At 67.0% G+C, this 49075-nt stretch carries 45 protein-coding genes and 2 pseudogenes; 22 read left to right on the top strand and 25 right to left on the bottom strand.

The features are described from left to right. Positions 1-278: hypothetical protein (locus HMPREF3014_RS34960; RefSeq protein ID WP_218189584.1), on the top strand; the 278-nt coding region annotated here is incomplete at its 5' end. Here the strand turns inward: HMPREF3014_RS34960 and HMPREF3014_RS25740 are convergent. Further along, a complete protein-coding gene (locus tag HMPREF3014_RS25740) occupies positions 227-1543 on the bottom strand; it encodes an MFS transporter (RefSeq protein ID WP_003121322.1) in 1317 nt (438 codons plus the stop codon). The genes HMPREF3014_RS34960 and HMPREF3014_RS25740 overlap by 52 nt on opposite strands. A gap of 287 nt (positions 1544-1830) precedes the next feature. Between HMPREF3014_RS25740 and HMPREF3014_RS25745 the strand changes: the two genes are divergently transcribed. Beyond that, a complete protein-coding gene (locus tag HMPREF3014_RS25745) occupies positions 1831-2235 on the top strand; it encodes an acyl-CoA thioesterase (RefSeq protein ID WP_003096677.1) in 405 nt (134 codons plus the stop codon). A gap of 45 nt (positions 2236-2280) precedes the next feature. Here HMPREF3014_RS25745 and betA read toward each other — a convergent pair whose 3' ends face one another. The 3 genes from betA to betI form a co-directional block, all read right to left on the bottom strand. Continuing rightward, positions 2281-3966: a choline dehydrogenase gene (betA, locus tag HMPREF3014_RS25750; RefSeq protein WP_003104848.1), complete on the bottom strand. Its 1686-nt coding sequence runs from the start codon at positions 3964-3966 to the stop codon at positions 2281-2283. 135 nt (positions 3967-4101) lie between these two features. Next, positions 4102-5574, bottom strand: coding sequence for a betaine-aldehyde dehydrogenase (gene betB, locus HMPREF3014_RS25755; RefSeq protein WP_003121323.1), 1473 nt, complete (start codon positions 5572-5574; stop codon positions 4102-4104). A 60-nt stretch (positions 5575-5634) separates the two neighbouring features. Further along, the gene (betI, locus tag HMPREF3014_RS25760; RefSeq protein ID WP_003096684.1) at positions 5635-6228 is read right to left on the bottom strand and encodes a transcriptional regulator BetI; all 594 of its coding nucleotides are present in this window, start codon (positions 6226-6228) and stop codon (positions 5635-5637) included. 332 nt (positions 6229-6560) lie between these two features. Here betI and HMPREF3014_RS25765 point away from each other — a divergent pair, with 332 nt between their 5' ends. Next, positions 6561-8111, top strand: a complete 1551-nt coding sequence (locus HMPREF3014_RS25765; RefSeq protein WP_003104844.1) for a BCCT family transporter — start codon at positions 6561-6563, stop codon at positions 8109-8111. A gap of 217 nt (positions 8112-8328) precedes the next feature. Here the strand turns inward: HMPREF3014_RS25765 and choV are convergent, their stop codons facing one another. From choV to HMPREF3014_RS25780, 3 genes are read right to left on the bottom strand one after another with little or no spacing between them, the layout of a single operon-like run. Further along, positions 8329-9507 (bottom strand): choline ABC transporter ATP-binding protein, encoded by a 1179-nt coding sequence (gene choV / locus HMPREF3014_RS25770; protein WP_003096690.1) that lies wholly within the window; start codon positions 9505-9507, stop codon positions 8329-8331. A 3-nt stretch (positions 9508-9510) separates the two neighbouring features. Next, positions 9511-10350: a choline ABC transporter permease subunit gene (gene choW / locus HMPREF3014_RS25775; protein WP_003096692.1), complete on the bottom strand. Its 840-nt coding sequence runs from the start codon at positions 10348-10350 to the stop codon at positions 9511-9513. Between the two features lie 41 nt (positions 10351-10391). Then, positions 10392-11330 (bottom strand): choline ABC transporter substrate-binding protein, encoded by a 939-nt coding sequence (locus tag HMPREF3014_RS25780; protein WP_003104841.1) that lies wholly within the window; start codon positions 11328-11330, stop codon positions 10392-10394. 463 nt (positions 11331-11793) lie between these two features. Between HMPREF3014_RS25780 and HMPREF3014_RS25785 the strand changes: the two genes are divergently transcribed. Beyond that, positions 11794-13170 carry an L-serine ammonia-lyase gene (locus HMPREF3014_RS25785; RefSeq protein WP_003104839.1) on the top strand — a complete coding sequence of 459 codons (1377 nt, stop codon included), beginning with the start codon at positions 11794-11796 and terminating at the stop codon, positions 13168-13170. 419 nt (positions 13171-13589) lie between these two features. Next, a complete protein-coding gene (locus HMPREF3014_RS25790) occupies positions 13590-14693 on the top strand; it encodes a choline metabolism transcriptional regulator GbdR (protein ID WP_003096699.1) in 1104 nt (367 codons plus the stop codon). 46 nt (positions 14694-14739) lie between these two features. Here HMPREF3014_RS25790 and HMPREF3014_RS25795 read toward each other — a convergent pair whose 3' ends face one another. Both HMPREF3014_RS25795 and HMPREF3014_RS25800 read right to left on the bottom strand, forming a co-directional pair. Continuing rightward, positions 14740-14988, bottom strand: a complete 249-nt coding sequence (locus HMPREF3014_RS25795) for a hypothetical protein (RefSeq protein ID WP_003096701.1) — start codon at positions 14986-14988, stop codon at positions 14740-14742. Positions 14989-15256: 268 nt separating this feature from the next. Then, entirely contained in the window at positions 15257-16150 is an 894-nt protein-coding gene (locus tag HMPREF3014_RS25800; RefSeq protein ID WP_003104838.1) for a LysR family transcriptional regulator, read from the bottom strand. A 107-nt stretch (positions 16151-16257) separates the two neighbouring features. Between HMPREF3014_RS25800 and HMPREF3014_RS25805 the strand changes: the two genes are divergently transcribed. After that, on the top strand, positions 16258-17325 hold the full coding sequence (locus tag HMPREF3014_RS25805) for a YeiH family protein (protein WP_003104836.1): 1068 nt from the start codon (positions 16258-16260) through the stop codon (positions 17323-17325). Here the strand turns inward: HMPREF3014_RS25805 and HMPREF3014_RS25810 are convergent. From HMPREF3014_RS25810 to HMPREF3014_RS25830, 5 genes are all read right to left on the bottom strand, one after another. Then, entirely contained in the window at positions 17299-18264 is a 966-nt protein-coding gene (locus HMPREF3014_RS25810; protein ID WP_021205040.1) for an acylcarnitine hydrolase, read from the bottom strand. The two genes, HMPREF3014_RS25805 and HMPREF3014_RS25810, sit on opposite strands and share 27 nt — an antisense overlap. A gap of 5 nt (positions 18265-18269) precedes the next feature. Next, positions 18270-18749, bottom strand: coding sequence for a thioesterase family protein (locus HMPREF3014_RS25815; protein WP_023085880.1), 480 nt, complete (start codon positions 18747-18749; stop codon positions 18270-18272). Between the two features lie 50 nt (positions 18750-18799). Then, positions 18800-19765, bottom strand: coding sequence for an L-carnitine dehydrogenase (locus HMPREF3014_RS25820; RefSeq protein WP_003106031.1), 966 nt, complete (start codon positions 19763-19765; stop codon positions 18800-18802). Positions 19766-19815: 50 nt separating this feature from the next. Further along, entirely contained in the window at positions 19816-20700 is an 885-nt protein-coding gene (locus HMPREF3014_RS25825) for a 3-dehydrocarnitine:acetyl-CoA trimethylamine transferase CdhC (protein ID WP_003096716.1), read from the bottom strand. A gap of 72 nt (positions 20701-20772) precedes the next feature. After that, entirely contained in the window at positions 20773-21711 is a 939-nt protein-coding gene (locus HMPREF3014_RS25830) for a choline ABC transporter substrate-binding protein (protein WP_003096718.1), read from the bottom strand. A gap of 210 nt (positions 21712-21921) precedes the next feature. Between HMPREF3014_RS25830 and cdhR the strand changes: the two genes are divergently transcribed. Continuing rightward, positions 21922-22932 carry an HTH-type transcriptional regulator CdhR gene (gene cdhR, locus HMPREF3014_RS25835; protein ID WP_003106033.1) on the top strand — a complete coding sequence of 337 codons (1011 nt, stop codon included), beginning with the start codon at positions 21922-21924 and terminating at the stop codon, positions 22930-22932. Here the strand turns inward: cdhR and argE are convergent. From argE to cls, 5 genes are all read right to left on the bottom strand, one after another. Next, positions 22862-24016, bottom strand: coding sequence for an acetylornithine deacetylase (gene argE / locus HMPREF3014_RS25840; RefSeq protein ID WP_003106035.1), 1155 nt, complete (start codon positions 24014-24016; stop codon positions 22862-22864). The genes cdhR and argE overlap by 71 nt on opposite strands. A 56-nt stretch (positions 24017-24072) precedes the next feature. After that, positions 24073-24747: a DUF1028 domain-containing protein gene (locus HMPREF3014_RS25845; protein ID WP_003106037.1), complete on the bottom strand. Its 675-nt coding sequence runs from the start codon at positions 24745-24747 to the stop codon at positions 24073-24075. A gap of 13 nt (positions 24748-24760) precedes the next feature. Further along, positions 24761-25183 carry a RidA family protein gene (locus tag HMPREF3014_RS25850; RefSeq protein WP_003096732.1) on the bottom strand — a complete coding sequence of 141 codons (423 nt, stop codon included), beginning with the start codon at positions 25181-25183 and terminating at the stop codon, positions 24761-24763. Further along, positions 25183-26535 carry a flavin-containing monooxygenase gene (locus HMPREF3014_RS25855; RefSeq protein ID WP_003122387.1) on the bottom strand — a complete coding sequence of 451 codons (1353 nt, stop codon included), beginning with the start codon at positions 26533-26535 and terminating at the stop codon, positions 25183-25185. The genes HMPREF3014_RS25850 and HMPREF3014_RS25855 overlap by 1 nt, the downstream gene beginning before the upstream one ends. Before the next feature lie 293 nt (positions 26536-26828). Then, the gene (gene cls, locus HMPREF3014_RS25860; RefSeq protein ID WP_073647824.1) at positions 26829-28301 is read right to left on the bottom strand and encodes a cardiolipin synthase; all 1473 of its coding nucleotides are present in this window, start codon (positions 28299-28301) and stop codon (positions 26829-26831) included. A gap of 154 nt (positions 28302-28455) precedes the next feature. Here cls and HMPREF3014_RS25865 point away from each other — a divergent pair, with 154 nt between their 5' ends. From HMPREF3014_RS25865 to HMPREF3014_RS25925, 13 genes are all read left to right on the top strand, one after another. Next, positions 28456-28926: a nuclear transport factor 2 family protein gene (locus HMPREF3014_RS25865; protein ID WP_003106041.1), complete on the top strand. Its 471-nt coding sequence runs from the start codon at positions 28456-28458 to the stop codon at positions 28924-28926. Between the two features lie 221 nt (positions 28927-29147). Continuing rightward, positions 29148-30125 (top strand): dipeptidase, encoded by a 978-nt coding sequence (locus HMPREF3014_RS25870; protein ID WP_003106042.1) that lies wholly within the window; start codon positions 29148-29150, stop codon positions 30123-30125. Between the two features lie 126 nt (positions 30126-30251). Continuing rightward, positions 30252-30782, top strand: a complete 531-nt coding sequence (locus tag HMPREF3014_RS25875) for a DUF5943 domain-containing protein (protein WP_003107282.1) — start codon at positions 30252-30254, stop codon at positions 30780-30782. A gap of 15 nt (positions 30783-30797) precedes the next feature. Continuing rightward, the gene (dgcA, locus tag HMPREF3014_RS25880) at positions 30798-32858 is read left to right on the top strand and encodes a dimethylglycine demethylation protein DgcA (RefSeq protein ID WP_003107280.1); all 2061 of its coding nucleotides are present in this window, start codon (positions 30798-30800) and stop codon (positions 32856-32858) included. A gap of 103 nt (positions 32859-32961) precedes the next feature. Then, positions 32962-34923: a dimethylglycine demethylation protein DgcB gene (gene dgcB, locus HMPREF3014_RS25885; RefSeq protein ID WP_023087923.1), complete on the top strand. Its 1962-nt coding sequence runs from the start codon at positions 32962-32964 to the stop codon at positions 34921-34923. A 118-nt stretch (positions 34924-35041) separates the two neighbouring features. Continuing rightward, a complete protein-coding gene (locus tag HMPREF3014_RS25890; protein ID WP_019372302.1) occupies positions 35042-36274 on the top strand; it encodes an electron transfer flavoprotein subunit alpha in 1233 nt (410 codons plus the stop codon). Between the two features lie 35 nt (positions 36275-36309). Beyond that, positions 36310-37083 carry an electron transfer flavoprotein subunit beta gene (locus HMPREF3014_RS25895; protein WP_023087924.1) on the top strand — a complete coding sequence of 258 codons (774 nt, stop codon included), beginning with the start codon at positions 36310-36312 and terminating at the stop codon, positions 37081-37083. 124 nt (positions 37084-37207) lie between these two features. Further along, positions 37208-37777 carry a hypothetical protein gene (locus tag HMPREF3014_RS25900; RefSeq protein WP_003096751.1) on the top strand — a complete coding sequence of 190 codons (570 nt, stop codon included), beginning with the start codon at positions 37208-37210 and terminating at the stop codon, positions 37775-37777. A gap of 7 nt (positions 37778-37784) precedes the next feature. Continuing rightward, the gene (locus HMPREF3014_RS25905) at positions 37785-37991 is read left to right on the top strand and encodes a helix-turn-helix domain-containing protein (protein ID WP_023087925.1); all 207 of its coding nucleotides are present in this window, start codon (positions 37785-37787) and stop codon (positions 37989-37991) included. A 31-nt stretch (positions 37992-38022) separates the two neighbouring features. Then, the gene (locus HMPREF3014_RS25910; protein ID WP_003114450.1) at positions 38023-38427 is read left to right on the top strand and encodes a hypothetical protein; all 405 of its coding nucleotides are present in this window, start codon (positions 38023-38025) and stop codon (positions 38425-38427) included. A gap of 13 nt (positions 38428-38440) precedes the next feature. Further along, positions 38441-38680 carry a hypothetical protein gene (locus HMPREF3014_RS25915; protein WP_023087926.1) on the top strand — a complete coding sequence of 80 codons (240 nt, stop codon included), beginning with the start codon at positions 38441-38443 and terminating at the stop codon, positions 38678-38680. Positions 38681-38775: 95 nt separating this feature from the next. Continuing rightward, complete coding sequence (locus HMPREF3014_RS25920) at positions 38776-39009, top strand: hypothetical protein (protein WP_003105710.1); 234 nt, start codon at positions 38776-38778, stop codon at positions 39007-39009. Then, positions 39006-39296 carry a cell division protein ZapA gene (locus HMPREF3014_RS25925; protein ID WP_023087927.1) on the top strand — a complete coding sequence of 97 codons (291 nt, stop codon included), beginning with the start codon at positions 39006-39008 and terminating at the stop codon, positions 39294-39296. Before HMPREF3014_RS25920 ends, HMPREF3014_RS25925 begins: the two co-directional genes overlap by 4 nt. Here HMPREF3014_RS25925 and HMPREF3014_RS25930 read toward each other — a convergent pair. From HMPREF3014_RS25930 to gbcA, 3 genes and pseudogenes are all read right to left on the bottom strand, one after another. Next, a pseudogene (locus tag HMPREF3014_RS25930) lies at positions 39293-39461 on the bottom strand (hypothetical protein). The gene HMPREF3014_RS25925 and the pseudogene HMPREF3014_RS25930 overlap by 4 nt on opposite strands. 4 nt (positions 39462-39465) lie before the next feature. Further along, on the bottom strand, positions 39466-40026 hold the full coding sequence (locus tag HMPREF3014_RS25935) for an HdeD family acid-resistance protein (protein ID WP_003096765.1): 561 nt from the start codon (positions 40024-40026) through the stop codon (positions 39466-39468). Between the two features lie 274 nt (positions 40027-40300). After that, positions 40301-41590, bottom strand: coding sequence for a glycine-betaine demethylase subunit GbcA (gbcA, locus tag HMPREF3014_RS25940; protein WP_003096766.1), 1290 nt, complete (start codon positions 41588-41590; stop codon positions 40301-40303). Positions 41591-42014: 424 nt separating this feature from the next. On the opposite strand from gbcA, the gene gbcB reads away from it, so the two are divergent. Next, positions 42015-43115 (top strand): glycine-betaine demethylase subunit GbcB, encoded by a 1101-nt coding sequence (gene gbcB, locus HMPREF3014_RS25945; RefSeq protein WP_003096769.1) that lies wholly within the window; start codon positions 42015-42017, stop codon positions 43113-43115. Here gbcB and HMPREF3014_RS25950 read toward each other — a convergent pair. The 3 genes from HMPREF3014_RS25950 to HMPREF3014_RS25960 all read right to left on the bottom strand — a co-directional run bounded on the left by HMPREF3014_RS25950 (position 43109) and on the right by HMPREF3014_RS25960 (position 48713). Then, positions 43109-45538 carry a hypothetical protein gene (locus HMPREF3014_RS25950; protein WP_031633837.1) on the bottom strand — a complete coding sequence of 810 codons (2430 nt, stop codon included), beginning with the start codon at positions 45536-45538 and terminating at the stop codon, positions 43109-43111. The genes gbcB and HMPREF3014_RS25950 overlap by 7 nt on opposite strands. A 1412-nt stretch (positions 45539-46950) precedes the next feature. Then, complete coding sequence (locus tag HMPREF3014_RS25955; protein ID WP_003105702.1) at positions 46951-47991, bottom strand: threonine aldolase family protein; 1041 nt, start codon at positions 47989-47991, stop codon at positions 46951-46953. A gap of 80 nt (positions 47992-48071) precedes the next feature. After that, positions 48072-48713, bottom strand: coding sequence for a hypothetical protein (locus HMPREF3014_RS25960; RefSeq protein ID WP_003114452.1), 642 nt, complete (start codon positions 48711-48713; stop codon positions 48072-48074). Positions 48714-48928: 215 nt separating this feature from the next. Here HMPREF3014_RS25960 and glyA point away from each other — a divergent pair. Then, positions 48929-49075 (top strand): annotated as a pseudogene (glyA, locus tag HMPREF3014_RS34505) (serine hydroxymethyltransferase); the annotation flags it as partial.

A 49075-nucleotide genomic window follows, 5' to 3' on the forward strand; every position in this document is an offset into this window, starting at 1 on the left:
TGTCAAGCACCTCGATGAAGCTTCGTTTCGAATCCCTTTTGGGACCGAACCGCTGCAGCGGACAACCTGCCGGAGCGCTTCACCACCCCTGGGAGAGAATCCGTAAATCCTTGATTTTCAAGCATTTACTCTTCGTCGTCGCCGGGAGTGGTGCGCATTATAGGGAGATAGAAACTGGCGTCAACGATTATTTCAAAAATAATTCAAATAACCGCCGGAAGCGCTTTCAGCCCACCGAAACCGCCTCGCCAGCCGGCTTTTTCTGCGCCAGCAGGTAGAGCCCGACGAGGAAGCCGACCAGGCACAGAGTGACCACGTAGTAAGCCGGCCCCATCGGGCTCTGCTTGAGCAGCAGGGCCACCGCCATCGGCGTCAGCCCACCGAAGACGGCGTAGGCCAGGTTGTAGGAAAAGGACAGGCCGGAGAAACGCACAACCGGTGGGAACGCATTGACCATCACGTAGGGAACGGCGCCGACGATGCCGACGAAGAAGCCGGTCAGTGCATATAAAGGAAAGAGCCAGTCCGGGTGGGCCTTGAGGTTGCCGTAGAAGCTCCAGGACACCAGCGCCAGCAGCACGCTACCGGCAACGAAAGTCAGCCCCGCGCCGAAACGATCCGCCATGCGCCCGGCGACGATGCAGCCAAGGGTCAGGCAGACGATCGCCAGGCTGTTGGCCTTGAGCGCCGTGGCGGCATCGAAGCCGTATACGCTCTGCAGCACGGTAGGGGTCATCAGGATGACCACCACGATCGCGGCCGACAGCACCCAGGTCAGCAGCATCGACACCAGGACGGCGCCACGATGATCGCGGACCACCGCTTTCAACGGCACTTCCTCTGCCAGCGCCTTGCGCTGCTGCAGCTCGGCGAATACCGGCGTCTCGTGCAGCCAGCGGCGCAGGTAGACCGAGAACAGGCCGAACACCCCGCCGAGCAGGAAGGGAATCCGCCAGGCGTAGTCCTGCACCTCTGTCGCGCTATAGAAGCTATTGATCGCAGTAGCCACCAGCGAGCCCAGCAGGATGCCCGCCGTCAGGCCGGAAGTCAGCGTCCCGCAGGCATAACCGACATGCCGTGCCGGTACATGCTCGGCGACGAAGACCCAAGCCCCCGGCACCTCCCCGCCAATCGCGGCGCCCTGGATCACCCTCAGCAGGAGCAGCGCCAGGGGCGCCCAGATGCCGATCTGCGCGTAGGTCGGAAGCAGGCCCATGATCAGGGTCGGCACCGCCATCATGAAGATGCTCAGGGTGAACATGCGCTTGCGCCCGAGCAGGTCGCCGAAGTGGGCCATGATCACGCCGCCCAGCGGCCGCGCCAGGTAGCCGGCGGCGAACAGGCCGAAGGTTTGCAGCTGACGCAGCCATTCCGGCATGTCCGCCGGGAAGAACAGCTTGCCGACCACGGTGGCGAAGAACACGAAGATGATGAAGTCGTAGAACTCCAGCGCTCCACCCAGGGCGGAGAGGGACAGGGTCTTGTAGTCGCTGCGGGTCAATGGACGCTGGGCCGGCGCCTCGGGAGCATTCGCGGATGGCATGTCGGGATTGTTCTCTTTATTCGTTCAGCAAGCATGAGCGGGGTTCGACCGGCAGGCGTGTCGACCTGCGACCCGGGGACGCAGGAGCGAAACCATAGCAAATCGACGAATGTCCACACAGTCGGTCGAAGAGAGAACCGGGCGGTCGTCGGCTGCCCTACTCCTCTATATAATGCCCGGGCGCCTCTGAAAGCTGTCCCAAGACCTTGCACCGGCAGGCGTTTTGGGAGAGTTTTCCCCTAAACCGCGCTTGAACAAGAAATCCGGGGGGCACGAGGCCCTTACCTATGATCGAGCTTGAACAAGAAGACCCCATTCCCCAGGGAGACCTGGCCTTGCAGATTACCGCGCTGCCGCGCGAAACCAACGGTTTCGGCGATATCTACGGCGGTTGGCTGGTATCCCAGATGGACCTGGCGGGAACCGCCATGGCCAGCAAGATCGCCGGCGGCCGTATCGCCACCGTCGCCATCGACCGCATGGCCTTCATGGTGCCGGTCGCGGTAGGTGCCCAGCTTTCCTTCTATACCCAGACCCTGGAAGTCGGCCGCAGCTCGATCCGCATGCTGGTCGAGGTGTGGAGCGACGACCCGCTGTCCAGCGAATGGCGCAAAGTCACCGAGGCGGTGTTCGTGTTCGTCGCCATCGATGGCAGCGGGCGCACCCGCCCGGTCCCGCCACGCCGGGGCTAGACGCAGGAACGCCGGCTATCGCCGGCGTTCTTGTTTGCGCGTTCCTCAGGCCCGCACGGGGTTGCCGCGTACCGGCGCATCCCCGGCCACGTAGTACTTCGCCGTGCTGCGCGGCAGCGGCTGGCGACCGCGGATCCTGTCGGCGATCTTCTCGGCCATCATGATGGTGGTGGCATTGAGGTTGCCGGTGATGATCAGCGGCATGATCGACGCATCCACCACTCGCAGTCCTTCCATGCCATGGACCCGTCCCTGGCCATCGACCACCGCCATGTCGTCGCTGCCCATCTTGCACGAGCAGGATGGGTGGAAAGCGGTCTCAGCATGGTTGCGGATGAACTCGTCGAGTTCGGCGTCCGACTGCACGCTCACCCCAGGGCTCAACTCGCGGCCCCGATAGGGGTCCAGCGCCGGCTGGTTCATGATCTCGCGGGTCAGCCGGATGCCGTCGCGGAACTCCTGCCAGTCCTGCTCGTGGGACATGTAGTTGAACAGGATGCTCGGATGCTGGCGCGGGTCCCTGGACTTCAGGTGGATGCGCCCGCGGCTCGGCGAGCGCATCGAGCCCATGTGCGCCTGGAAGCCGTGCTCCTGCACGCCCTTGCTGCCGTTGTAGTTGATCGCCACCGGGAGGAAATGGAACTGGATGTTCGGCCATTCGAACGCTTCGCGGGTTCGGATGAAGCCGCCGGCCTCGAACTGGTTGCTGGCGCCGAGGCCCTTGCCGAGGAACAGCCACTGGGCACCGATGGCAGGCTGGTTCCACCATTTGGTCGCCGGGTAGATCGACACCGGCTGCTTGCAGGCGTACTGCAGGTAGAGTTCCAGGTGATCCTGCAGGTTGGCGCCGACGCCCGGCAGGTCATGCACCACCGGGATGTCCAGGTCGCGCAGCAGGGCCGCCGGGCCGACGCCGGAGCGTTGCAGCAATTGCGGCGAGGCGATCGCGCCGCTGCACACCAATACTTCGCGGCGGGCGTGGGCGGTGACCGGGTTGTCGCCGTTGCCCACCAGGTAGGAGACGCCGATGGCGCGCTTGCCGCTGAACAGGATGCGGTCGCTCAGGGCGTGGGTGACGATGGTCAGGTTGGGCCGGCCGCGGGCCTGGTCCAGGTAGCCGCGCCCGGTGGCGGCGCGACGGCCCTCCGGGGTGACGGTCCGGTCCATGGGGCCGAAGCCTTCCTGCTGGTAACCGTTGAGGTCATCGGTTCGCGGGTAGCCGGCCTGCACGCCGGCCTCGACCATCGCATGGAACAGTGGGTTGTTGCCGGCCTTCGGCGTGGTCACGCTGACCGGGCCGTCGCCGCCATGGTAGTCGTTGGGGCCGATGTCCCGGGTTTCCGCCTTGCGGAAGTACGGCAGGCAGTCGAGGTAGCTCCAGTCCTCGAGGCCCGGCTCCTTGGCCCAGCCGTCGAAGTCCAGGGCGTTGCCGCGGATGTAGCACATGCCGTTGATCAGCGAGGAGCCGCCCAGGCCCTTGCCGCGACCGCACTCCATGCGGCGGTTGTTCATGTAGGGCTCGGGGTCGGTCTCGTAGGCCCAGTTGTAGCGCCGCCCCTGCAGCGGGAAGGCAAGGGCCGCCGGCATCTGGGTGCGGAAGTCGAAGCGGTAGTCGGGACCGCCGGCTTCGAGCAGCAGGACGCTGACGTCGGCATCTTCGGTGAGGCGGGTAGCGAGTACGTTACCGGCAGAGCCGGCTCCGATGATGATGTAGTCGAATTCCTGGGACATGCAGGCCTTCCTCTTTTCTCGGCATGACACCGGCCGCGACGCTGGCGCGCCGGTGTCTGGAAGTTCGGAATGGCCGGTGTCAGGGAGCGTTGCCTGGGACCGGCCTGGTTAGGGGTTCGAGCGCTGCGTCGAGGCTCAGAACACCGAGGCGTAGTCGCCCAGCTCCACTTGCACGGACTTGATGCGAGTGTAATGAGCCAGGGTGGTGAGACCGTTCTCGCGACCGACACCGGATTGCTTGTAACCGCCGACCGGCATTTCCGCCGGCGACTCGCCCCAGGTATTGATCCAGCAGATGCCGGCTTCCAGGCGATGGATGGCGCGGTGGGCGCGGGCCAGGTCCTGGGTCACGACGCCGGCGGCGAGGCCGTACTCGGTATCGTTGGCGCGGCGGATCGCCTCGTCTTCGTCGTCATAGACCAGGATGCTCATCACCGGGCCGAAGATTTCCTCGCGGACGATGGTCATGTCGTCGCTGCAATCGGTGAACACGGTCGGCGCGACGTAGGCGCCATTGCCGAACGCTCCATCGGTCACACGCTCGCCGCCGCACAGCAGGCGAGCCTTCTGCGCCTTGCCGGACTCGATGTAGCCGAGCACGCTTTCCATGTGCGGGAAGCTGACCAGCGGGCCGAAGTTGGTGTTCTCGTCCTGCGGGTCGCCGAGACGGATGCGCTGCACGCGCTCCAGTACCTTGGCTTCGAAGCGGGCCTGCTGGGAACGGTGGATGAACACCCGGGTGCCGTTGGTGCAGACCTGGCCGGAGCTGAAGAAGTTGGCCATGACGGCGATGTCGGCGGCACGGTCGAGGTCTGCGTCGGGGAAGATGATCAGCGGGGACTTGCCGCCCAGCTCCATGGTCACTTCCTTCAGCGACGAGCTGGAAGCGCTGGCCATGACTTTCTTGCCGGTGGAGGTGCCACCGGTGAAGGAGATCTTCTCGATCAGCGGGTGCTCGGTCAGCCACTGGCCGACTTCGCGTCCGCTGCCGGTGAGCACGTTGAACACGCCGTCCGGCACGCCGGCCTCGGTGTAGATCTCGGCCAGCTTGAGGGCCGTCAGCGGGGTGACTTCGCTGGGCTTGAAGATCATCGCGTTGCCGGCAGCGAGGGCCGGGGCGGATTTCCACAGGGCGATCTGCACCGGGTAGTTCCAGGCGCCAATGCCGGCGACCACGCCCAGCGGCTCGCGGCGGGTGTAGACGAAACTGGTTTCGCGCAGGGGAATCTGCTCGCCTTCGATGGCCGGGACCAGGCCGGCGTAGTACTCGAGCACGTCGGCGCCGGTGACGATGTCCACCGAGCGGGTTTCCGCCAGCGGCTTGCCGGTATCCAGGGTTTCCAGGGCAGCCAGTTCGTCGTTGCGCTCGCGGAGGATGTCGACGGCGCGACGGAGGATGCGCGAGCGCTGCATGGCGGTCATCGCCGCCCACACCTTCTGCCCCTCGACGGCGCTCTGCACGGCCCGCTCGACGTCTTCCCTGGAAGCCCGCTGGACCTTGGCGAGCACTTCGCCGTTGGCCGGGTTGATGGTCTCGAAGGTGGCGCCACTGCTGGCCTCCACGTAGCGACCGCCAATGTAGAGCTTCTGTTCTTCGAATCGGGCCATGTTGCAGTCCTCTCTTATCGGTATCGCAGGCGCAAGGCGGCGCCGCGGGGGTTTTCGTCCCTACCCCGACTGTTTTGCCAACTGCTGGTCGAGGTAGTCGTAAGCGATGTTCAGGGCCTCGTCGGTATCGAAGGCGTCGCCGGTCAGCGCGCCACGCAACCACAGGCCGTCGATCAGGGCCGCCAGGCCGCGTGCCGCGGCGCGGGCGTCGTCCGCCGAGAGCTGGCGGCGGAACTGGTAGCACAGGTTCGAATACAGGCGATGGTCGTTGACCCGCTGCAATCGACGCAGTGCCGGCTGGTGCATGCTGGTCGCCCAGAACGCCAGCCAGGTCTTCATCGCCGGACCATTGACCTGGCTGTCGTCGAAGTTGCCTTCGACGATCGCTCGCAGGTGCGCCCTCGGACTGTCGTCGTAGAGCGCCGCGCGGCGTTCGCGTACGGCCTTGCTCAAGGCGCTGAGCAGGTGCCGCATGGTCGCTTCCAGCAAGCCGTTCTTGTCCTGGAAGTAGTGACTGATGATGCCGTTGGAAACACCCGCCAGGCGGGCTATCAGGGCGATGCTGGCGTCTCCCATGCCGACCTGATCGACCGCCTCCAGGGTGGCGTGAATCAGTTGCGAGCGGCGGATGGGCTGCATACCGACCTTGGGCATTGCTATCTCCTCTCGTCGATGGGTGCGTGCGGGCACCGACCGACGTCATTGGTGGCCAGTCTATTTTGTTTTTATTGAACGTTCAATCAACTAAGAATAAGCTCGGCGTCCATGAGCGGCTCCCAGCCTGCGTGCAACCTGGCCCGCGCCGTTCATCACCTCGTCGCCGAAGTCCGCCAAGGATCGCAGAATCCGGGCTTCAAGTGGGGTGGCAATGCTGTGTCTGTAGTCCGCGGCCATAAGCCGCCATGCTTTCACTGCCATGGGGTCATCCTCCAATGAGTACTGCTTCGCCAATAAAAACAAACGAGCAGGTACGTCTGAATCCGATCGTGTTCTTCGGCTCGACCGCACTGATCCTGGTTCTGACCGCCGCCCTCATCCTCTATCCCGACAGCGCCGGAGCCTTGCTCGGCCGCATCCAGGCGTGGCTGTCGCACAGCTTCGGCTGGTACTACATGCTGGCCATCGGCGCCTACCTGTTCTTCGTCGCCTGGGTGGCCTTCTCGCGCTTCGGCACCCTCAAGCTCGGCGAGGAGCATGAAAAGCCGGACTTCAGCTACGGCGCCTGGGCCGGCATGCTGTTCTCCTCCGGGATCGGCATCTCGCTGCTCTACTTCGCCGCATCCGAGCCGATCGACCACCTCTACCATCCACCCGAAGGCGTTCCCGGCAGCCCTCAGGCGGCGCGCCAGGCGCTGCAACTGACCTTCCTCCACTGGGGCCTGCACGGTTGGGCGATCTATGCCCTGGTCGGCCTCGCCGTCGGTTATTTCGCCTACCGCCATCGCCAGCCGCTGGCATTGCGCTCGGCGCTCTATCCGATCCTCGGCGAGCGCTGGGTGAAAGGCGCCGCGGGCCACGCGGTGGATTGCTTCGGCATCTTCGTCACCCTTCTCGGGCTGGTGACCAACCTGGGCATCGGCGCCTTGCAGGTGTCGTCCGGTCTCGAGTACCTGACCGGCATGCCGCACAGCAAAGGCACCCTGCTGGCGGTGATCCTGGCGATGAGCCTGGTCGCCACCCTGGCGGCGGTCTCCGGTGTCGAGAAAGGCATCCGCCGGCTGTCCAACCTGAATATCGTGCTGTTCAGCTCGCTGCTGCTGTTCGTGCTGGTCTGCGGTTCGACCCTGGAACTGCTCAACGGCTTCGTACAGAACCTCGGCGACTATCTCGACGGCCTGGTGCTGAAGACCTTCGACCTCTACGTCTACACCGGTGCCGGCGCCGGCAAGAGCGAGGAATGGCTGGGCCTGTGGACCCTGTTCTACTGGGCCTGGTGGATTTCCTGGGCGCCCTTCGTCGGTATGTTCATCGCCCGCATCTCCCGCGGTCGCAGCGTGCGCGAACTGGTCTGCGGGGTGCTGCTGATCCCGCTGGGCTTCACCCTGGCCTGGCTGTCGGTATTCGGCAACAGCGCCCTGGACCTGGTGATGAACCACGGCGCGACCGACCTGGGCAAGGCCGCGCTGGAACAGCCGTCGATGTCGATCTACCTGCTGCTGGAACACTATCCGCTGTCGAAGATCGTCATCGGCCTGTCGATCTTCGTCGGCTTCGTGCTGTTCCTCACCCCGGCGGATTCCGGCTCGGTGATGCTGGCCAATCTCTCGCGCAGCGGCGGCGAGCTGGACGAGGACGCGCCGAACTGGCTGCGTATCCTCTGGTCGGCCGTCGTCACGCTAGTCACCATCGGCCTGCTGTTCGCCGGCAACTTCACGGCGATGCAAACCGTCGTGGTGCTCGCCGGGCTGCCGTTCTCGGCGGTGCTGATCCTGTTCATGTTCGGCCTGCACAAGGCCATGCGCGCCGACTACGAGGCCCAGGTCGGCGACCGCCGCACCTACCAGCCGGTGCCGGCGCCAACCCAGCCCCAGACCTGAACCCGGCGCCGCTAGGGCGCCCTCGCCAATCAGGTGCGTACTTGGCCCGGCGTTTCGCCGGGCCTTTCTTTTCTGCCACCCGGCGCCCGGCGCATGCCGCAGGAACCGGCGCGCAGGAGCGTGCGAAAGGAAGAACAGACGGAAAAAGCGCGGAGGATAAACGCGAATGCCCGGCAGCGCCGGGCATTCGTAGCGGCCCCGAGCGGGCCGAGGGGGATCAGCCGAGGTTCTTGCCCAGCAACGCGTGGTACAGCTCGCTGTCGCCGAGCACCCCGACCACCCTGTCCTGCTCCTGCAGGACCAGCTTGTGGCCGGTCTGGTAGCGAATCTGCAGGGCATCGCGCATACGGATGCTGACATCCACCAGGGTCGGTTCGCGGCGCAGCTTCTCCACCGGGTCGCCCTGGCGCCAGCGTTGCAGGTCGATGACGTTGCTGCCCTGGCGCGCGCCCTTGAGCACGTCGCCTTCGCTGAGACCGATCCAGCAGTCGCGGCCCTGGTCGAAGCAGATCTCGTCGTTCTGCCGGATGCACTGGTCGAGGCCACGCATCAGGCTCTGGCCGCACAGCACGTTGAGCGGGTTGGTATGGGCGACGAAGGTACGCACGTAGTCGTCCGCGGGGCTCAGCACGATCTCTTCCGGCTTGCCGTGCTGGATGATCCGGCCGTCCTTCATGATCGCGATGCGGGTGCCGATCTTCAGCGCCTCGTCGAGGTCGTGGCTGACGAACACGATGGTCTTGTGCAGTTGCCGTTGCAGCACCAGCAGTTCGTCCTGCAATTGCTGGCGGATCAGCGGGTCGAGGGCGGAGAACGGTTCGTCCATCAGCAGGATGTCGCCATCCATCGCCAGCGCGCGAGCCAGGCCGACGCGCTGCTGCATGCCGCCGGAGAGCGAGTCGGGACGCTTGTCGCGCCACTGCGAGAGACCGACCAGCTCGAGCTTCTCGTCGATCAGCTTCTTCCGCTCGGCGGCCGGACGGCCCTGCATCTCCAGGCCGAAGCCGACGTTCTCGGCCACCGTCAGCCAGGGCATCAGGGCGAACTTCTGGAACACCATGGCGATGCGCTTGGTGCGCATGGCCTTGAGGGTCGCCGGCGAGCAGTTGGCGATGTCCACCTGCGAACCTTCGTGCTCGATCAGCAGCTTGCCGCGGCTGACCTTGTTCAGGCCGTTGATGCAGCGCAGCAGGCTCGACTTGCCGGAGCCGGAAAGTCCCATCAGCACGCAGATCTCGCCGCGGTTGACGTCCAGGCAGGCGTCCTCGACGCCGAGCACCTGGCCGGTGCGCTTGAGGATCTCGGCGCGGCCGAGGCCCTGGTCGAGGAGCTTCAGGGCTTCCTTGGTGTGGGTGCCGAAGATGACGTCCACATGGTCGAATCGGATCGCAGTCATGGCTTATTTCCCCTTCACGGCGCGCTGCTTGCACACCCGGTCGAGCAGGATGGCGAGCAGGACGATGGCCAGGCCGGCTTCGAAGCCGAGGGAGATGTCGGCGGTGTTCAGCGCGTTCACCACCGGCTTGCCGAGGCCATCGGCGCCGACCAGCGCGGCGATCACCACCATCGACAGGGAGAGCATGATGCATTGGGTGATGCCGGCGGCGATGCTCGGCATCGCGTGCGGCAGCTCGATGCGCGTCAGCAGTTGCCAGCGCGAGCAGCCGAAGGCCTTGCCGGCGTCGAGCAGCTCCGCCGGAACGTCCTGGATACCCAGGCAGGTCAGGCGGATCGGCGCGGCGACGGCGAAGATCACCGTGGAGATCAGGCCCGGCACCACGCCGAGACCGAACAGGGTCAGGGTCGGGATCAGGTAGACGAAGGTCGGTACCGTCTGCATCAGGTCCAGCAACGGCCGCAGCGCGGTGTAGAACCACGGCTTGTGCGCGGCGACGATGCCCAGCGGCACGCCCACGGCGATGCACACCAGGGTGGCGAATATCACCTGGGCGAGGGTTTCCATGGTCTCCTGCCAGTAGCCCAGGTTGAGGATCAGCAGCAACGAGGCCAGGGCGAACACGGTCAGCCCCCAGCTGCGCTGGATGAAATGCACCAGCCCTACCAGCAAGGCGATCAGCACCAACGGGTTGAACCAGAGCAAGCCGTTGGTGACGCCATGGATGAGGAACTCCAGGGTGTCGGAGATCTTGTCGAAGAACGATGCGCCATGCAGGGTCAGCCAGTCGACGAAACCGGCGATCTGCTCTCCCAGCGGGAGCTTGTGATCAGTCAGGAACATAATCAGGGTCCATCAAGAGCGGGAAATGAACGACCGGTCGCCTACTTGGCGAACGCCAGCTTGGCCGCGGCTGCGGCAGGCTGCCCGTCGCGCGTGGTGACACCGGCCAGCCAGGCATCCAGCTGTTCCGGGTGATCCTTCAACCAGGCCTTAGCGGCTTCCTCGGGTTTCTTGTTTTCGTTGAGTACCGCGTCCATCAGCTTGTTCTCCATCTCGAGGGTGAAGCTGAGGTTCTTCAGCAGTTGGCCGACGTTGGCGCACTCCTGGGCGTAGCCCTTGCGCACGTTGGTGTAGATGGTCGCGCCGCCATAGTTGGGGCCGAAGAAGTCGTCGCCGCCTTCCAGGTACTTCATCTGGAAGCGGGTATTCATGGGGTGCGGCTCCCAGCCGAGGAACACCACCCACTGGTTGCGCCGGATGGCCCGCTGCACCTGCGAGAGCATGCCCGCCTCGCTGGATTCCACCAACTTGAACTTGCCCAGTTCGAAGGCGTTCTTGTCGATCATGCTCTGGGCGACGCGGTTGCCGTCGTTGCCCGGCTCGATGCCGTAGATCTTGTTGCCCAGCTTGTCGGAGAACTTCGCGATATCGGCGAAGCTGCGCAGGCCGCCGTCGTAGACGTACTGGGGAACCGCCAGGGTGTACTTGGCGCCCTCCAGGTTGGCGCGCAGTGTCTCGACCGTACCTTTCTCGGCGTACTGCTTGATGTCGTTGGTCATGGTGGGCATCCAGTTGCCCAGGAATACGTCGAGGTCGTTGTTGGCCAGGGAGCGGTAGGTCACCGGCACCGAGAGCAGATTGACCTTGGTCTTGTAGCCGAGGGACTCGAGGACCTGGCGGGTGACCGCAGTGGTCACTGTGATGTCGGTCCAGCCGACGTCGGCGAAACGCACCGACGCACAGGATTCGGGCTCCGCGGCCTGGGCTGCCAGCGGTGCGCACAGAGACACGGCCAGCAGCCAAGACTTGCAACCTTTCATAGCGAACTCCTCTGCAGGGTAAGGCGCCGGCGCTACCCCGAAGGGCGCGGCGGTCTGTCTGTATCGGGCCGACCGGTAGCGGCCCTCAGCGGGCAATTCGTGAACGATCATGAAACAGGACGCATCCGTCGCCTACAGGGTGGGTCGCAACCAGTGCAGGCGGGGTCGCATTCAGTACCCGCTGTGTCGCATTCAATCATAGTGGTCTTTGCCGGCGACCAGCGGATGCCGTTTTCGGAGCGGCGCGAGCCCGTTCTCATTCCGACGCCGTGCAGGTGCAGACGCCCCTCGGCCGCAGAGGTTCCCCGATCCGGGCGCGGGCGCGGCGCTTTTGGACATGGCCGGGTCGGTGGCGGATGCGGCCCGCCCCGGGGAAAGCCCGATGATGCGCAGGAATCGCGGGCGGAGGAGCCGCCACCCCCACTACGCAGGCACGGATGCCGCGGCAATCCCGGAGGCCGGCATGGCTATCAGTGTGTTCGACCTTTTCAAGATCGGTATCGGCCCGTCCAGTTCGCATACCGTCGGCCCCATGCGCGCCGCCGCGCTGTTCACCACTGCCCTGCGCCAACGCCAGGCGCTGTCGGCGGTGCGGCGTCTCGAAGTGCGCCTGTATGGCTCGCTGTCCGCCACCGGCGTCGGCCACGGCACCGATCGCGCGGTGATCATGGGCCTGATGGGCGAATGGCCGGATCGTATCGACCCGACCCAGATCGCCCCACGCATGGCCGCGCTGCTCGATAGCGGCCTGCTGCAACTGGACGGCCGCGTGGCGGTACCGTTCGACTGGGTGCGCGACATGCGCCTGCTCGACGAGAACCTGCCCTACCACCCCAACGCCATGACCCTGGTCGCCTACGGCGAGCAAGGCGAACTGCACCAGGAGACCTACTACTCGGTGGGTGGCGGCTTCGTGGTCGATGCGGCACAGGCCGCCTCGGGACAGCTCGACCAGGACCACACGGTGCTGCCCTACGACTTCTCCAGCGCCGAGGAACTGTTGCTGCTGTGCAAGCGCCACAACCTGCGGGTATCCGAGCTGATGCTGGCCAACGAACGCATCTGGCGCAGCGAGACCGACATCCGCGAAGGCCTGCGGCGCATCTGGCAGGCGATGCGCGATTGCGTCGACAACGGGTTGCGCAACGAAGGCATCCTTCCCGGCGGGCTCAACGTGCAACGCCGCGCCGCGCGCCTGCACCGCAACCTGCAGGAGATCGGCAAGCCCAACGTGATCGGCTCGACCCTCAGCGCCATGGAATGGGTCAACCTGTTCGCCCTGGCGGTGAACGAGGAGAACGCCGCCGGCGGGCGCATGGTGACCGCGCCCACCAACGGCGCGGCGGGGATCATCCCGGCGGTGCTGCACTACTATATGAAGTTCAATCCCGACGCCCAGGACCGCGACGTCGTCGACTACCTGCTGGCCGCCGCCGCGGTGGGCATCCTGTGCAAGAAGAACGCCTCGATCTCCGGCGCCGAGGTCGGCTGCCAGGGCGAGGTCGGCTCGGCCTGCGCGATGGCCGCCGCCGGACTGGCGGAAGTCCTCGGCGCCACCCCGGCGCAGGTCGAGAACGCCGCCGAGATCGGCCTGGAGCACAACCTCGGGCTGACCTGCGACCCGGTCGGCGGGCTGGTCCAGGTGCCCTGTATCGAGCGCAACGCGATCGCCGCGGTGAAGGCCATCAACGCGGCGCAAATGGCCTTGCGCGGCGACGGCCAGCATTTCATCTCGCTGGACAAGGTGATCCGCACCATGCGCGACACCGGTGCCGACATGCACGACAAGTACAAGGAAACCTCGCGCGGGGGCCTGGCGGTGAACGCCATCGAGTGCTGAACCGGAATTGCTCACGAAACGATCGAGACGCCACTTTTTGGCGCATATGACGCGTGACCGGGCGGTCGTCATCCGTCACACTGCGGAGTAACGGCTCGCCGCCCGTCGTTACCTTTGTCGCCACGGCCGCTGCCCCGCCTTCTCGCCGGGGGCCGCCCTGGTGCTACCGAAATGCCCAGGCGCGCGGCGCGCCGCCAGCCGTCGCCCATGCTGTCGTTGTGCCAGGTCCGAGTGGAAATACCGGGCTAAAGCCTTCCGGCTTTTTTGATTGAACGCCCAATCAATATAGGCATGGCATTTGCCTTGCTCTGGTTACAAGCAACGCCGATGGCGTGGCCCAAGCAGCCACCCGGAAATTCCAACAATCATAAAAAAAGCCTCGTGAGAGGCCTGCTTGCTCAGCGTGAGGAGATACACCCATGACCACGTACGCGCCCGGAGTCCCACCACAGAACCGAAATCCGCAGTCCATCGGCTTCCTGCTGCTGGACAACTTCACCCTGATCTCCCTGGCCTCGGCGGTGGAACCGTTGCGCATGGCCAACCAGCTCTCGGGACGCGAACTCTACCGCTGGCATACGCTGAGCCTGGACGGCCGCCAGGTCTGGGCCAGCGACGGCCTGCAGATCACCCCCGACGCCGGTACCGACAACGCCCCGGCGGTGGATTGCGTGATCGTCTGCGGCGGCGTCGGCATCCAGCGCAGCGTCACCCGCGAGCACGTCACTTTCCTCCAGGCCCAGGCCCGCCAGGGTCGGCGCCTCGGCGCGGTGTGCACCGGCAGTTGGGCGCTGGCCCGCGCCGGCCTGCTCGACGGCTACGATTGCAGCGTGCACTGGGAATGCCTGGCGGCGATGCAGGAAGCCTTCCCCCGGGTGGCCATGAGCACCCGCCTGTTCTCCATCGACCGCAACCGCTTCACCTCTTCCGGCGGCACCGCGCCGATGGACATGATGCTGCACCTGATCGGCCGCGAGCATGGCCGCGAGCTGTCGGCGGCGATCTCCGAGATGTTCATCTACGAGCGCATCCGCAACGAGCAGGACCACCAGCGCGTGCCGCTCAAGCACATGCTCGGCACCAACCAGCCGAAGTTGCAGGAGATCGTCGCGCTGATGGAGGCCAACCTGGAGGAACCGATCGACCTCGACGAACTGGCGGTCTACGTCAACGTCTCGCGTCGCCAGCTCGAGCGGCTGTTCCAGAAGTACCTGCACTGCTCGCCGTCGCGCTACTACCTGAAGCTGCGCCTGATCCGCGCCCGCCAGTTGCTCAAGCAGACGTCCATGTCGATCATCGAGGTGGCCTCGGTCTGCGGCTTCGTCTCCACCCCGCACTTCTCCAAGTGCTACCGCGAGTACTTCGGCATCCCGCCGCGCGACGAGCGCCAGGGCCAGCCGCTGGGCCAGCCGGTGGTGCTGATGCCGATCCCGCAGGACCTGGCGTTGATGCCCAACTCCTCGGCGCTGTCGGCCCTGAGCCAGGCGCAGGGCGAGTCGACCTTCGCCAGCGTGCGGATCTGACGGCGCGTCCCTGCCCGCCCCGTCCACGGGAGCGGGCAGGGCCTTGTCAGCCCCGCGGCACCAGCGCCGGCAGCAATTGCCGGGAAATCGCCTCGCGCACCGCCGGGAGCAGCGTGGCGTGCCCGCCGAGCATGTCCTCCACCAGCCGCCGCAGCGCCTGGGCGCGCTCCGGGCTGAGGCCGCGCACGGCGTATTCGCAGGCCTGCTCCGGAGTCGAGTCCGGCGGCACGCTGAAGCCCAGCGCCTGCAGGCGTTCGCGGAAATCGTCCTGGTCGATCAGATCGGCGTGCATCATCGCGGCAGCTCCTTCGATGGGGATTGCCATCGATTCTGCTGAGCCCACGTCGCTCCCGGCAAGGGGGCTGTCCCGCCTGGACATGGGCAGGTCGTTTTCGGCTAATTCGACCGCCAGCGACACCGCCACAATCGCCTCCAGCGGCTTGCGGAATGCAGCGGACGGCTTCCGGAAAACGCCAGACTCACACTGAGGGCCGTTCCTGGCTCCTTTTTCATCCCCCTCCGCGCGTCGGGCGCGGCAGGGGGATTTTTTTGCCGGAAGCCAGCTAGCCGGCGCCGAGTCCCGCCCGACAGTGTTCCCAGAAACGCTCGAAGCCCGGCGAGAGGAACTTGTCGCGCTGGCGCAGCATGTAGAAGCGCCGGCGCAACGGCGGCAGGCTGCTGCGCAGTTCGACCAGCGCGCCGGAGGCCAACTGTTCCTCGACCACCCAGCGCGACAGGCAACTGATGCCCAGCCCGGCGGCGACGCTGTGCTTGATCGCCTCGGAGCTGCCCAGGTCCAGGCTGTCTTCCAGGTAATGCAGGTGGCCCAGCAGGGCGTGGCTGACCTCCTCGCGCGTGCCCGAGCCGGGCTCGCGCAGCAGCCAGCGCGCGCGGCGCAGGGCCTCGCGGGAGACCTGGGTGCGCGAGGCCAGCGGGTGGCCGGGCGCCGCCACCACGATCAGGCTGTCCTCGAGCCAGGGCTCCACCCGCAGGCCCGGCTCGTGGCAGGGGCCTTCGATGAGGCCGATGTCCGCCGCGAAGGTCACCACGTCCTGCACCGCCGAACCGGTGTTGCCGATGCTGGCGTTGACCCTCACGCCCGGCTGCTCCCGCTCGAAGGAGGCCAGCAGGCGCGGCAGCACGTAGTTGCCGATGGTGCTGCTGGCCGCCACCGTCAGGCTCGCCTGGGGCGCGGCGGAAACCGCGAACTGCTGCTCCAGTTGCGCCACCCCGTCGAGCAGGCGCAATGCCTGGGGCAGGAAGCGGCGGCCGACCTCGTTCAGTTGCAGGCGCTTGCCGACCCGGTCGAACAGGCGCGTGGAAAGCTGCGATTCCAGCTCGTTGAGCGCGGCGCTGGTGGCCGACTGCGACAGCGAGATGGATTCCGCCGCCGCCGTGGTACTGCCGCAGCGAGCCACCGCACAGAAGATCTGGAGCTGACGGAAACTGAGGGCCATGGACTCACCTACCTGTTTTTCAGGTATTTAATACAGAAACTATTCGTTTCACAAATTCATGCCCGCTACCTAACCTGCGTCCCGTGACCTCACCTGAGGAGCGAAGGATGCACACCCTCCCCGTCAAGACCGGTACCAGACCCCTGGCCCAGGTCCAGAAACTCATCCCCGGCCTGCTGCTCAGCGCCGCCCTGGCCGGCGTGGCGATCCTCCTGGGTCGTTCGCAATGGTTGCAGCACAACGGCATCAGCGCGCTGACCCTGGCCATCGTGCTCGGCATCGTCGTCGGCAACACCCTGTACCCTCGGATCGCCGCCGGCAGCGCCGCCGGCGTCGGCTTCTCCAAGCAGATCCTGCTGCGCGCCGGGATCATCCTCTACGGCCTGCGCCTGACCTTCCAGGACATCGCCGGCGTCGGATTGCACGGCGTGCTGCTGGACGCCCTGATGCTCGCCAGCACCTTCGGCCTGGCGTGCCTGCTCGGCACCCGGCTGTTCGGCCTGGACCGCACCACCACCCTGCTGATCGGCGCCGGCAGTTCGATCTGCGGCGCCGCCGCGGTGATGGCCACCGAGCCGGTCGTGCGTGGCCGCGCCGAACAGGTCGCGGTGGCGGTCTCCACCGTGGTGGTGTTCGGCACCCTGGGCATCTTCCTCTATCCGGCGCTGTTCCAGCTCGACCAGGACTGGGGGCTGCTGCCGCGCGACCCTGGCACCTGGGGCGTGTACATCGGTGCCACGGTGCACGAGGTGGCCCAGGTGGTCGCCGCGGGTCGCTCGATCGGCATCGAGGCAGCGGATACCGCAGTGATCGCCAAGATGGTCCGGGTAATGATGTTGGCGCCCTTCCTGATCCTGCTCTCGGCCTGGCTGGCACGCGACAAGGCGCACCGCCGGCAGCACAGCGGCGCGACCAAGATCACCATTCCCTGGTTCGCCGTCGGCTTCGTACTGGTCGCCGGGCTCAACTCGCTGGTCAGCCTGCCGCCGGCGCTGGTCAGCCACGTCAACGACCTCGACACCTTCCTCCTGGCCATGGCAATGGCCGGCCTCGGCCTCGGCACGCACCTCTCGGCGATCCGCCGCGCCGGCCTCAAGCCGCTGCTGCTGGCCGCCCTGCTATTCGCCTGGCTGGTGCTCGGCGGTGGATTACTCACCCGCCTGGCGCTCGCCTGAGTCCTCCGCCAGGAAGCCCTGCACGGCCCGCCGCAAGGCCTCGTGCAGGGCTTCCACCTCATCGATGCCGTGGCCGCGCAGGCAGCCATGGACCAGCCCGCTTCCCGGATAGAACCCTGCCTCGCCACCCGCCGCGCGTAGCGCTGCGCCATAGCGCTCGCCGTCGTCGCGCAGCGGATCGAATTCGGCAACCGCCACGAAGGCCGGCGGCAGGCCAGTGAAATCAGCGGCCTCCAGGGGTAGCGCCAGCGGCTGTCGGTGCAGCGCCGCCAGCGGCAGGTAGGCGTCCAGGCACGCCTGCACATCGCCGAGGCCGAGCAACGGCGCGTCGGCGCAGTCGATCCGCGAGGGCGATGGCGCAGCGGACAGCAAGGGATAGAGCAATATCTGCGCGGCCGGCGACGGCGCGCCGCTATCGCGCAGGGCCAGGCACAGCGCCGCCGCCAGGTTGCCGCCGGCGCTGTCGCCGGCCACCAGCAGGCGTCGCCCATCCAGCGCTTCGTCCAGCTCGCCCAGGCTCAGCGCCTGCCAGGCACGCAGGCAATCCTGCAATGCCGCCGGGAACGGATGCTCCGGCGCCAGTCGGTAATCCACCGCCAGCACCAGCAGGCCCAGGCGCGCCGCCAGGTCGGCGCAGATGAAATCGTGTGAATCGAGGCCGCCGAGCATCCAGCCGCCACCGTGCAGGTAGAGCAGCGCCGGCCAGCCACCGGGCGGTGCCGGGCGGTCGGGGCGATAGCGGCGCACGCGCACCGGCGGCGCGGCCGGCAAGCAGGAGTCGAGCACCCGCAAACCGGCCGGGCGCGGCGGCGCGAACGCCTGGCACATCCGAGCGTAGGCCGCACGTTGCGCATCCAGGCGCGGACTGTCGCTGGCGAACGCCCGGCTGTGCTCGACGAAGCGCCACATCGCCGGAGACAGCGGATACTTCGCAGCCATCGCGCTCAGCGCACCGGCGGCAGGCCGATCACCCGACCGACACCTTCCGGCACGGGGAGCGCGCGATGTGCCTCGGCGAGCGCCTCGACCCGCGCCAGCACCTCGCCTGCGAACGGCACCGAGCGCGGGCCGTCGAGGCTGACGTGGAGCAGCATCTGCTCGCTCAGCGCCAGCGCCTGCCCGCTGCCAGGCAGGTACAGGGCATGATGGATATGCAGGCGCTTGCGATCGTGACCGAGCAGTTGCGTGCGCACCTCGACCCTGGCGCCCTCCTTCACCTCGTGGAGGAAGTTCAGGTGGCATTCCAGGGTGAACAGCGAGTGTCCGCTGGCGTCGCGGTTCTGGCTGTCCAGGCCGATATGCGCCATCAGCGCATCGGTGGCGTAGCTGAACAGCAGTAGGTAGAAGGCATCGCGCAAGTGGCCGTTGTAGTCCACCCACTCGGGCAGGACCGGCGTCTCGTAGGTCGTCAGGGCTTGGCTCATGGCAGGCTCCGTGGTTGCGCTCCGCCCGGCGGGGCGGAAGGCGCGTCATGTCACTCGGCGAAGGCGAAGCCGTGCCGGGCCTTGGTTTCCCTGATCGCCCCGAGCACCGCCAACAGGCAGTCGTCGCGGTAGCGCTCGAGCTCGGCGATGCTGCGCGCACCCTGCTGCTCGGCGGTGCCCTCCACCACCCGGTCGATCAGGGCCTCGGTGAGTTCCGGCGCCGGCAGGTAGGTCCAGGGCAATTGCAGCGCCGGGCCGAACTGCGCCATGAAGTGGCGCATGCCGGCGTTGCCACCGGCCAGGGTGTAGGTCAGGAAGGTGCCCATGAACGACCAGCGCAGGCCGGCGCCGAAGCGGATCGCATCGTCGATCTCGCCGGTCGTGGCCACGCCGTCGTTGACCAGGTGCAGCGCCTCGCGCCAGAGCGCCTCGAGCAAGCGGTCGGCGATGAAGCCGGGCACTTCCTTGCGTACGTGCAGCGGACGCATGCCCAGCGACTCGTAGACCCGCATCGCCGCCCGCACGGCCTCAACAGCGGTGCGTTCGCCGCCGACCACCTCCACCAGCGGCAGCAGGTAGACCGGATTGAAGGGGTGGCCGACCAGGCAGCGCTCGGGGTGGCTCGCCTCGGCGTAGAACTCGCTGGGCAGCAGGCCCGAGGTGGAGGAACCGATCAGCACGTCGGGCCGCGCCGCGGCGCTGATCCTGGCGTGCAGGTCGAGCTTCAGGTCGAGCCGCTCGGGGGCGCTCTCCTGGATGAAATCGGCGTCGCCCACGCATTCCTCGATGCTCGCGACGAAGCGCAGGCGTTCCTGCGCCGCGCCGGGCGCCAGGCCCTGTTTCCGCAAGGCCGGCCAGGCATTGGCGACGCGCGCGCGCAACGCCGCTTCGGCGCCCGGCGCCGGATCCCAGGCGACGACGTCGAGGCCGTGGGCCAGGGCGCGGGCGATCCAGCCGCTGCCGATGACGCCGCTACCGAGGGCGGCGAAGGTCTTGATCTCGGTGACGAAGGACATGGACATCTCCAGAAGTTGTTCCCGCCCCCGACGGGGCGGGGAGGAAGAAATCAGCGCGGCTTCAGGTTCATCCTGCGGCGCCCTTCCGCCGGGCTCAGGGCGCGCCCGCCGAGGCGCTCGATGATCTCGATGGCGCGCTCCACCAGGCTGCCGTTGCTCGCCGGCACGCCCTTGTCCAGCCAGATGTTGTCCTCCAGGCCGACCCGCACGTTGCCGCCCAGCAACATGGCCTGGGCGACCATCGGCATCTGCGTGCGGCCGATGCCGAAGCCGGCCCAGGTCGCCCCCGGCGGCAGGTTGTCGGCCATCGCCTTCATGGTCGTGGTATCGGCCGGCGCGCCCCAGGGAATGCCCAGGCAGATCTGGAACAGCGGATCCTCCAGCAGCCCTTCCTTGAGCATCTGCTTGGCGAACCAGAGGTGGCCGGTATCGAAGATTTCCAGCTCGGCCTTGACCCCCAGCTCGGTGATGCGCCGGGCGCCGGCGCGCAGTTGCGCAGGGGTGGAGACGTAGATGTAGTCGCCGTCGCCGAAATTGAGGGTGCCGCAGTCCAGGGTGCAGATTTCCGGCAGCAGCTCCTCGACATGCCTGAGCCGCTCCAGCGGGCCGACCAGGTCGGTGCCGGCACCGAACTCCAGGGGCTGCTCGCCCTTGCCGATCTCCAGGTCGCCGCCCATGCCGGCGGTGAGGTTGATGATCACGTCGGTGTCGCTTTCGCGGATGCGCTCGACCACTTCGCGGTACAGCGCCACGTCGCGGCTGGGCTTGCCGGTGGCGGGGTCGCGGACATGGCAGTGGGCGACGGTGGCGCCGGCCCTGGCCGCCTCGATGGCGGCCTCGGCAATCTGTTTCGGGGTGACCGGGATCGCCGGATGCCGGCCGACGGTATCGCCGGCGCCGGTCACCGCGCAGGTGACGATGACTTCATGGTTCACGGTGGTAGCTTCCTGTATTCGGGGTGTACGAAGCCCCGCCCGGCCGCGCCGGGCGGAACGGATAGGTGCGGGTTACTTCAGCGAGGCCTGGAGCGCGGCCAGGCCGTCCTTGCCGTCGAAGGTGCTCACGCCATCCAGCCAGGCCTTCAGCGGCTCGGGGTTGGCCTTCAGCCACTGCCGCGCGGCGTCGAGGGGCTGGGTGCGATCGAGGATCGGCGCCATCACCTGGCTGACCTGGGCGCTGCTGAAGCGCAGGTTGTGCAGCAGCCGGGCGACGTTGCCGCACTGCGCCTGGTAGCCGGCGGCGGTCATGGTGGAGACGGTGGCCGCGCCTTCGTCGGGACCGAACACATCCTCGCTGCCGGTGAGGTAGGTCATGTCGATCTGCAGGTTCATCGGATGCGGCTTCCAGCCGAAGAACACCACCCACTGCTTGCGCTTGATCGCCCGCTTCACCGCCGTGAGCATCCCGGCCTCGCTGGACTCCACCAGCTGGAAGCCCTTCAGGCCGAAACGGTTGTCGTCGATCATCTTCCGGGTGATGCGGTTCGAGCCGCTGCCCGGCTCGATGGCGTAGATGCGGCCGCCAAGCTTGTCCTTGAAGCGGGCGATGTCGGCGAAGGTCTTCAGCCCGCCCTCGGCGACGTAGCTCGGCACCGCATAGGTGGACTGCGCGTCGGCCAGGGTCGGCGGCTCGATCACTTCGATCCGGCCTTTGTCCAGGTAAGGCCTGGCGACCGGCTGCATGGTCGGTTGCCAGTAGCCGAGGAACAGGTCCAGCTGCTTGTCGGCCAGGCCGGCCAGGACGATCTGTTGCGAGGCGCTGGTCTGCTTCACCTGGTAGCCCAGGCCGTCGAGCAAGGCCTCGGCCACGGCGCTGCTGGCGACCACGTCGGTCCAGTTCACCGTGCCCAGGCGCACCGTGCGGCACTGCTCGGGTTCGGCGGCCAGGGCGGCGCCACTGGCCAGGATCAGCAGGGCGCAGCCCAGCTGGCGAATCGTCGTCTTCATCGGTCTCCCCTCGTGCGGCTATTGATTGTTTTTCTGCGAGGTGGGCGCCGGCCCCTTGCGAGACCGACCCTGGCGACCAAGGTACGCAGCCGGGACGGCGGCGAAGCGCACTGCGGCGACCAGCTCTTGCACTGCAGCGACCTGGCCATTGCCAAGCGCGGCGGGCCTGCGCTACACACAGGCTGCGCAACCTCAACCCCGGAGCGCCCCATGTCCCAGGACTTCTGGTTTCTCCTGCTGCCCGGCTTCTCGGTAATGGGCTTCGTTTCCGCCGTGGAGCCACTGCGAGTGGCCAACCGCTTCCACGCCGACCTCTACCGCTGGCACGTGCTCAGCGCCGACGGCGGTCCGGTGCTGGCCAGCAATGGCATGTCGGTGAACAGCGACGGCGCGCTGGAGCCGCTGAAGAAAGGCGACCTGCTGTTCGTGGTGGCCGGTTTCGAGCCGCTGCGGGCGGTCACCCCGGCACTGGTGCAGTGGCTGCGCAAGCTCGATCGCAACGGCGTGACCCTCGGTGGCATCGATACCGGCAGCGTGGTGCTGGCCGAGGCCGGTCTGCTCGACGGGCGCCGCGCGACCCTGCACTGGGAAGCCATCGACGCCTTCCAGGAGTCCTACCCGCAACTGAGCGTGACCCAGGAGCTGTTCGAGATCGACGGTCCGCGCATCACCTCGGCCGGCGGCACCGCCTCCATCGACCTGATGCTCGACCTGATCGCCCAGGCCCACGGTCCGCAACTGGCGGTGCAGGTTTCCGAGCAGTTCGTGCTCGGCCGCATCCGCCCGCGCCAGGACCACCAGCGCCTGCAGGTGGCGACCCGCTATGGCGTGAGCAACCGCAAGCTGGTGCAGGTGATCGGCGAGATGGAGCGGCATACCGAGCCGCCACTGACCACCCTGGAGCTGGCCGAGCACATCCAGGTCACCCGCCGCCAACTGGAACGGCTGTTCCGCGTGCACCTGGACGACACGCCCTCGAACTTCTACCTCGGCCTGCGCCTGGACAAGGCCCGCCAGTTGCTGCGCCAGACCGACCTCAGCGTGCTACAGGTGAGCCTGGCCTGCGGCTTCGAGTCGCCGTCGTACTTCTCCCGCAGCTACCGCGCGCGCTTCACCGCCAGTCCCAGCCAGGATCGCGCGGTGCTGCCGCTCAAGGCTCCCGCAGCCACGCCGCCAGGCGCGCCAGCAGGGCATCGCACGCCTCGAGCTGAGCGAGGCTGACGAACTCGTCCGGCTTGTGGCCCTGGTCCATGCTGCCGGGACCGCAGATCACCGCCGGGATACCGGCCTGGTGGAACAGCCCGCCCTCGGTGCCGAAGGCCACGGTGGAGAAATCCGTCGAACCGCTGAGCAGGCCGATCAGCTCCGCCGCCTGGCTGTCGTCTGCGGTGAGCAGGCCGGGATAGGCCGATAGCGGCGTGAAGCGGATATCGGTACTTCGCTCCACCGCGCGCATCCGCGGCAGCAGTTCGCTTTCGGCATAGTCGCGGAGTTCCTCGGCGACCTGCCGCGGGTCGTCCGCCGGCAGCGCGCGGACCTCGAAGTCGAAGCGGCACTCGGCGGGCACGATGTTCAGCGCCCGGCCGCCCTGGATCAGTCCGGTCTGCACCGTCGAGTAGGGCGGGTCGAAACGCCGGTCGTGGCGCTCCGGCACCGCCAGGCGCGCGCCGATCTCGCCGAGGCGGCCGATCAGCCGCGCGGCGTATTCGATGGCATTCACCCCCTGCGGCGCGTAGGCCGAATGGCAGGCCGCGCCGTGCACCTCGCAGCGCATGGCCAGCTTGCCCTTGTGGCCGAGCACCGGCTTCAGCTCGGTGGGCTCGCCGATGATGCACAGCAACGGCTTGTGCGGACGCCGCTCCAGCGCCGCGAGCAGCGAACGGACGCCCAGGCAGCCGACTTCCTCGTCGTAGGAGAACGCCAGGTGCACCGGCAGGCGCAACGGCGCGGCGAGGAACGCCGGGACGGCCGCCAGCACGCAGGCCAGGTAGCCCTTCATGTCCGCCGTGCCACGCCCGTAGAGGCGGCCATCGCGCTCGCTGAGCCGGAACGGCGGCACGCTCCAGGCCTGGCCGTCCGCCGGCACCACGTCGGTATGCCCGGAAAGGCAGACGCCGCCACGGTCGCTGGGGCCGATGGTGGCATAGAGATTGGCCTTGCGGCCGTCGGCGTCGAAGAACAGTTCGCTGTCGACGCCGAAACCCGCCAGGTAGTCGCGGACGTAGTCGATCAGCGCCAGGTTGGACTCGCGGCTGACGGTGTCGAAGGCCACCAGGTCGGCGAGGATGTCGCGGCTGCCGGGCATGTCGGGCTCCAGGGCGCAGGTCTCGCGCTGCGCCGTCGAGGAAGGGAACGACCCGCTCACTCGTCGCCGGGCACGCCGTAGCTCGGCGCACGGGTCGGGTCGAGGGCGCGGGTCACATAGTCCTGCATCTGCGGCTTGTAGGCGAGCCACAGTCGCTCGAGCTGGCCGATGGGGTCGTGCTCGGCCCAGTCGACGCGCAGGTCGACCACCGGCCAGAGCAGGTCGCCGACCACCGACAGCGCCGCCGAATGCACCGGCCCGGCTTCGCCACCAGCGGCCAGCGCGGCACGCATCGCCGCCAGCAGGCGCTCGGCGAGCAGGCCTTCGGCGTTCTCGAAGGCATCCACCATCGCCTCGATCACTTCCGGCGCGGCCAGCAGGTTGCCGGCCGCCACGCATTGTTCGCCGGCCCGCGCATGGTGGACGCCGAGCGCCTCGCGGCCGGTGAACAACGCGGTGCGGCCGTGCTGGTCGATCACCGTGACCTGGCGATACTGGCCATAGCCGTTGCTGCTCAGCGCCTGGTCCAGCGCTTCGCCAGGGGCCAGGCCCTGGTCGAGGCGGTCGAGGATCTGCGGGCCGAGCGCCGGCAGGGTGATGTTCTGCGTAGCCACCGCGCCGGTGCCGGCGCGCAGCCAGGGACAACGGGCGCCGACGGCGATGCTCGACGAGCTGATGGCGATGCCCAGCTGGCCGGTTTCGGCGCAGCGGCCGACGATGGAAAAGGTCATGGCGCGCGCCTCCTCATTGCTGCCAGTCGTCGGGAATCACCGCGATCACGTCGATCTCCATCAGCCACTGCGGCTGGCCGAGGGCCGAGACCACCAGTCCGGTGGAGATCGGGAACACCCCTTTGAGCCACTTGCCGACTTCGCGATAGACCGGCTCGCGGTAGCGCGGATCGATCAGGTAGGTGGTGGTCTTGACGATGTGCGAGAGGTCGCTGCCGGCTTCCTCAAGCAGTTGCTTGACGTTCTTCATCGCCTGCTCGGCCTGGGCGCGCGGGTCGCCGAGGCCGACCAGGTTGCCGTCGAAGTCGGTGCCGACCTGGCCGCGCACGTACACCGTGTTGCCGGCGCGCACGGCCTGGCAGAGATCGTTGTCCAGGGACTGGTTGGGGTAGGTGTCCTTGGTGTTGAACATGCGAATGCGGGTATGGGTAGGCATCAGCTGACTTCCTGGAGGCTGGTTTGCGGAGCTTGCGAGGCGCGGTCCTGTTCCTGGCGCTGGGCGGCGTCGCGGTATGCGAGGTACTTGCGCTGGATGGCGATGTGGTCGGCGACATGGCGCGCGTCGTGCCAGACGCCCCAGATGAACGAGGAGCCGCGCCGCGACAGCCAGGGCAGGCCGATGAAATACACGCCGGGTTCGCTGGACACGCCACGCTGGTGGCGCGGCTTGCCGTCGCGGTCGAAGGCATCGACCTGCAGCCAGCCGAAGTCGACGGCATAGCCGGTGGCCCAGATGATGCTGCCCACCCCGGCCTCGGCCAGGTCCAGTTCGAGGATCGGATCGGTCACGCACTGCGGGTCCGGCAGCCGGCGGCGCGCCTCGGGCTCTTCCGGCAGGTCAAGGCCGTTGCGGGCGATATAGGCGTCGGCGGCGTCGAGCAACGCCAGGTAGTTCTCGTCGCCGCGCGCCAGGTTCTCCGCCAGGTCCGGCCGGAAGGTCGCGACGCCGTCGACGAAGGATTCGGTCAGTCCGACCAGGGTCACGCCCTGATGCGCCAGGGCGCGGAAGTCCACGGTATGTCCGCCGCGGGCACCGCTCACGGCGATGGTCACATGCTCGCGCCCGGGCTTGGCGACTTCCGCATCCCATTCGCCGAGCACGCCCAGCCACCAGCAGAAGTCGCGGTTGCGGTAGGAACGCGGCGGACGGTCATGAGCGCCCACCGAGAGGTAGACCTGGCGCCCGGCACGTTGCAGCTCGTCGGCGATCTGTACCCCCGACGAACCGGCGCCGACCACCAGTACCGCACCTTCGGGCAGCTGCTGCGGGTTGTAGTAGTGGGCCGAGTGGATCTGCCGGATACGCTCGTCGCGCGGCGCGATCGGCGGGATCACCGGACGCTGGAACGGGCCAGTGGCGGCGACCACGCGGTTGGCCTCGATGGTCCCTGCGGAGGTGTCCACGGTGAAGCCGGGGCGGCCGACATTGCGCACCACCTTCCTCACCTCGACGCCGGTACGGATCGGCGCGTCGAATTTCTTCGCGTAGGCCTCGAAATAGGCCGCCACCTGGTCCTTGCCGGGGAAACCGTCGGGATCGATGTCGAATTCCATTCCCGGGAAGCGGTCGTGCCAGGCCGGGCCGTTGGCCACCAGCGAATCCCAGCGTCCGCTGCGCCAGGCCTCGGCGATGCGGTTGCGCTCCAGGACCAGGTGCGGCACGCCGAGCCGGCTCAGGTGCTCGCTCATCGCCACGCCGGCCTGGCCGGCGCCGACGACGAGGGTGTCGGTCTTTTCCACGGTCCCGTCCGTGCGCGAGGGCAAGGCGGTGCGATTCAGGTCGGTCATGGCTCGGTTCCTCGGACTCTGGTCGTTCTTGTTCTGCGGTTGCGTGATGGCCGCATTCTGTTCAGAGCCGGGGAATAGCGAAATTATGATTTTTGTAGTCGCTGGCTAGGGAAAAGCTGCACGCCCGCGCGGTCGGCGGGCGGCAGAGGCGTCGCTCAGGACCTGCCGACGATCTGGCGAGCTGGAGAAACCGGGCGAAAACGGACGGGGAAGCGGAGTCCCCGAACGGCAACCGAGCTTTCCGAAGCCGTTTCCAACGCGGTTTTGCCGACGTACAGAGTTCGCGAAGGTTTTCAGAGGATCGGCGAGACCAGCCGCGCCACGCGCATCCCCAGTTGCTGCAGGCGGCGCACGCTGCGGCGGTCTTCCGGAGTGAATTCGAGCGACTCGGCGAAGTCCGCCTCGAGCATCGCCTCCACCTCGCCGGCGAAGCCCTCGTCGACGGTCACCACCATCACCTCGAAATTCAGCCGGAACGAACGGTTGTCCAGGTTGGCGCTGCCGACGGCGGCGGTGTCGCGGTCCACCAGCACCACCTTCTGGTGGAGGAAGCCGGGCTGGTAGCGGAACACCTTGACCCCGGCACGGATCGCCTCCAGCGCGTAGAGGCTGGACGCGGCATACACCGTGCGGTGGTCCGGGCGCGAGGGTATCAGCAGGCGCACGTCGACGCCGCGCAGCACCGCCAGGCGCAGGGCGGCCATCACCGCTTCGTCGGGAACGAAATACGGCGAGGTGATCCAGACCCGCTCGTGGGCGGCGTTGATCATCTCGACGAAGAACAGCGAGCAGGTTTCCTGGGCATCCGCCGGACCGCTGGCGACTACCTGGCAGAGCGCGCCCTCGCTGTCGTACTGCGGCGGCAGGATCAGCGGCGGCAGGCTGTGGGTCGCCCAGTACCAGTCCTCGGCGAAGCTTTCCTGCAGGCACGCCACCGCCGGCCCGCGCAGTTCCATGTGGGTGTCGCGCCAGGGCGCCAGCGGCGGCTTCTCGCCGAGGTACTCGACGCCGACGTTGTGCCCGCCGACGAAACCGCACTCGCCATCCACCACCACGACCTTGCGGTGGTTGCGGAAATTCACCTGGAAGCGGTTGAGCATGCCGCTGCCGGTGCTGAAGCCATGCATCTGCACGCCGCCCTGGCGCATCCGCTCGACATAGCGGTGCGGCAGCGCGTGGCTGCCGATGGCGTCATAGAGGAAGAACACCTCGACGCCGTTGGCCGCACGTTCCAGCAGCAGTTGCTGGAGGCGCTGGCCGAGGGCGTCGTCGCGGACGATGAAGAACTGCACCAGGATCACCTGGCGGGCGGCGGAAATCGCCTTGAACATCGCCTCGAAGCTGGCCTCGCCGTTGACCAGCAGGCGCACCCGGTTGTTCGCCAGGGTCGGCGTGCGGGTCATCCGCACCAGCGCCTTGAGCCCCTTGTAGCCGCTGACCTGGCGGGCCGCCAGGGCCTCCTCGACCCAGGGACGCCAGTCCAGCTCGGCGGCCGCCAGGTGCATCTCGCGGTTGGCCTGGCGCCGCGCCTCGATGTAGGCGTCGAAACGGCTGCGACCGAACACCAGGTACGGCAGCAGGGTCAGGTACGGCATGAATACCAACGAGGTGGCCCAGGCGATCGCGCCCTGGGCGGTGCGCACGGTGAGCACGGCATGGATGGCGGCGACGAAGCCGAGTACCTGGATACCGACCAGCAGCAGGCCGAGGTAGGTGGTGGAGGTCATTGCGCGAGGTCGATCCTTGTCCACTCCGGTGGCGGCCATCATAGCCCTCTCCGGGGTAGGTCTGGCCAGCCTGGCAAACAGCCAGGGGGGCGAGGCGGGATTGGCAGGATCCGTGGGATCGACGTCATTCGGCCGCGCTCGCCCTGCCCTACGCTGTTCCCATCGAAAACCACCGCAGACCGAGGAGCCCGCCATGAGCGACGTCCGTCCCCCGCTTCCCCCCTTCACCGCCGAAACCGCCGCGCAGAAGGTCCGCGCCGCCGAGGACGGCTGGAACAGCCGCGACCCGCAGCGCGTCTCGCTGGCCTACAGTCCCGACAGCGTCTGGCGCAATCGCTCGACCTTCGTCCGCGGCCGCGAGCGGATCGTCGAATTCCTCAGCGGCAAGTGGCAGCGCGAGCAGGAGTACCGGCTGATCAAGGAACTCTGGGCGTTTACCGGCAACCGCATCGCCGTGCGCTTCGCCTATGAATGGCACGACGACTCGGGCAACTGGTTCCGCTCCTACGGCAACGAGAACTGGGCGTTCGACGAGCAGGGATTGATGTACGAACGTCACGCCAGCATCAACGACCTGCCGATCCGCGAGGACCAGCGGCTGTTCCGCTGGCCGCTGGGGCGCCGGCCGGACAACCATCCGTCGCTCGGCGAACTCGGCCTCTGAACCCGCGCCGGCAGGGGCGCGCGCACTCCCCGTTGCCGGCCCCGGGCGGCCAGCGCCTGTTCCATCCGCGACATTGCCCTCCGTCGTTGCGGTCGCACGCTTGACGCTTTCGGCACGACCCTGGTCGTTTTCGGGCCGGGTCGCGCCGGGCCCCGACGATATGCTGCCCCCAAAGCGTCGGCACAAGTCCCGGCGCGCCCAGCCTGAAAGGGGTATGCCAGATGAGCCCAGCCGAATTGCACGCCGACAGCATCGTCATCGACGGTCTGATCATCGCCAAGTGGAACCGCGAACTGTTCGAGGACATGCGCAAGGGCGGCCTGACCGCCGCCAATTGCACCGTATCGGTATGGGAAGGCTTCCAGGCGACGGTGAACAATATCGTCGCCAGCAACAAGCTGATCCGCGACAACAGCGACCTGGTGATCCCGGTGCGCAGCACCGCGGACATCCGCAAGGCCAAGGAGCAGGGCAAGACCGGCATCCTCTACGGTTTCCAGAATGCCCACGCATTCGAGGACCAGATCGGCTACGTCGAGGTGTTCAAGCAGCTCGGCGTGGGCATCGTGCAGATGTGCTACAACACCCAGAACCTGGTCGGCACCGGCTGCTACGAGCGTGACGGCGGGCTCTCCGGCTTCGGTCGGGAGATCGTCGCGGAGATGAACCGGGTCGGCATCATGTGCGACCTCTCCCACGTCGGCAGCAAGACTTCCGAAGAGGTCATCCTCGAATCGAAGAAGCCGGTCTGCTACTCCCACTGCCTGCCGTCCGGCCTCAAGGAACACCCGCGCAACAAGTCCGACGAGGAGCTGAAGTTCATCGCCGATCATGGCGGCTTCGTCGGTGTGACCATGTTCGCGCCGTTCCTCAAGAAAGGCATCGACTCGACCATCGACGACTACGCCGAGGCCATCGAGTACGTGATGAACATCGTCGGCGAGGACGCCATCGGCATCGGCACCGATTTCACCCAGGGCCACGGCCACGACTTCTTCGAGTGGCTGACCCACGACAAGGGCTACGCCCGGCGCCTGACCAACTTCGGCAAGATCGTCAACCCGCTGGGCATCCGCACCGTCGGCGAATTCCCCAACCTCACCGAGACCCTGCTCGAGCGCGGCATGCCCGAGCGCGTGGTGCGCAAGGTGATGGGCGAGAACTGGGTAAGGGTCCTGCGCGACGTCTGGGGCGAGTAACTCCCGGCCCACTCCCGACTCGTCGCCTCTTCCTCAAGGGAGCGGCATTGCATCGCACCCATCTTCCCTTTCCCCGCCTCTCTCCCTGAAGGGAGAGAGGGAGTCAAAAGAATCGGAGCTTACACCATGGCCAAACATGCCCCCCAACTGCCCATCGAGGTCGACAGCGAGACCGGCGTCTGGACCACTGACGCCCTGCCGATGCTCTACGTACCGCGACATTTCTTCGTCAACAACCACATGGGCATCGAGGAAGTGCTGGGCGCCGACGCCTACGCCGAAATCCTCTACAAGGCCGGCTACAAGTCCGCCTGGCACTGGTGCGAGAAGGAAGCCGAATGTCACGGCCTGGAGGGCGTGGCGGTGTTCGAGCACTACATGAAGCGCCTGTCCCAGCGCGGCTGGGGCCTGTTCGAGATCGAGCGGATCAACCTCGAGGAAGGCACCGCCGAGGTCCGCCTGCGGCACTCCGCCTTCGTCTACGTCTACGGCAAGGTCAATCGCAAGGTCGATTACATGTTCACCGGCTGGTTCGCCGGTGCCATGGACCAGATCCTCGCCGCCCGTGGCAGCAGCCTGCGCACCGTGGCCGAACAGGTCTACAGCGGCGCCGAGGACGGTCACGAAGACGGCCTGTTCGTCGTCAAACCCCTGTAAGCCGAGGAAAGGGTCATGGCCTTCGAAGCAATGTTCCAGCCGATCCAGATCGGCAAGCTGACCATCCGCAACCGCGTGCTCTCCACCGCCCACGCCGAGGTCTACGCCACCGACGGCGGGATGACCACCGAGCGCTACGTGAAGTACTACGAGGAAAAGGCCAAGGGCGGCATCGGCCTGGCCATCTGTGGCGGCTCCTCGGTGGTCGCCATCGACAGCCCGCAGCAGTGGTGGAGTTCGGTGAACCTGTCCACCGACCGGATCATCCCGCACTTCCAGAACCTGGCGGACGCCATGCACAAGCACGGCGCCAAGATCATGATCCAGATTACCCACATGGGGCGCCGTTCGCGCTGGGACGGCTACCACTGGCCGACCCTGATGTCGCCGTCGGGTATCCGCGAGCCGGTGCACCGCGCCACCTGCAAGACCATCGAGGTGGAGGAGATCTGGCGGGTCATCGGCAACTACGCGCAGGCCGCCCGCCGCGCCAAGGAAGGCGGCCTGGACGGCGTCGAGCTGTCCGCCGTGCACCAGCACATGATCGACCAGTTCTGGAGCCCACGGGTCAACAAGCGCACCGACGAATGGGGCGGTAGCTTCGAGGGGCGCATGAAGTTCGGCCTCGAGGTGCTCAAGGCGGTGCGCGCCGAGGTCGGCGAGGACTTCTGCGTCGGCATGCGCATCTGCGGCGACGAGTTCCACCCGGACGGCCTGTCCCACGAGGACATGAAGCAGATCGCCAAGTACTACAGCGATACCGGCATGCTTGACTTCATCGGCGTGGTCGGCTCCGGCTGCGACACCCACAATACCCTGGCCAACGTCATCCCCAACATGACCTTCCCGCCGGAGCCGTTCCTGCACCTGGCGGCCGGCATCAAGGAAGTGGTCGACGTGCCGGTGCTACACGCGCAGAACATCAAGGACCCGAACCAGGCCACGCGCATCCTCGAAGGCGGCTACGTGGACATGGTCGGCATGACTCGCGCGCACATCGCCGACCCGCACCTGATCGCCAAGATCAAGATGGGCCAGGTCGACCAGATCAAGCAGTGCGTCGGCGCCAACTACTGCATCGACCGCCAGTACCAGGGCCTGGACGTGCTGTGCATCCAGAACGCCGCGACCTCCCGCGAATACATGGGCGTGCCGCACATCATCGAGAAGTCCGCCGGACCGAAGCGCAAGGTGGTGGTGGTCGGCGGCGGGCCGGCCGGGATGGAAGCGGCCCGCGTGGCGGCCGAGCGTGGCCACGACGTGACCCTGTTCGAGAAGAAGGAGCAGCTCGGCGGCCAGATCACCACCGCCGCCAAGGCGCCGCAACGCGACCAGATCGCCGGCATCACCCGTTGGTACCAGCTGGAGCTGGCGCGCCTGGGCATCGACCTGCGCCTGGGCACCGCGGCCGACCCCGAGACCATCCTCGACCTGCGCCCGGACGTGGTGGTGCTGGCCAACGGCGGACATCCGTTCCTCGAGCAGAACGAACACTGGGGCGCCGCCGAAGGCCTGGTGGTGAGCAGCTGGGACGTGCTCGACGGCACGGTCGAGCCAGGCAAGAACGTGCTGGTCTACGACACCATCTGCGAGTTCAGCGGCATGTCGGTGGCGGACTTCCTCGCCGACAAGGGCGCCCAGGTGGAGATCGTCACCGACGACATCAAGCCGGGCGTGGCCATCGGCGGCACCACCTTCCCCACCTACTACCGCAGCATGTATCCCAAGGAAGTGATCATGACCGGCGACCTCATGCTGGAGAAGGTCTACCGCGAGGGCGACAAGCTGGTGGCGGTGCTGGAGAACGAATACACCGGCGCGCGGGAAGAGCGGGTGGTCGACCAGGTGGTGGTGGAAAACGGCGTGCGCCCCGACGAGAGCCTCTACTACGCGCTCAAGCAGGGCTCGCGGAACAAGGGCCAGATCGACGTCGAGGCGCTGTTCGCGATCCAGCCGCAGCCCTGCCTCAGCCAGTCCGGAGAAGGCTACCTGCTGTTCCGCATCGGCGACTGCGTGGCCCAGCGCAACACCCATGCGGCGATCTATGACGCGCTGCGCTTGTGCAAGGATTTCTAAGACACGCCTCGTGGCATCCGACCGGCACGGCCGGCCCCCCTCTCCCGCAAGCGGGAGAGGAGGCCGATCCAGCGCCGCCTGACGTCCCGCAGGGAGACCAGAAATGCTCGACACCCTCCTCCCCGTCCTGCTCTTCGCCGCCCTGGCACTTGCCGTGCTCGGCGCCGCGAAGCGCTTCCTCATGTGGCGCCGCGGCCGACCCGCCAAGGTCGACTGGATCGGCGGCCTCATGCAGATGCCGCGTCGCTACCTGGTGGACCTGCACCATGTGGTAGAGCGCGACAGGTACATGTCCAGGACCCACGTCGCCACCGCCGGCGGCTTCGTCCTGGCGGCGCTGCTGGCGATCCTGGTACACGGTTTCGGGCTGCACGGCCGGATCCTCGGCTTCGCCCTGCTGGCGGCCACGGCGCTGATGTTCGTCGGCGCGCTGTTCGTCGCCCGCCGCCGCCTCGACCCACCGTCGCGGCTGTCGAAGGGCCCCTGGATGCGCCTGCCGAAGAGCCTGCTGGCGTTCGCCGCGAGCTTCTTCCTCGCCACCCTGCCGGTGGCCGGGATCCTGCCGGAAGGCTTCGGCGGCTGGTTCCTCGCCGGCCTCCTCGCCATTGGCGTGGCCTGGGGCGTGTCCGAGCTGTTCCTCGGCATGACCTGGGGCGGGCCGATGAAGCACGCCTTCGCCGGTGCCCTGCACCTGGCCTGGCACCGCCGCGCCGAACGCTTCGGCGGCGGCCGCTCCACCGGCCTCAAGGCGCTCGACCTGGCCGATGCGCAGGCGCCGCTGGGCGTGGAAAAGCCCAGCGACTTCACCTGGAACCAGTTGCTCGGGTTCGACGCCTGCGTGCAGTGCGGCAAGTGCGAGGCGATGTGCCCGGCGTTCGCCGCCGGCCAGCCGCTGAACCCGAAGAAGCTGATCCAGGACATGGTCATCGGCCTGGCCGGAGGCAACGACGCGAAGTTCGCCGGCAGCCCCTATCCAGGCAAACCGCTGGGCGAGCACGGCGGCGGCCCGCACCAGCCGATCGTCGCGCTGGATGGCAAGGCCCTGGTCGACGCCGACACCCTGTGGTCCTGCACCACCTGCCGGGCCTGCGTCGAGGAGTGCCCGATGATGATCGAGCACGTCGACGCCATCGTCGACATGCGCCGCCACCTGACCCTGGAGAAAGGCGCCACGCCGAACAAGGGCGCCGAGGTGCTGGACAACCTGATCGCCACCGACAACCCCGGCGGCTTCGCCCCCGGCGGCCGGTTGAACTGGGCGGCCGACCTGAACCTGCCGCTGATGAGCGAGAAGAAGAGCGCCGACGTGCTGTTCTGGGTCGGCGATGGCGCCTTCGACATGCGCAACCAGCGCACCCTGCGCGCCTTCGTGAAGATCCTCAAGGCAGCCGCGGTGGACTTCGCCGTGCTCGGCCTGGAGGAGCGCGACAGCGGCGACGTGGCGCGCCGGCTGGGCGACGAGGCGACCTTCCAGAACCTGGCCAGGCGCAATATCGCGACCCTGGCGAAATACCGCTTCACCCGCATCGTCAGCTGCGACCCGCACAGCTTCCATGTGCTGAAGAACGAATACGGCGCCCTCGGCGGCGACTACCAGGTACTGCACCACAGCACCTTCATCGACGAACTGCTGCGCGCCGGCACGCTGCAACCGGGCCGCAGCAAGGCCGGCAGCGTCACCTACCACGACCCCTGCTACCTGGGCCGCTACAACGGCGAGTACGAGGCGCCGCGCAACGTGCTGCGCGCACTCGGCATCGAGGTCAAGGAAATGCAACGCTCCGGCTTCCGCTCGCGCTGTTGCGGCGGCGGTGGCGGCGCGCCGATCACCGACATCCCCGGCAAGCAACGGATTCCCGACATGCGCATGGCCGACATCCGCGAGACCGGCGCCGAGCTGGTGGCCGTCGGCTGCCCGCAGTGCACCGCGATGCTCGAAGGCGTAGTGGCGCCGCGGCCGGAGATCAAGGACATCGCCGAGCTGGTAGCGGAAGCGCTGATAGAACAGGCGGAAGCGCCGGCAAAAAAGCCGTTGCGGCGTGAAGCCGTGGCGGAGGTGCATTGATGAGAGTGTCGAGCTTCACATCGAACCCGCTGCTGACCGGGGCAGCACGGATAGCGGCCTCTCCCTCCAGGGAGGGGGCCGCAGGATCGGGTAGCCGCAGCCACAGGAAGCATTCCGCATGAACGATATCGTCCGTCGCGATCCACGCGCCGAATGGATCGCCCGCAACCGCCTGCATCCGCTGCATGCGGCCATGCAGTCCGCCCAAGGCGGCGAGGTGCGCTGGATGGGCCCCCACGGCGTGATCCGCAAGAACCCACACGCCGTCGGCTTCCTCGGCCCCAACGGCATCCGCCGCATCGATCGCTCCGGCGGCCAGCAGGGCAGCGGCGTGCGCCGCGCCAGCGTAGCGCAGGAAGCGCAGTTGCCGCTGCATGTGGTCGAGCAACCGGCATTCCTCGTCGCGGTGGTCCCGGACATGGTCGGCGGCCGTCTCTCCAGCCACGACAAGGACCTCCTCGGACTGGCCCGCAAGCTCGCCGGCAACGACGGCGCGGTGCTCGCCGTAGTGTTCGGCGAACACAAGGAAAGCGCCTTCGACAGCGCCGGCGTCGACCGCCTGCTGCACCTCTCCGGCGGCGAGTACGACGGCTACGCGCCCGAGCAGCGAATACTCGCCCTGCGCAACCTGGAGAACCAGCTCGCCCCGCGCCACTGGCTGTTCCCGGACAGTCGCAACGGCGGCGGCGAACTGGGCCGGCGCCTGGCCGCCGCGCTCGGCGAGCGGCCGGCCGGTCGCGTCTGGCAGGTCGAGGACGGCCGCTGCATCGGCCGCGCCGGCGCCGGCCGCGAGGACATCCAGCGCGCCCTGCCGCGCCTGCTGCTGGCCGCGGCGGAATGCGCCGAGCCGGTCAGCGAGACCCGCCATGAGGTTCGCGAACTGCACATGGCCGAGCAGGTGGCGCGCAACCTGCCACGCATCGAGGACCTCGGCCCGGTGGCCGTGGACCCGGCGCGGATTCCCATGGCCGAGGCCGAATTCATTCTCTCCGGCGGCAACGGCGTGCAGGACTGGACGCTGTTCCACCAGGCCGCCGCCGTCCTCGGCGCCACCGAGGGCGCCTCGCGGGTGGCGGTGGACGACGGGCACATGCCGCGCAACCGCCAGGTCGGCGCCACCGGTACCTGGGTCACCGCGCGGGTCTACCTGGCGGTGGGCATCTCCGGGGCGATCCAGCACCTGCAGGGCATAGGCGCCTGCGACAAGGTGGTGGCGGTGAACCGCGACGCCGGCTGCGACATGATCAAGCGCGCCGATCTCTCGGTGATCGGCGACTCGACGGAAATCCTCCGCGCGCTGATCCGCCTGGCCGAGGCACACCGCAACGGCGCCGCCCGCGATGCGGCCTGAACCCGCTTCCACGTACCTTTCATCGGTATCGAACCATGACTGAGCTGAACATCGTCGCGCTGGTCTCCATCGGCGCCCATCCCGCCTCCGGACGCCCGCGCCGTGCCGAACAGGACGCCCGCGCGGTGGAACTCGGCCTGCGCCTGAGCGGCCCACGCCTACAGGTGCTGCACGCCGGCGACCCGCACGCCGAGGCGCTGCGCGGCTATCTCGGCATGGGCCTGGAACGCTTGTCCGTGCTGGAACAGCCGACCGGCGCCGACGCCCTGCCCGCACTGGCCGAGCACCTGCGCGACTCCCGCGCGCAACTGGTGCTCACCGGCAGCCAGGCGGAAACCGGGGAAGGCTCCGGGATGCTGCCCTTCCTCCTCGCCGAGCGCCTGGGCTGGCCACTGGTGGTCGGCCTGGCCGAGGTCGAGAAGGTCGAAGACGGCAGCGCTCAGGTCCTCCAGGCTCTGCCTCGCGGCCAGCGACGCCGACTGCGGGTACGCCTGCCGTTCGTCGCCAGCGTCGACAATGCCGCGCCAGTGGCCCGGCAGAGCGCCTTCGGCCCGGCTAGGCGTGGCGAGATCGAGGCCCATGAGGTGGAGGTGGTCGACGACCCGCTGCTCGCCGAAGACAGCCTGCAACCGGCCCGGCCGCGACCGAAGCGGCTCAAGGTAATCAAGGCGAAGACCGGCGCCGAGCGAATGAAAGCCGCCACCGCCAAGGCCTCCGGCGGTACCGGGCAGGTACTCAAGGATCTTTCGGCGGAAGCCGGCGCCGAAGCCATCTTCAAGCTCCTGCGCGAGGAAGGCGTGATCCGCTGAAGCGGGTCAGAACGCACTGTGCGCCAGATCACAAGTTATGACGTGATGACGATAAATTATTGTATTACAATAATTTATTCCCTAGTTTCGCCATCCAGACGCGAAACACACAGGGGAACCCGGCATGGCGCTGTCCACGCATCTCAGCAACCACAAGCTCTATCTGCTCGGCATGCTCTGCGCCATCCTGGCCTGGGGCATGGCCTGCATCGAACTCGGAGCGAACACCCACCTCTGGTTCTCCGGCCTCAGCGAGCAGGGCTACCTGCAGGCCTGGAGCGATGAAATGCCACGCCTGGCCAGCGACGGCTTCGTCCTGTCCTGGAGCAGCCGGGCGCTGCTGATGCTGCTGGACTACCTGCCGACCCTGCTTTCCGCGTTCGGCCTGGCGCTCACCGGCCTGTTCTTCCGCCGTCTGGCCAAGGGCGAACGCTGGTCGCAGCGCAACGCCAGGACCCTGGTGCACATCGGCCTGCTGTCCTTCCTGGCACTCTTGCTCCAGCCATTTATCAATACGCTGCAAGGTCTTGTACTATCTCTCGACCTGCCCGACGGCGAGCGTGTCCTGAGCGTTTCGATAGGACTCACTTCCGAAGCGGCCTACGAGTTTCTCAAGGCGATCTTTCTCTGCTCGTTCGGCCTGATGATGAGCGAAGCCAGGAAACTGGACGAAGAAGTAAGAGCCTTCATATGACGACCTCATGATCATCATCCGACTAGACGTCATCCTGGCGAAGAACAAGGTCCGCTCCAAGGAGCTGGCGGAAGCCATCGGTATCACCGAACAGAACCTGTCCCTGCTGAAGAACGGCAAGGTCAAGGGCATCCGCCTCGACACCCTGGAGAAGATCTGCGCCTTCCTGGACTGCCAGCCGGGCGACATCCTGGAATACGTCGCGGCCGACTGATCCCCGCTCCACCCTTTCCCAACCAGAAACCATGAACAGACACCTGAACCTCTCGGGCGTTGCGCTCGCGCTCGCCCTGATCTCGGGCTGCGGCCCCTCCGTCCGCTACCAGTACGTGATGCCGCCGAGCGAAGCGGGACGCACCTGCGTCGCCCAGTGCCGCACGCAACAGAGCCAGTGCGAAAGCCTCGCGCGCCTGGAATGGCAGAACGAAAACCGCCTGCGCGAAGCGGAACGGCGCAGCTACCACTATTGCAGCCAGGGCAAGAGCAAGAAGCAGGCGCGCAAGGAATGCCTGGCGCCAGGCTATTCCTCCTCGTTCGGCTACAACGGCTTCGGCGGCTCCGGCAACTTCAACTGCAGTTCCGACTACGACCGCTGCTTCACCGACATCTGCGGCGGCACCATCCGCCGCATCGTCGAGCAACCTCAATGATCGGAGTATCCCCATGAGCCGACGCCTCTTCCCTCTCCTGCCGTTCCTGTTCCTGTTCCTGGTCGGCTGCGCCCAGGGCTATCCCTCCTTCTCCGGCATCCTTCCGGACGTCCGCGTCAGCGGCGACGAACGCAGCTACGCCGAGCGCGCCGAAGACTGCCTGAAACGGCGCAACTGCCCGCCGGCCACCGATCGCGATCCCTTCGTCGCCGACCCCGGGCACTACTCGCTGGGCGGCAGCTTTCACTGGTGAAGCCGGGTGCCGAAGCCTGGCAACCGACCACGGACCTGGCTTCGGCAGGCGCTTTTCTTTATCCTGCGCGCCCTTTGAACGACTGGGACGAGATCATGCTGGAGAACACCCTGGAACGCCTGGAAACCCTGGTAGCCGAGCTGCTGCAACAGAACCAGGCCCTGCGCGACAGCCACGACCAGCTTCAGCAGCAGCTGCGCCAGGCCACCGAGGAAAACGAAACCCTGCAACTCTCCATGCTCGAGCAGGAAGAAAAGCAGAGCGGCACCCAGGCCCGCCTGGAAGCCCTGGTCGAGCGCCTCAGCGCGCAGCAACCGGTTAGCGCATGAGCCGCGACGGCGTCCAGGTCCTGTCGATCCTCGGCCGGGACTATTCGATCCGCGTGCCGGCCGGCGAGGAGAGGGCACTAGCGGACGCCGCCGCGTTGCTGCAAGCGGAAGTGGACGCCAACAAGCGCAAGTTTCCCTACGTCACCAGCAACGAGCTGGTGGTGCTCTCCGCGCTCAATCTCTGCGCCCGCCAGCTCGGCGCGAACGACGGCGAGTCGCCGCGCCTGCGAGCGGTGGAGCAGCGCCTGGAAGCGCTGGTCGAGCGGATCGCCGAGGCATCCGGCTAGTCGCGCGCCTGCGGACTCGCCCAATACAGCTGCCGATGCCCGCGCGCCTGGTAGTCCTTGACCAGCGCGCAGGCCTCGTCGCGCGTCAGGTCGCGGCGCATGACGAAGGCATTGCCGTTGTCGTCCTGGCGCCACAGGCACTTCCTCCGCCGGCTTCGCCGCCACCGCGTCAGGCCTTCAGGGTCGAAGTCTTGCGCAAGCGCAGCGCGAGCATGACCAGCAACACGCCGAAGAACACCGCGTAGGCGCCGATCACCCAGACCACCGCCAGCGCCCCGGCGCCGGGGTTGGCGATCATCAGCACGCCGAACAGCACCGAGATGGCACCAGAGAGGATCATCCACCATTCGTTCTGGATCGACTTGCGCAGGCGGATCGCCGCGACGATCTGGAAGATGCCCATCGCCAGTGCCCAGCCGGCGATGATCAGGAGCAGGCCGATGGCGGTCAGTTGCGGCCAGAAGAACGCAACCAGGCCGGCCGCCACGCCGATCACCCCGACCAGCGCCAGCGGCCAGTTGAACTGCCCATCGCTGCGCATGTTGAACGCGGCGATCAGGGCGAACGCTCCGTCCACCAGCGCGTAGGCGCCCCAGAACAGCACCAGCACGGTCAGCGCCAGGGCCGGCGAGAGCAGGGTCAGGACGCCGAACACCAGCGCCGCCACGCCGCGCAGGGCCACCAGTTTCCAGTGCTTGCCCAGTTCGGCCCACAGGGGATTGTTTTCCACGCTTGCCTCCAGAGGCCGCCCTTGAGCGGCCCGTTCAGGTTGAGTCCTCCCACCTTAGTCCTTTTGCCGGGAGGCTGTCAGGGGGCGGAGGCGGGAGGCAAGGCGTGCGCGCGGGCTCAGGGCCGGGACTTCTCCGGCGGCCGCTGGCGGCGCCAGCAGGCGAACAGGTTCCCGGCCAGCAGCAGGCTGACGAAAGCGGAACTGACGTAGAACAGCAGATTGTCCATGACCTTTCCTCCGCAGCGGCGCCCCGCCAGGGGGCGCCTCGTCCGGCTCAGCTGCCGGCCACCTTGCGCACGTGGGCGGACTCCTCGCCGAGGTTGTTCAGCATGCGCTCGCTGTACCAGTCGAGGAAATTGATCACACCGAACTCGTAGGTCTTCGAGTATGGACCAGGCTGGTAGGCGTCGGAGTTGATCCCGCGCTGGTTCTCCTCGGCCAGCCGACGATCCTGGTCGTTGGTCGCGTCCCATACCTCGCGCAGGCGCGCCACGTCGTAGTCGACGCCTTCCACCGCGTCCTTGTGCACCAGCCATTTGGTGGTGACCAGGGTTTCCTGGGCGCTGATCGGCCACACGGTGAAGACGATCAGGTGGTCGCCCATGCAGTGGTTCCAGGAGTGCGGCAGGTGCAGGATGCGCATCGAGCCGAGGTCGGGGTTCTTGATCCGGCCCATGAGCTTCTTGCTGCCCTGCTTGCCGTCCATGGTCATCGACACCGTGCCGTCCAGCAGCGGCATGCGCACGATGCGATTGCGCAGGCCGAAGCTGGCATGGGCGTACGGGATCTTCTCGGCGTCCCAGGCGCTGGTGCAGGCCGCCACCTGGTCCTTGAACGCCTGGCTGGCGCGCGGGTCGGTGACGTCGTCCCACTCCAGCAGGGTCTTCAGCAGTTCCGGGTGGGAGCCGTTGCAGTGGTAGCACTCGCGGTTGTTCTCGATCACCAGCTTCCAGTTGGCGGCTTCGCGGATGGTGGTCTGCACCGCCACCTTGGCGTTCTCCATGTCGTACGGCTCCATGTAGTGCTCGAGCGTCGCCAGGAAGTCGTCGATGGCCGGCGGGTTCTCCGCCAGGCTGATGAAGATGTAGCCGCCGGCGGTCTTCACCTGGATCGGCTTCAGGCCGTACTCCTTCATGTCGAAGTCGGCGCCCATCTCGGTGCCGGCGAACAGCAGGCGGCCATCCAGCTCGTAGGTCCACTGGTGGTAGGGGCAGACCAGCTTGGCCACCTTGCCCTTCTCGCTCACGCACAGGCGCGAGCCGCGGTGCCGGCAGACATTGTGGAAGGCATGCACCTGGCCTTCGGCGCCACGGATCACCAGGACCGGGTTCTTACCGATCTGCAGGGTGAGGAAATTGCCCTTGGCGGGAATCTCGCAGGTCATGCCGGCGATCAGCCATTCCTTGTGGAAGATCTCCTGCATGTCGATCTCGAACAGGCGCTGGTCGCAGTAGAAGGGCTGCGGCAGCGAGAAGCTGTGGTCGCGGCTGCGCAGCATGTCGGCGGTGGCCTTGCGGGCCGGTTCCAGGGGATCGCCGAGACTCAGGGTGGAAGTGACGTCCATCGGTAACTCCTCATGCCGCCCCCGCGCGGGTGGCGGCGGAAAAAGTGGCTGATACGGTTGCTACGCAAGGTGGCGTTCACAGCCTTCCTCATCCCGGCGCGGCGTCCGGAATCCCGCCCTGCCGATGGACGGGCCCCGCCGTGGCGGGAATGAAGGTCAGTCGCTCTACACGTCCGGGCTCTACCCTCCCGGGGTTCATGCAAACCCTCGTCTCGGCTGGTCTGGAGTGTGGGCCCGCGCCCGCCGCCGACCTTATCCATGGGCGACATGACCGCATCCGTTTCCGACGCTCCGGGCCGCGCCCCAGCAGGCAGGTCGCGATAAGCATGTAAATGTCGCTGGCAGGTAAATGAGCGGCCACGGCGATGCGCACAATCCGCCCCATCAGGCCATCGTTCGGCCCCGTGCGCACGGAGAGATCATCATGTCGAGCAACTTCCTCAATCCGGTCACCACCCAGACCTGGGCCAACGGCCGGCACCTCGTGCGCTGCGTCAAGGTCATCCAGGAAACCTGGGACGTGCGCACCTTCTGCTTCATGGCCGACCAGCCGATCCTGTTCTTCTTCAAGCCGGGCCAGTTCGTCACCCTGGAGCTGGAGATCGACGGCGAGCCGGTGATGCGCTCCTACACCATCTCCAGCTCGCCCTCGGTGCCCTACAGCTTCTCCATCACCATCAAGCGGGTGCCGGGCGGGCGGGTTTCCAACTGGCTGCACGACAACCTCAAGGAAGGCCAGGAGCTACCGGTGCACGGTCCGGTCGGCCTGTTCAACGCCATCGACTTCCCGGCCGACAAGGTGCTGTTCCTCTCCGGCGGGGTCGGCATCACCCCGGTGATGTCCATGGCGCGCTGGTTCTTCGACACCAACGCCAACGTCGACATGGTCTTCGTCCACAGCGCCCGTTCGCCGAAGGACATCATCTACCACCGCGAGCTGGAGCACATGGCCTCGCGGATCGACAACTTCAGCCTGCACATCATCTGCGAGCGCCACGGCCTCGGCGAAGCCTGGGCCGGCTACCGTGGCTACCTGAACCTGCGCATGCTGGAACTGATCGCCCCGGACTTCCTCGAGCGGGAAATCTTCTGCTGCGGCCCGACGCCCTATATGAGCGCGGTGAAGCACCTGCTGCAGGGCCACGGCTACGACATGAGCCGCTACCACGAGGAAGCCTTCGGGCCGACTCCGCCGGAGGTCCGCGCCGACGTCAGGGAACTGGCCGCGGAAGCCGCCGAGGCGCCGGAGGTACCGGTCGCCGACCAGCACCAGGTGGAATTCACCGCCACCGGCAAGAGCATCCGCGTCAGCCCCGGGGAAACCGTGCACGCCGCCGCCGCCAAGCTCGGCCTGCACATTCCGAAGGCCTGCGGGATGGGCATCTGCGGCACCTGCAAGGTAATGAAGACCGCCGGCGAGGTGGAGATGGAGCACAACGGCGGGATCACCGACGAGGATGTCGCCGAAGGCTACATCCTCTCCTGCTGCAGCGTGCCCAAGGGCGACGTGGTCATCGACTACTGAGGGCGCGAGGGAAACGCCAGGCGCTCCCAGTAGCGCCGCCGCGGCAGTTCCTCGGCCGGCAGCCAGCGTCCGGCGCAGGCCTGCAGCGGCTCGGCGGGAGCCTTCAGCAGCGAGTCCAGGGCCAGCACGTAGCGCCCCGTCCCCGCGCAGCGGAAGCACAGGTCGTCGTCGAAGCTGTCGAAGCACGGGTACTCGCCGAGGTCGTCGCGGTAGCGACGCAACGTCCGCTCTTGCACGTCGAGCAGCAGCAGGCGCCACTGGTCCCGTTCCAGGTCGCTTTCCTCGTAGCGCTGGACGTGCCGGGTCAGCGCCAGGTAGCGACCGTCCGCCGACCAGATCATTGGCGCCGCCAGGTTGCCCAAGCCGATGCCCGACGCGGTCAGCAGGTAGCCGTCGCGGCTGAACCCGGCGCGCACGTCCTCGTCGCGGTGCATGCCCTCGTAGTGGAAACCGAAGCCCCAGGCGGCGTCCTCCGCGCCCACCGACGGCAAGACGAAGTCGCCGTCGCTCCAGGGCCGCGGCGCTGCGTCCAGCCAGCGCGACGTGGGGCACAGCCGCCAGGCCGTGCCATCGAACGCCACCCGCGCCTGCTCGTAGTAATGCCGCCAGTCGTCGTGGAAGCGGCCGAATGCGTGCCAGGCGCCGGGCTCGGGCAAGCCTTCGTCGAAGCGGCGCAACAGGCCGGGGTCGCCTTCGCCCGGCCCGCCCGGCGGCTGGTAGGCGTTGCGGCCGAGCAGGTGGAGCAAATGCACCTGGCCATCGATGAAACCTTGCAGGTGTAGATCGGCCAGCGGCTCGGCGAGCCACTCCAGGCGCCGCTCCCGGCTATCGAGTATGGCCAGGCGCTGCGGCAGGGTCGGCGCCTCGGCGAAGGCCACCACGGCCAGGTAGCGACCGCAATCGGACACGCGGTGGTCGAGCGTCCACTCGCCATCCAGGCGCCAGTCGCCCAGGCGCAAGGCATAGGCGCCGCGCTCCGCCTCCTGATCGTCGCGCAACCACTCCCAGACGGCCCGGCTGCCATCGGCCAGCGGTGCGCTCTGCAACAGGCATCCCGGCCTGCCGGCCGCGCCATCCAGGGGCAGCAACAGGTCCAGGCGCGGCATGTCGGCCTCGCGCCAGCGCGGCCGGTCGTCCGCATCGCGAGCGTGCAGAAGGTAGAGGCTGGAATGGCTGTACGAACCCAGCGTGCCGTAGCGTTCGTAGGTCAGGCAGGGTTGCGCCAGGTCCAGGCCGAAACGCAGCCAGCCATCCTCCAGCCCGAGCAGTTCGGGCCCGCCGGCATGGGGCTCGGCGGGCAACGCCGACCACGGCGCGCCCAGCGCACGCAGGCCGCCGTCCTCTCGCCAAAGCCAGTAGGTATCCTGCCCCAGCGGCTCGCCTGCTGCCTGCAGCGCCAGCGCCCGGCCGTCATCGTTCCAAGCCAATGGCGGCGCTTCACGGGACAGGTAGAGGCCGCTGGCCTCGTCGTTTATCCACAGCTCGCCGCGGTTGGCGCGCAGCGGCGCGAAAGGATCGTCCAGGGCCAGCAGGCTGGCCGGCAGCCAGGGGCGGATTTCCAGCGCGGGCCCGCCAAGCGGGGACGGTAGCGGTTGCGCGCGCAGATCCCCGCTCCAGCGCTGCCATTCGCTTTCGGGCAGCCAGAGGTCGCCGATGGCAACGAAGGCCTCGGCCTCGCTGCCGGCCTTGAGCGCCTGCAGCTCGAGGCGCTGCGGTGCGTTGGACGTCAGCGGACTGTGCCGCCCGATCACCTCGCGCTCGGTGACGCTGTCCAGCTCCCAGAAGTTGTCCACGGCACAGCGGTAGAGCAACCGCTCCTGCCGGTCGAAGATCGCCAGGCCCCACGCGCCTCGGCTCGGTATCGGCGAAACGAAGTGGCGGCCATCGCTGGAAAAGCGTGCCGAAGGATTGCAGTCGGGGATGAAACAGCCGTCGGGCATCAGGTAGTGGCATACCAGCGGGCCGCCCATGGCGATCTCGCCGCCGTCGAACAGGCGGATCGCCTCGCCCTCGGGGGTCCGCTCGGGCGCTTCGCCGCCCCATGCGCTACCTCCGGCCGGCAGGGGTACGTCCAGCGCTTGCGGAGCCTGGCGCTCCAGGCGCAGGCCGCGCTCGAAGCGGATCTGCAACAGCACGCCGCCGATCACCGCCAGCAAGCCACCGCCCAGTCCCAGCCAGAAGCCCGGCAGTGCCTGGCCCAGGGCGATGCCGCCACCCAGAACCCAGAAGAACAGCGCCTGTTGCAGGCGATACGGCACCTTGCCGCGCCAACGATCCGTGGCCCACTCGGCGCCCAGCAGCAGCACCCAACCCAGCGCTACCAGCGGCAACGGAAGGAGGACGCCAAGGGCCACCAGCACGGCGATCCAGGCGATCTCGCCGAGGCCTTCGAGCAACAAGCGGCCGAGCGGCTTGTCTGACATCCGATCATCCATGATCCATCCCACTTTCCTGGCAAAAGCCAAGGGTAATCAAGGCTCCGGCCAACCACCAGAGCCACGGCGAAGCTGACCTTCTCATACTGGAAAACACCAGGGCGCCAAGGTTGTCCACATTCGGACTGGAATTCCATACAGGTGTTCCTTCGCCGCCTGGATGTCCGCCATGTGTTCACTCAAGCATTTGAAATAAAAGATAAATTCTACAAATTCAAGTGCATTTCAGGGCCGGCTACTCAGCCCGTCCCTGCCTCCGGGAAGCCCTTTCCAGGCTAGGTTGATCACAGACTTATCCACAAGTTGTGCAATCCATCGCCTCCCCTATGTCCTGCGGGTCCAGGCACAACATACCGACAATACCTCCTCCGTGGCGCGAGGGCTCCGCAAGCCCATCCGGCTTCCCTTCCGGGTAAATCGCACTTCGCCACACGCTCGGCCTGGCCGCACTCTCCTGCTCATTTAACGATCAATACGCCAGAGACCCCGCCGTACGGCCCCCCCAAGCGTGAGCGAACAACTTTTCCACAGGGCTTTACACTTCCCGTGGGGAAAAACAAAAAAATATTCACAGCATGAAGAAAAATCTCTGCTTTCTCAGGCAGTCCGGCTCTTCCCATGCGCACCGATCGTTTATTGATCAATCCACCGCAGGCTTAGCCCTGTGCGGCTTCTGGCGCTATCCATACAGGTTGTCCACAAGACTTTCCAGGCCTTTTGTGGGCAACCCTGCATTTATACACAAGCTCCCTAAAGCAAGCCCGCCACCTGTTGACAGAACATCCGGTCAATTCTTGAGCAATTCCCTGAAAGGCTCGCCCCACCGGGCTCTCCGCACTCTATAAACAGGCTCTTCACATCGACCTCAACAGGAATTGGGGGAAATTCCCCTCGGCGATTGCTTCCATTGTCCCAGCGACTTCGGAACGGAAGAATTTTGTCTTTTTCCTCAAGCCGTTACGTCCGCGCAGGGTGTTTTCGACTTTTGCGCCCACTTCGCTCCCCGTCTTTTCTATCCACAGGCTTGCATGGGCCCGGAGGGGACAATACCCGTCACCGTTTCGTCAGCGCGTTTCACCCGAACCGTCATCCTCTGTTCACAAACGGCTGTTTTCGCTCAAAAACCGACCAGCCTCCGGAGAGCCCGGCGGGGCGCTGCCCGGAAGCGACTGCGAACACCTTATTCACATTCGGTTCCACAGTGTTTGTGGATTGGACAGGTTATCCCGCCACTGGAGTGGAGCCGCGTGGATAAAGGCTTTCGGCGTCTCGGGCGGAGACAGGAAGGACGTTCCAGGGAGCACTTTTGCATAGCTCCCGAACAGTTAGCCCACAGAGTTATCCACAGAATTTGGGGAAAGAGCGGCCGCCCCGCGCCATGGGGGCGACCGAGAGCGGACTCAGGCGCCCATCACCAGGCGGATGTCCCGCGCCAGTTCGCGGACCCGCTCGATATCGGTATCCCAGGAACACATGAAACGCGCGCCACCTTCACCGATGAAGGTGTAGAAGCGCCAGCCGCGCGCGCGCAAGGCTTCGATCGCCGGCTCGGAAAGCTGTAGGAACACGCCGTTGGCTTCTACCGGGAACATCAGGCTGACGCCGGGAACGTCGGCCACCAGCTCGGCCAGCAGGCGCGCGCAGCGGTTGGCGTGATCGGCGTAGCGCAGCCAGGCATCGTCCTGCAGTACGCCGACCCAGGGCGCGGCGAGGAAGCGCATCTTCGAGGCCAGTTGGCCGGCCTGCTTGCAGCGGTAGTCGAAGTCCTCGGCCAGGTCGCGGTTGAAGAACAGGATCGCCTCGCCCACCGCCATGCCGTTCTTGGTGCCGCCGAAGCAGAGCACGTCGACCCCGGCCTTCCAGCTCAGCTCCGCCGGCGAGCAGCCGAGGAAGGCGCAGGCGTTGGAGAAGCGCGCGCCGTCCATGTGCAGGTGCAGGCCGAGTTCCTTGCAGGTGGCGCTGATCGCCTTCAACTCGTCCGGGCGGTACACCGTGCCGACCTCGGTGGCCTGGGTGAGAGTCACCACGCGCGGCTTCGGATAGTGGATATCCTGGCGCTTGAGAGCGATGTCGCGGATCGACGCCGGGGTCAGCTTGCCGACCTCGGTCTGCGCCAGCAGCAGCTTGGAGCCGTTGGAGAAGAACTCCGGCGCGCCGCACTCGTCGGTCTCGACGTGGGCGGTCTCCGAGCAGATCACGCTGTGGTAGCTCTGGCACAGCGCGGCCAGGGCCAGGGAGTTGGCGGCGGTGCCGTTGAAGGCGAAGAACACTTCGCAATCGGTCTCGAACAACTGGCGGAAGTAGTCCGAAGCACGCGCGGTCCACTGGTCGTCGCCATAGGCGCGTTCGTGGCCGCGGTTGGCTTCGGCCATCGCCGCCCAGGCTTCGGGGCAGATGCCGGAATAGTTGTCGCTGGCGAACTGTTGGGTGTGATCGGTCATGTGGGCCTCTGGAACGGTTGCCGAGCCCTTGTGGGGCTCCATGCGGTCGTGCCGGCACGGGTACGTGCCGGCACAGTCTGTCAGGGTAGCTTGGTCAGCTTCATCTGCTCGACGAACGGCACCAGCACCTGGCGCATCGCCGTGGCGCTGCCGCCATTGGGCGTGTCGCGGGTGCTGAGGGTCAGTACGTAGCGGTTCTTGATCACTCCGCTGAGGGTCGAGACGCCCTCCTCGCCCTTGGCCGGGACCATCACTCCCAGCGGGTCGCCCATCCGCGTGGTATCGATCAGCGGCAGGTAGTCCTCGCCGCCGAAGCGCTCGGCGGTGCCGTTCTTAAGGGCGGTCTCGCGGGTCTTGTGGAGCAGGGTCAGGTTGGTCTGGGTCATCTCGCGCAGCTTGTCCTGCGCCGCCCGATAGGCCACCGCGTCGCCCTCGGTCGGCGGCGCCGGCAGGCCGGTGTCGGTGAGGACGATCTCCAGGCGCTTGCTGCCGTCGGCAGCGCCGAAGACCACGGTGGCGTCGTTGTAGCCGCACTGGCGGGAGAGGAAGTCGTAGCCGAACAGTGGCTTGCCGGCCGGCGGCAAGGCCACTTCGAGTTCATGGCCGGTGCAGGAATCGGCCGGCAGCGCAGGCGCGGCGGCCTGCTTTTCATCGCCGCCCCCGCACCCTTGCAGGGATGCGCCGAGCAGCACGGCGGAAAGGAAGATCAGCGGGCGTTTCATGGTGTTCTCGCAGGACGAAGAGCACGCAGTTTAGCGCCAGCCCGGGGCGTTCCGCATCGGTTGCCGATTCCCACCGCCATGTCGCAAACGCACCTCCCCGTGGCGTGCATAGGCATCTGGGCCGGCAGGGCCGGTCATACCATCGCTGGCAAAGGGACCGCGTGTCCCGTTGCAGCCATTCCGGCGCGGTTCCGGCGCCGCAGGGAGACCCAGCGATGTTCAGCAAGCATGACCAGATCCGCGGCTACGACGACGAACTGCTCGCCGCGATGGACGCCGAAGAGGCCCGCCAGGAAGACCATCTCGAACTGATCGCCTCGGAGAACTACACCAGCAAGCGGGTCATGCAGGCGCAGGGCAGC

The organism is Pseudomonas sp. HMSC065H01, assembly GCF_001815235.1.
Lineage (GTDB): Bacteria > Pseudomonadota > Gammaproteobacteria > Pseudomonadales > Pseudomonadaceae > Pseudomonas > Pseudomonas aeruginosa.

Excerpts from the sequence above, each read along its gene's own strand:
- HMPREF3014_RS25740 (WP_003121322.1), bottom strand. The coding sequence starts at position 1,543 with ATGCCATCCGCGAATGCTCCCGAGGCGCCGGCCCAGCGTCCATTGACC.
- HMPREF3014_RS25745 (WP_003096677.1), top strand. The coding sequence starts at position 1,831 with ATGATCGAGCTTGAACAAGAAGACCCCATTCCCCAGGGAGACCTGGCC.
- betA (WP_003104848.1), bottom strand. The coding sequence starts at position 3,966 with ATGTCCCAGGAATTCGACTACATCATCATCGGAGCCGGCTCTGCCGGT.
- betB (WP_003121323.1), bottom strand. The coding sequence starts at position 5,574 with ATGGCCCGATTCGAAGAACAGAAGCTCTACATTGGCGGTCGCTACGTG.
- betI (WP_003096684.1), bottom strand. The coding sequence starts at position 6,228 with ATGCCCAAGGTCGGTATGCAGCCCATCCGCCGCTCGCAACTGATTCAC.
- choV (WP_003096690.1), bottom strand. The coding sequence starts at position 9,507 with ATGACTGCGATCCGATTCGACCATGTGGACGTCATCTTCGGCACCCAC.
- choW (WP_003096692.1), bottom strand. The coding sequence starts at position 10,350 with ATGTTCCTGACTGATCACAAGCTCCCGCTGGGAGAGCAGATCGCCGGT.
- HMPREF3014_RS25780 (WP_003104841.1), bottom strand. The coding sequence starts at position 11,330 with ATGAAAGGTTGCAAGTCTTGGCTGCTGGCCGTGTCTCTGTGCGCACCG.
- HMPREF3014_RS25785 (WP_003104839.1), top strand. The coding sequence starts at position 11,794 with ATGGCTATCAGTGTGTTCGACCTTTTCAAGATCGGTATCGGCCCGTCC.
- HMPREF3014_RS25790 (WP_003096699.1), top strand. The coding sequence starts at position 13,590 with ATGACCACGTACGCGCCCGGAGTCCCACCACAGAACCGAAATCCGCAG.
- HMPREF3014_RS25795 (WP_003096701.1), bottom strand. The coding sequence starts at position 14,988 with ATGATGCACGCCGATCTGATCGACCAGGACGATTTCCGCGAACGCCTG.
- HMPREF3014_RS25800 (WP_003104838.1), bottom strand. The coding sequence starts at position 16,150 with ATGGCCCTCAGTTTCCGTCAGCTCCAGATCTTCTGTGCGGTGGCTCGC.
- HMPREF3014_RS25805 (WP_003104836.1), top strand. The coding sequence starts at position 16,258 with ATGCACACCCTCCCCGTCAAGACCGGTACCAGACCCCTGGCCCAGGTC.
- HMPREF3014_RS25810 (WP_021205040.1), bottom strand. The coding sequence starts at position 18,264 with ATGGCTGCGAAGTATCCGCTGTCTCCGGCGATGTGGCGCTTCGTCGAG.
- HMPREF3014_RS25815 (WP_023085880.1), bottom strand. The coding sequence starts at position 18,749 with ATGAGCCAAGCCCTGACGACCTACGAGACGCCGGTCCTGCCCGAGTGG.
- HMPREF3014_RS25820 (WP_003106031.1), bottom strand. The coding sequence starts at position 19,765 with ATGTCCTTCGTCACCGAGATCAAGACCTTCGCCGCCCTCGGTAGCGGC.
- HMPREF3014_RS25830 (WP_003096718.1), bottom strand. The coding sequence starts at position 21,711 with ATGAAGACGACGATTCGCCAGCTGGGCTGCGCCCTGCTGATCCTGGCC.
- cdhR (WP_003106033.1), top strand. The coding sequence starts at position 21,922 with ATGTCCCAGGACTTCTGGTTTCTCCTGCTGCCCGGCTTCTCGGTAATG.
- argE (WP_003106035.1), bottom strand. The coding sequence starts at position 24,016 with ATGCCCGGCAGCCGCGACATCCTCGCCGACCTGGTGGCCTTCGACACC.
- HMPREF3014_RS25845 (WP_003106037.1), bottom strand. The coding sequence starts at position 24,747 with ATGACCTTTTCCATCGTCGGCCGCTGCGCCGAAACCGGCCAGCTGGGC.
- HMPREF3014_RS25850 (WP_003096732.1), bottom strand. The coding sequence starts at position 25,183 with ATGCCTACCCATACCCGCATTCGCATGTTCAACACCAAGGACACCTAC.
- HMPREF3014_RS25855 (WP_003122387.1), bottom strand. The coding sequence starts at position 26,535 with ATGACCGACCTGAATCGCACCGCCTTGCCCTCGCGCACGGACGGGACC.
- cls (WP_073647824.1), bottom strand. The coding sequence starts at position 28,301 with ATGGCCGCCACCGGAGTGGACAAGGATCGACCTCGCGCAATGACCTCC.
- HMPREF3014_RS25865 (WP_003106041.1), top strand. The coding sequence starts at position 28,456 with ATGAGCGACGTCCGTCCCCCGCTTCCCCCCTTCACCGCCGAAACCGCC.
- HMPREF3014_RS25870 (WP_003106042.1), top strand. The coding sequence starts at position 29,148 with ATGAGCCCAGCCGAATTGCACGCCGACAGCATCGTCATCGACGGTCTG.
- HMPREF3014_RS25875 (WP_003107282.1), top strand. The coding sequence starts at position 30,252 with ATGGCCAAACATGCCCCCCAACTGCCCATCGAGGTCGACAGCGAGACC.
- dgcA (WP_003107280.1), top strand. The coding sequence starts at position 30,798 with ATGGCCTTCGAAGCAATGTTCCAGCCGATCCAGATCGGCAAGCTGACC.
- dgcB (WP_023087923.1), top strand. The coding sequence starts at position 32,962 with ATGCTCGACACCCTCCTCCCCGTCCTGCTCTTCGCCGCCCTGGCACTT.
- HMPREF3014_RS25890 (WP_019372302.1), top strand. The coding sequence starts at position 35,042 with ATGAACGATATCGTCCGTCGCGATCCACGCGCCGAATGGATCGCCCGC.
- HMPREF3014_RS25895 (WP_023087924.1), top strand. The coding sequence starts at position 36,310 with ATGACTGAGCTGAACATCGTCGCGCTGGTCTCCATCGGCGCCCATCCC.
- HMPREF3014_RS25900 (WP_003096751.1), top strand. The coding sequence starts at position 37,208 with ATGGCGCTGTCCACGCATCTCAGCAACCACAAGCTCTATCTGCTCGGC.
- HMPREF3014_RS25905 (WP_023087925.1), top strand. The coding sequence starts at position 37,785 with ATGATCATCATCCGACTAGACGTCATCCTGGCGAAGAACAAGGTCCGC.
- HMPREF3014_RS25910 (WP_003114450.1), top strand. The coding sequence starts at position 38,023 with ATGAACAGACACCTGAACCTCTCGGGCGTTGCGCTCGCGCTCGCCCTG.
- HMPREF3014_RS25915 (WP_023087926.1), top strand. The coding sequence starts at position 38,441 with ATGAGCCGACGCCTCTTCCCTCTCCTGCCGTTCCTGTTCCTGTTCCTG.
- HMPREF3014_RS25920 (WP_003105710.1), top strand. The coding sequence starts at position 38,776 with ATGCTGGAGAACACCCTGGAACGCCTGGAAACCCTGGTAGCCGAGCTG.
- HMPREF3014_RS25925 (WP_023087927.1), top strand. The coding sequence starts at position 39,006 with ATGAGCCGCGACGGCGTCCAGGTCCTGTCGATCCTCGGCCGGGACTAT.
- gbcA (WP_003096766.1), bottom strand. The coding sequence starts at position 41,590 with ATGGACGTCACTTCCACCCTGAGTCTCGGCGATCCCCTGGAACCGGCC.
- gbcB (WP_003096769.1), top strand. The coding sequence starts at position 42,015 with ATGTCGAGCAACTTCCTCAATCCGGTCACCACCCAGACCTGGGCCAAC.
- HMPREF3014_RS25950 (WP_031633837.1), bottom strand. The coding sequence starts at position 45,538 with ATGTCAGACAAGCCGCTCGGCCGCTTGTTGCTCGAAGGCCTCGGCGAG.
- HMPREF3014_RS25955 (WP_003105702.1), bottom strand. The coding sequence starts at position 47,991 with ATGACCGATCACACCCAACAGTTCGCCAGCGACAACTATTCCGGCATC.
- HMPREF3014_RS25960 (WP_003114452.1), bottom strand. The coding sequence starts at position 48,713 with ATGAAACGCCCGCTGATCTTCCTTTCCGCCGTGCTGCTCGGCGCATCC.